The organism is Natrinema hispanicum, from assembly GCF_004217335.1.
Taxonomy (GTDB): domain Archaea; phylum Halobacteriota; class Halobacteria; order Halobacteriales; family Natrialbaceae; genus Natrinema; species Natrinema hispanicum.
This window is the reverse complement of the sequence record NZ_SHMP01000003.1, coordinates 725,908-781,953: the sequence shown is the minus strand read 5'-3', so window position 1 is coordinate 781,953 and position 56,046 is coordinate 725,908. Positions and strand designations below refer to the sequence as shown.

Annotated in this window: 53 protein-coding genes and 1 pseudogene (1 of these 54 only partly in view); 26 read left to right on the top strand and 28 right to left on the bottom strand. The window is 64.2% G+C overall.

The window, feature by feature from the left end; all coding sequences use genetic code 11:
- Positions 1-1,055, bottom strand: the 5' portion of a protein-coding gene (gene glmM, locus BDK88_RS04620) for a phosphoglucosamine mutase (protein WP_130499365.1). Its footprint begins 322 nt before the window's first position; 1,055 of the gene's 1,377 nt are visible here — the first part of the coding sequence; it begins with the start codon at positions 1,053-1,055; its stop codon lies off the left edge, out of view.
- Positions 1,056-1,234: 179 nt separating this feature from the next.
- On the opposite strand from glmM, the gene BDK88_RS04615 reads away from it, so the two are divergent.
- From BDK88_RS04615 to BDK88_RS04600, 4 genes are all read left to right on the top strand, one after another.
- Entirely contained in the window at positions 1,235-2,110 is an 876-nt protein-coding gene (locus BDK88_RS04615) for an HVO_0234 family beta-propeller protein (RefSeq protein WP_130499364.1), read from the top strand.
- A 118-nt stretch (positions 2,111-2,228) separates the two neighbouring features.
- Complete coding sequence (locus BDK88_RS04610) at positions 2,229-2,750, top strand: hypothetical protein (protein WP_165396906.1); 522 nt, start codon at positions 2,229-2,231, stop codon at positions 2,748-2,750.
- A gap of 92 nt (positions 2,751-2,842) precedes the next feature.
- On the top strand, positions 2,843-3,700 hold the full coding sequence (locus tag BDK88_RS04605) for a ribose-phosphate diphosphokinase (protein WP_130499363.1): 858 nt from the start codon (positions 2,843-2,845) through the stop codon (positions 3,698-3,700).
- A gap of 101 nt (positions 3,701-3,801) precedes the next feature.
- Complete coding sequence (locus BDK88_RS04600) at positions 3,802-4,341, top strand: heme NO-binding domain-containing protein (protein WP_130499362.1); 540 nt, start codon at positions 3,802-3,804, stop codon at positions 4,339-4,341.
- Between the two features lie 37 nt (positions 4,342-4,378).
- Here BDK88_RS04600 and BDK88_RS04595 read toward each other — a convergent pair whose 3' ends face one another.
- The gene (locus BDK88_RS04595) at positions 4,379-6,481 is read right to left on the bottom strand and encodes a CARDB domain-containing protein (RefSeq protein ID WP_130499361.1); all 2,103 of its coding nucleotides are present in this window, start codon (positions 6,479-6,481) and stop codon (positions 4,379-4,381) included.
- A gap of 257 nt (positions 6,482-6,738) precedes the next feature.
- Here BDK88_RS04595 and BDK88_RS04590 point away from each other — a divergent pair, with 257 nt between their 5' ends.
- On the top strand, positions 6,739-7,548 hold the full coding sequence (locus BDK88_RS04590; RefSeq protein ID WP_130499360.1) for an SDR family NAD(P)-dependent oxidoreductase: 810 nt from the start codon (positions 6,739-6,741) through the stop codon (positions 7,546-7,548).
- 319 nt (positions 7,549-7,867) lie between these two features.
- Here BDK88_RS04590 and ileS read toward each other — a convergent pair whose 3' ends face one another.
- Entirely contained in the window at positions 7,868-11,074 is a 3,207-nt protein-coding gene (gene ileS, locus BDK88_RS04585; protein ID WP_130499359.1) for an isoleucine--tRNA ligase, read from the bottom strand.
- Between the two features lie 94 nt (positions 11,075-11,168).
- On the bottom strand, positions 11,169-11,399 hold the full coding sequence (locus BDK88_RS04580) for a hypothetical protein (RefSeq protein WP_008013601.1): 231 nt from the start codon (positions 11,397-11,399) through the stop codon (positions 11,169-11,171).
- Between the two features lie 117 nt (positions 11,400-11,516).
- Here BDK88_RS04580 and BDK88_RS04575 point away from each other — a divergent pair, with 117 nt between their 5' ends.
- From BDK88_RS04575 to BDK88_RS04565, 3 genes are all read left to right on the top strand, one after another.
- On the top strand, positions 11,517-12,194 hold the full coding sequence (locus BDK88_RS04575; RefSeq protein WP_130499802.1) for a uracil-DNA glycosylase: 678 nt from the start codon (positions 11,517-11,519) through the stop codon (positions 12,192-12,194).
- A gap of 550 nt (positions 12,195-12,744) precedes the next feature.
- Complete coding sequence (locus tag BDK88_RS04570) at positions 12,745-13,164, top strand: HIT family protein (protein WP_130499358.1); 420 nt, start codon at positions 12,745-12,747, stop codon at positions 13,162-13,164.
- Positions 13,165-13,247: 83 nt separating this feature from the next.
- A complete protein-coding gene (locus BDK88_RS04565) occupies positions 13,248-13,451 on the top strand; it encodes a hypothetical protein (protein ID WP_130499357.1) in 204 nt (67 codons plus the stop codon).
- On the opposite strand, the gene BDK88_RS04560 is transcribed toward BDK88_RS04565, so the two are convergent.
- The 3 genes from BDK88_RS04560 to BDK88_RS04550 all read right to left on the bottom strand — a co-directional run bounded on the left by BDK88_RS04560 (position 13,446) and on the right by BDK88_RS04550 (position 16,470).
- Positions 13,446-14,450, bottom strand: coding sequence for an A24 family peptidase (locus BDK88_RS04560; RefSeq protein ID WP_130499801.1), 1,005 nt, complete (start codon positions 14,448-14,450; stop codon positions 13,446-13,448). The genes BDK88_RS04565 and BDK88_RS04560 overlap by 6 nt on opposite strands.
- 242 nt (positions 14,451-14,692) lie before the next feature.
- The gene (gene fer, locus BDK88_RS04555; protein ID WP_130499356.1) at positions 14,693-15,082 is read right to left on the bottom strand and encodes a ferredoxin Fer; all 390 of its coding nucleotides are present in this window, start codon (positions 15,080-15,082) and stop codon (positions 14,693-14,695) included.
- 206 nt (positions 15,083-15,288) lie between these two features.
- Entirely contained in the window at positions 15,289-16,470 is a 1,182-nt protein-coding gene (locus BDK88_RS04550) for an inorganic phosphate transporter (RefSeq protein ID WP_130499355.1), read from the bottom strand.
- 318 nt (positions 16,471-16,788) lie between these two features.
- Between BDK88_RS04550 and BDK88_RS04545 the strand changes: the two genes are divergently transcribed.
- Positions 16,789-17,397, top strand: a complete 609-nt coding sequence (locus BDK88_RS04545) for a hypothetical protein (protein WP_130499354.1) — start codon at positions 16,789-16,791, stop codon at positions 17,395-17,397.
- A 102-nt stretch (positions 17,398-17,499) separates the two neighbouring features.
- Here the strand turns inward: BDK88_RS04545 and BDK88_RS04540 are convergent, their stop codons facing one another.
- The 3 genes from BDK88_RS04540 to BDK88_RS04530 all read right to left on the bottom strand — a co-directional run bounded on the left by BDK88_RS04540 (position 17,500) and on the right by BDK88_RS04530 (position 21,120).
- Positions 17,500-17,928: a universal stress protein gene (locus BDK88_RS04540; protein WP_130499353.1), complete on the bottom strand. Its 429-nt coding sequence runs from the start codon at positions 17,926-17,928 to the stop codon at positions 17,500-17,502.
- A 36-nt stretch (positions 17,929-17,964) separates the two neighbouring features.
- Positions 17,965-19,143, bottom strand: a complete 1,179-nt coding sequence (locus BDK88_RS04535; protein ID WP_130499800.1) for an inorganic phosphate transporter — start codon at positions 19,141-19,143, stop codon at positions 17,965-17,967.
- A 114-nt stretch (positions 19,144-19,257) separates the two neighbouring features.
- On the bottom strand, positions 19,258-21,120 hold the full coding sequence (locus BDK88_RS04530; protein WP_130499352.1) for an SLC13 family permease: 1,863 nt from the start codon (positions 21,118-21,120) through the stop codon (positions 19,258-19,260).
- 117 nt (positions 21,121-21,237) lie between these two features.
- On the opposite strand from BDK88_RS04530, the gene hisA reads away from it, so the two are divergent.
- A complete protein-coding gene (hisA, locus tag BDK88_RS04525) occupies positions 21,238-21,990 on the top strand; it encodes a 1-(5-phosphoribosyl)-5-[(5-phosphoribosylamino)methylideneamino]imidazole-4-carboxamide isomerase (protein WP_130499799.1) in 753 nt (250 codons plus the stop codon).
- A gap of 80 nt (positions 21,991-22,070) precedes the next feature.
- Here the strand turns inward: hisA and BDK88_RS04520 are convergent, their stop codons facing one another.
- Both BDK88_RS04520 and BDK88_RS04515 read right to left on the bottom strand, forming a co-directional pair.
- Complete coding sequence (locus BDK88_RS04520; RefSeq protein ID WP_130499351.1) at positions 22,071-23,567, bottom strand: TrkH family potassium uptake protein; 1,497 nt, start codon at positions 23,565-23,567, stop codon at positions 22,071-22,073.
- A 214-nt stretch (positions 23,568-23,781) separates the two neighbouring features.
- Complete coding sequence (locus BDK88_RS04515) at positions 23,782-24,048, bottom strand: hypothetical protein (protein ID WP_092933426.1); 267 nt, start codon at positions 24,046-24,048, stop codon at positions 23,782-23,784.
- 265 nt (positions 24,049-24,313) lie between these two features.
- Between BDK88_RS04515 and hisB the strand changes: the two genes are divergently transcribed.
- Positions 24,314-24,901 (top strand): imidazoleglycerol-phosphate dehydratase HisB, encoded by a 588-nt coding sequence (gene hisB / locus BDK88_RS04510; protein WP_130499350.1) that lies wholly within the window; start codon positions 24,314-24,316, stop codon positions 24,899-24,901.
- Between the two features lie 21 nt (positions 24,902-24,922).
- On the opposite strand, the gene BDK88_RS04505 is transcribed toward hisB, so the two are convergent.
- Positions 24,923-25,654 carry a hypothetical protein gene (locus BDK88_RS04505; RefSeq protein ID WP_130499349.1) on the bottom strand — a complete coding sequence of 244 codons (732 nt, stop codon included), beginning with the start codon at positions 25,652-25,654 and terminating at the stop codon, positions 24,923-24,925.
- A gap of 151 nt (positions 25,655-25,805) precedes the next feature.
- Between BDK88_RS04505 and BDK88_RS04500 the strand changes: the two genes are divergently transcribed.
- Positions 25,806-26,309, top strand: coding sequence for an amino acid-binding protein (locus BDK88_RS04500; protein WP_130499348.1), 504 nt, complete (start codon positions 25,806-25,808; stop codon positions 26,307-26,309).
- Positions 26,310-26,403: 94 nt separating this feature from the next.
- Here the strand turns inward: BDK88_RS04500 and BDK88_RS04495 are convergent, their stop codons facing one another.
- Positions 26,404-26,814, bottom strand: a complete 411-nt coding sequence (locus BDK88_RS04495) for a DUF7522 family protein (protein WP_130499347.1) — start codon at positions 26,812-26,814, stop codon at positions 26,404-26,406.
- Positions 26,815-26,992: 178 nt separating this feature from the next.
- Between BDK88_RS04495 and BDK88_RS04490 the strand changes: the two genes are divergently transcribed.
- Entirely contained in the window at positions 26,993-27,607 is a 615-nt protein-coding gene (locus BDK88_RS04490) for an IMPACT family protein (protein ID WP_130499346.1), read from the top strand.
- 46 nt (positions 27,608-27,653) lie between these two features.
- Here the strand turns inward: BDK88_RS04490 and BDK88_RS04485 are convergent, their stop codons facing one another.
- The 3 genes from BDK88_RS04485 to BDK88_RS04475 all read right to left on the bottom strand — a co-directional run bounded on the left by BDK88_RS04485 (position 27,654) and on the right by BDK88_RS04475 (position 31,891).
- Positions 27,654-30,359 (bottom strand): TRAP transporter permease, encoded by a 2,706-nt coding sequence (locus BDK88_RS04485; RefSeq protein WP_130499345.1) that lies wholly within the window; start codon positions 30,357-30,359, stop codon positions 27,654-27,656.
- Positions 30,356-30,865, bottom strand: a complete 510-nt coding sequence (locus BDK88_RS04480; protein WP_242611609.1) for a DUF1850 domain-containing protein — start codon at positions 30,863-30,865, stop codon at positions 30,356-30,358. Before BDK88_RS04480 ends, BDK88_RS04485 begins: the two co-directional genes overlap by 4 nt.
- A gap of 72 nt (positions 30,866-30,937) precedes the next feature.
- Entirely contained in the window at positions 30,938-31,891 is a 954-nt protein-coding gene (locus BDK88_RS04475; RefSeq protein ID WP_130499343.1) for a TAXI family TRAP transporter solute-binding subunit, read from the bottom strand.
- A gap of 229 nt (positions 31,892-32,120) precedes the next feature.
- Here BDK88_RS04475 and BDK88_RS04470 point away from each other — a divergent pair.
- Positions 32,121-32,303: pseudogene (locus BDK88_RS04470) on the top strand (YgaP-like transmembrane domain); the annotation flags it as partial.
- Between the two features lie 209 nt (positions 32,304-32,512).
- On the opposite strand, the gene upp reads toward BDK88_RS04470, so the two are convergent.
- A complete protein-coding gene (upp, locus tag BDK88_RS04465) occupies positions 32,513-33,190 on the bottom strand; it encodes a uracil phosphoribosyltransferase (protein ID WP_130499342.1) in 678 nt (225 codons plus the stop codon).
- Between the two features lie 236 nt (positions 33,191-33,426).
- Between upp and BDK88_RS04460 the strand changes: the two genes are divergently transcribed.
- The 3 genes from BDK88_RS04460 to BDK88_RS04445 all read left to right on the top strand — a co-directional run bounded on the left by BDK88_RS04460 (position 33,427) and on the right by BDK88_RS04445 (position 36,364).
- Entirely contained in the window at positions 33,427-34,149 is a 723-nt protein-coding gene (locus BDK88_RS04460) for a DUF5828 family protein (protein WP_130499341.1), read from the top strand.
- Between the two features lie 88 nt (positions 34,150-34,237).
- The gene (locus tag BDK88_RS04455) at positions 34,238-35,428 is read left to right on the top strand and encodes an inorganic phosphate transporter (protein ID WP_130499340.1); all 1,191 of its coding nucleotides are present in this window, start codon (positions 34,238-34,240) and stop codon (positions 35,426-35,428) included.
- A gap of 216 nt (positions 35,429-35,644) precedes the next feature.
- On the top strand, positions 35,645-36,364 hold the full coding sequence (locus BDK88_RS04445; protein WP_130499339.1) for a hypothetical protein: 720 nt from the start codon (positions 35,645-35,647) through the stop codon (positions 36,362-36,364).
- Between the two features lie 11 nt (positions 36,365-36,375).
- Here the strand turns inward: BDK88_RS04445 and BDK88_RS04440 are convergent, their stop codons facing one another.
- Positions 36,376-37,779, bottom strand: coding sequence for a hemolysin family protein (locus BDK88_RS04440; RefSeq protein ID WP_130499338.1), 1,404 nt, complete (start codon positions 37,777-37,779; stop codon positions 36,376-36,378).
- A gap of 112 nt (positions 37,780-37,891) precedes the next feature.
- On the opposite strand from BDK88_RS04440, the gene BDK88_RS04435 reads away from it, so the two are divergent.
- From BDK88_RS04435 to BDK88_RS04425, 3 genes are read left to right on the top strand one after another with little or no spacing between them, the layout of a single operon-like run.
- Positions 37,892-38,203, top strand: a complete 312-nt coding sequence (locus BDK88_RS04435) for a glutaredoxin family protein (RefSeq protein ID WP_130499337.1) — start codon at positions 37,892-37,894, stop codon at positions 38,201-38,203.
- On the top strand, positions 38,203-38,718 hold the full coding sequence (locus BDK88_RS04430) for a redoxin domain-containing protein (RefSeq protein WP_130499336.1): 516 nt from the start codon (positions 38,203-38,205) through the stop codon (positions 38,716-38,718). The genes BDK88_RS04435 and BDK88_RS04430 overlap by 1 nt, the downstream gene beginning before the upstream one ends.
- A 48-nt stretch (positions 38,719-38,766) precedes the next feature.
- Positions 38,767-39,351: an L-threonylcarbamoyladenylate synthase gene (locus BDK88_RS04425; protein WP_130499335.1), complete on the top strand. Its 585-nt coding sequence runs from the start codon at positions 38,767-38,769 to the stop codon at positions 39,349-39,351.
- An 8-nt stretch (positions 39,352-39,359) separates the two neighbouring features.
- Here BDK88_RS04425 and BDK88_RS04420 read toward each other — a convergent pair whose 3' ends face one another.
- Both BDK88_RS04420 and BDK88_RS04415 read right to left on the bottom strand, forming a co-directional pair.
- The gene (locus BDK88_RS04420) at positions 39,360-40,046 is read right to left on the bottom strand and encodes a hypothetical protein (RefSeq protein ID WP_130499334.1); all 687 of its coding nucleotides are present in this window, start codon (positions 40,044-40,046) and stop codon (positions 39,360-39,362) included.
- A gap of 292 nt (positions 40,047-40,338) precedes the next feature.
- A complete protein-coding gene (locus tag BDK88_RS04415) occupies positions 40,339-40,929 on the bottom strand; it encodes a conditioned medium-induced protein 4 (RefSeq protein WP_130499333.1) in 591 nt (196 codons plus the stop codon).
- 178 nt (positions 40,930-41,107) lie between these two features.
- On the opposite strand from BDK88_RS04415, the gene BDK88_RS04410 reads away from it, so the two are divergent.
- Complete coding sequence (locus tag BDK88_RS04410; protein WP_130499332.1) at positions 41,108-43,294, top strand: (Fe-S)-binding protein; 2,187 nt, start codon at positions 41,108-41,110, stop codon at positions 43,292-43,294.
- A 128-nt stretch (positions 43,295-43,422) separates the two neighbouring features.
- Here BDK88_RS04410 and BDK88_RS04405 read toward each other — a convergent pair whose 3' ends face one another.
- From BDK88_RS04405 to alaS, 4 genes are all read right to left on the bottom strand, one after another.
- Entirely contained in the window at positions 43,423-44,163 is a 741-nt protein-coding gene (locus BDK88_RS04405; RefSeq protein ID WP_130499331.1) for a type 1 glutamine amidotransferase, read from the bottom strand.
- Positions 44,164-44,298: 135 nt separating this feature from the next.
- On the bottom strand, positions 44,299-45,501 hold the full coding sequence (locus BDK88_RS04400; RefSeq protein WP_130499330.1) for a class I adenylate-forming enzyme family protein: 1,203 nt from the start codon (positions 45,499-45,501) through the stop codon (positions 44,299-44,301).
- Positions 45,502-45,597: 96 nt separating this feature from the next.
- Positions 45,598-46,383, bottom strand: coding sequence for an alpha/beta fold hydrolase (locus BDK88_RS04395; protein WP_130499329.1), 786 nt, complete (start codon positions 46,381-46,383; stop codon positions 45,598-45,600).
- Positions 46,384-46,440: 57 nt separating this feature from the next.
- Complete coding sequence (alaS, locus tag BDK88_RS04390; protein WP_130499328.1) at positions 46,441-49,218, bottom strand: alanine--tRNA ligase; 2,778 nt, start codon at positions 49,216-49,218, stop codon at positions 46,441-46,443.
- A gap of 150 nt (positions 49,219-49,368) precedes the next feature.
- Here alaS and BDK88_RS04385 point away from each other — a divergent pair, with 150 nt between their 5' ends.
- Positions 49,369-50,868, top strand: a complete 1,500-nt coding sequence (locus tag BDK88_RS04385) for a PAS domain-containing protein (RefSeq protein WP_242611608.1) — start codon at positions 49,369-49,371, stop codon at positions 50,866-50,868.
- Here BDK88_RS04385 and BDK88_RS04380 read toward each other — a convergent pair.
- Positions 50,865-51,866, bottom strand: a complete 1,002-nt coding sequence (locus BDK88_RS04380) for a replication factor C small subunit (protein WP_130499327.1) — start codon at positions 51,864-51,866, stop codon at positions 50,865-50,867. The two genes, BDK88_RS04385 and BDK88_RS04380, sit on opposite strands and share 4 nt — an antisense overlap.
- A gap of 154 nt (positions 51,867-52,020) precedes the next feature.
- Here BDK88_RS04380 and BDK88_RS04375 point away from each other — a divergent pair, with 154 nt between their 5' ends.
- The 4 genes from BDK88_RS04375 to BDK88_RS04360 all read left to right on the top strand — a co-directional run bounded on the left by BDK88_RS04375 (position 52,021) and on the right by BDK88_RS04360 (position 54,276).
- Positions 52,021-53,106 carry a bactofilin family protein gene (locus tag BDK88_RS04375; protein WP_130499326.1) on the top strand — a complete coding sequence of 362 codons (1,086 nt, stop codon included), beginning with the start codon at positions 52,021-52,023 and terminating at the stop codon, positions 53,104-53,106.
- A gap of 66 nt (positions 53,107-53,172) precedes the next feature.
- Positions 53,173-53,418: a ubiquitin-like small modifier protein SAMP2 gene (gene samp2, locus BDK88_RS04370; RefSeq protein WP_130499325.1), complete on the top strand. Its 246-nt coding sequence runs from the start codon at positions 53,173-53,175 to the stop codon at positions 53,416-53,418.
- 4 nt (positions 53,419-53,422) lie between these two features.
- Complete coding sequence (locus BDK88_RS04365) at positions 53,423-53,839, top strand: GNAT family N-acetyltransferase (RefSeq protein WP_207225255.1); 417 nt, start codon at positions 53,423-53,425, stop codon at positions 53,837-53,839.
- Between the two features lie 71 nt (positions 53,840-53,910).
- A complete protein-coding gene (locus BDK88_RS04360; RefSeq protein ID WP_130499323.1) occupies positions 53,911-54,276 on the top strand; it encodes a hypothetical protein in 366 nt (121 codons plus the stop codon).
- Between the two features lie 46 nt (positions 54,277-54,322).
- Here BDK88_RS04360 and BDK88_RS04355 read toward each other — a convergent pair whose 3' ends face one another.
- A complete protein-coding gene (locus BDK88_RS04355) occupies positions 54,323-54,712 on the bottom strand; it encodes a hypothetical protein (protein WP_130499322.1) in 390 nt (129 codons plus the stop codon).
- A 141-nt stretch (positions 54,713-54,853) separates the two neighbouring features.
- Positions 54,854-56,032 carry an aspartate kinase gene (locus tag BDK88_RS04350; protein ID WP_008013505.1) on the bottom strand — a complete coding sequence of 393 codons (1,179 nt, stop codon included), beginning with the start codon at positions 56,030-56,032 and terminating at the stop codon, positions 54,854-54,856.
- Between the last annotated feature and the right edge of the window lie 14 nt (positions 56,033-56,046).

Sequence of the window (56,046 nt, the reverse complement as noted above, 5' to 3'; positions counted from 1 at the left end):
TCGAGGAAGCGCGCAGCCGTGTAGGCTCCGTCTCGCGAGAGCCGATAGTCGGGGAAGAAGATCCCGCCATTGCCCTCGCCGGCGATCGGTACGTGTCTGTCGTTCGCCTCGAGTTCCTGAATACGAGTGATGATGTTCGTCGAGCCAATCGGGGTGAGCTCGAGTTCGGCGCCAACGTCGTCGACCACGTCGACGAGTCGCTGGGAGACGTTGACAGCCGAGACGGCCGTGTCGCCGGCCTCGAGTTCGGCAGCTGCGAGTGCGGCCAGCGTCGCGTCGCCCTCGACGTACTCGCCGTGTTCGTCGAAGAAAATCGCGCGGTCGGCATCGCCGTCGTGGGCAACGCCGACGTCGGCGTCGGTCGCGCGGACGAGTCGGCCCAGATCGGTGAGGTTGTCGGGGACGGGTTCGGGATCGCGGCCGGGGAAGTGGCCGTCGGGCTGGCTGTTGACGGTGACGACGCGACAGCCCAGTTTTCGGAAGAATTCGGGACTCGTCAATGAACCCGCACCGTGGCCCGGATCGAGTGCAACGGTGAGGTCGGCGTCGGCGATCGTCTCTCGGTCGGTCGCCGCGAGCAGTTCATCGACATAGGCCCGGCCGACGCCGTCGATCTCGCGGACGCGTCCCGTCTCGTCCCACGGGGCGACGGAAAACGATTCGGCGAGCAGGGTTTCTTCGATCTCCTCGAGTGCGGCCACCGAGAGTTCGACACCGTCGGGCCCGACGAGTTTGACGCCGTTGTACTGGGGCGGGTTGTGTGAGGCCGTGATGACCACGACCGGCACCCCTTCGCGTTCGGCGTAGGCCTGTGCCCCCGGCGTGGGGACGACCCCGAGACGGTCGACATCGGCACCCGTACTCGCGAGCCCGCTGGCGGCCGCATCGGCCAGCATGCGCCCCGTATAGCGCGTGTCGCGAGCGATCGCGACGCGGTCCCCACCGTGGCCGTCACCCCAGGTCGTCCCCGCCGCTTTCGCGACGCGTAGGACGAACGCGGGCGTCAGCTCTTCGTTGGCGACGCCCCGCGTCCCACTCGATCCGAAGACTTGCATCACGCGCTAGTCCGGGCGGACTCCCCAAAGGGATTCCGCAACTCGATCCGAAGACCGAGCCGGGCTGCTGTCACTGGATCCCGGCACACCCGTATGGCTGATTGGGATGTGTCAGCGCGAACGGATAGTCGTCCATATGAGGGCGGAACGTTTTCGGGCCATCCCTGTCACGTTCCTGTATGCAATCGATCGAGGAAAAACGCGTCTACGGCGATCGGCAAGGGGCGATCACAGCCTACGTCGCAAGCGCGATGGGCGTCGTTCGCGTCCGGGTCGCCGGTGACACAGTTGGCGAATTCGGCCTCTGTGAACGCTGTGGTGCTCGAGACGTCGCAGCCAGCCCCGACGCCATCGCCGTCGCGACGGACGACGACGTTCGCATACTCGAACTCGAGGCGGAATCCACGTCCGACCGCGAGGGTGACGCGCCGGTCGTGGCCGACGACGAGTCGTTCGTCGAGACCGGCTTCGGCCCGGCGGTCGCCGTCGGCTTCGATGGCGACGACGTGCTCGCAGCCGGGCCGGACGGTCGCGTCGCGTGTCGCACAGCCGGGGCCGACGAGTGGACGACGCTTTCGGACGGCTTCGAGACAGCGGTGCGGGCGATCGACGGTGATCTCGTGGGCACGGCCGACGGCGCGTATCGAGTCAGCGACGACGGCCTCGCACACGCCGGCCTGTCGGACGTGCGTGACGTCTCGGCTGCCGGGGTGCCACTCGCGGCCACCGCGGATGGACTCCACAAACTCGGCAACGGCTGGATGACCGTCTTGGAGGGCGAATTCGAGACCGTCGCCGCCGATCCGCGCTCGGAGCGGGGCGAGCTCGTCCGCACCCACGCGGTCGCCGCAGACGGCGTCTACGAGTTCGTCGCCGACGAGTGGCACGCGATCGACGGCTCGAGCGAGCACATCGTCGGCGTCGGCTACGGCGAGACGACCTACGCCGTCACGGACGAGGGGACGTTCCTCGCGTGGAGCGACGGGGAGTGGCGAACGCGAGCGCTGGGCGTCAGGGACGTGTCGGGGCTCGCCGTGCGACCGGAGCGGCAGTAGACCCACCCAATTGGTTCTCAAAGCGGTACGGGAGATCGACACGCGAGCGTCGAATTCCCAGACAGCACGGAGACGGAGTATACAAGAGTTAACGATACTGAATAACAGCTATCAATAAATGAGCGATCTCTCACGACGACGGCTGCTAGCTGCGACCGGCACCGTCTGTACCGGTGCTGTCGCCGGCTGTACGGGCAGCGGCGACGAAACGGATGGAACCGACGGGAGTGAAAACGACGAGTCCGCTGGCGACGGCGGAACCGACGGGAGCGCGACGGCCGATACCGCGGGGACGCTCCTCGGAGACATCACCGTCGACAACCTCGACAGTACCGCCCACACGGTCGACGTCATCGTCGAGTTCGACCGGACGATCGAAGCGTGGGCGACCGAGAATCTCGCGGCCGGCGGCGGAGCAACCCTCGAGCGAAATTGGCCGTCCGAACCGGGGCAGTTCCGCGTGACGGTGAGACTGGATCAGGGCGAGCCGGTCGAGGTGACGCCGGCCGACTGGAACGACCCGTCGTGTCTGAACCTCTTCGTCCGGGTCGATCGAAACGGGGAACTGACGGTCCTGAGCGATACGAGCAGTGGTCCGTGCAGTGCCGGCGACGCGAGCGACGGCGACACTGACACGTAACTACTCGCACCGACCGACGAGGTCGACGCGCTCGAGGGGCGAACGCAGCGCAGAACGAAAGCTGGTTTAGCCCCCGGAGTGTGCCACCGACTATGATCGTCAGTGGATCCACGTCCCAGGCACTCGCCGCAGCGCTCGCTCGCGAACTCGAGGAACCGCTCGCCGCCGTCGAGTACGATCGGTTCCCCGACGGCGAACTGCTCGCGGCCGCCCCGGGCGTCGCCGACGCAGAGCCCGATCGGGCAGTCATCGTCGCCTCGACCGTCTCGAGCGACGCCCACCTCGAGGTACTCCAGTTGCAGGATGCCGTCCGCGAGGCTGGCGTCGAGGAGGTCGTCACCGTCCTGCCGTACATGGGCTACGGCCGCCAGGACAAGGCGTTCGAGCCGGGCCATCCTATCTCCGCGCGTGCGATGGCGCGAGCGATTTCGACCGGCGCAGATCGGGTGCTGACGGTCGATCCCCACGAGGAGGCGGTTTGTGAGTTCTTCGAGCCGACGGCGACGGCCGTCGACGCTGCGGGCCGACTGGCCGAGCCCTTACCCGACGACCTCGCGGATCCCGTCTTCCTCTCGCCCGACGCGGGCGCGATCGACCTCGCCGAGACGGTTCAGGGTGCCTACGGGACGGGCGAAACCGACTACTTCGAGAAGGTTCGCCACTCCGGCACCGAGGTCGAGATCACGCCAAGCGACGTCGACGTGGCCGACCGCGACGTCGTCGTCGTCGACGACATCATCGCGACGGGCTCGACGATGAGCGAAGCCGTCGGCGTCCTCCGCGAGCGATCGGTCGGTCGGGTCTACATCACCTGCGTCCACCCGCTGCTGGCTCGCAACGCCGTCACGAAGCTCTCGCGGGCCGGCGTCGAAGCGATCTACGGCACCGACACCATCGAACGCGGCGTCAGTACTGTCTCGGTCGCACCGGCGCTCGCGTCGTACCTGTAAGCAAACGGTTAAGTACTCGACCGAACGTGGCCTAGCCGTTAGCGTTTCGCACGGTTGGTGTCGGCTGTGTGAACTGCGCCGGAATTTGCATAAACGTATCAATGCACGGACTCGTCCACAAGACCCTCAAGGAGTACGTCGTCGACCGAACCGACGACGAGACCTGGGACACGATCGTCGACCGGGCCGGCCTCGAGCCGACACTGTATCTCCCCGTCAGCTACTACGACGACGCCGAGATCGACGCCATCCTCGAGACGCTGTCGGAGATGGCCACCCAGGACAGGCGTGCAATCGAACGCGACGTCGGCCGCACGCTCGCGCCTGAACTCCTCTCGACGTTTAGCGCCCACGTCAGCCGTGACTGGGAGGCGTCGGACCTGCTCGCCGAACTCGACGATGTCTACGGCGACATCGAAACCGCCACGGACGACGCGTCGCTGCCTGCGATTTCCTCTCGTCTCGAGTCCGATCACGGGGTCGTCACCTACGAGACCCACCGCGATACCACCTACTGTGGCATGGCCCACGGGATTCTCGAAGGGGTCGTCGCCGCGTTCGACGGCGACACGACCGTCACCGAAACAGCCTGTGTCGACGACGGAGCCGACATGTGTCGGTTCCGGGTTGACCTCGAGTAGCGACGAACACGGACCCGCAGCCACCGATTGCTTCCCGTCAGTACTGGCGCGATCGCACTGCGACGATGAGGAGCATCGCGACCGCGACGAGCGCCGCCGGAACGCCGAACCCGGGCACCGTCTCGATCGCCGCGGCCGGGCCGCTGCCGACGCGCGCGGTAGCAGTTCGGTCACCGACAGCGATCTGGTACCGGCCCACCTCGTCGAACCGAAGATCCGCCTCGATCGTCGTCGAGTCGCCGACCCGAAGCGCCACTGGTCGCTCGGCAACGACACCCTCGACGGTCCGGAACTCGAGGACGGCCGCTGCCGGGCGCTCGTCGGCAGCCTCGACCGTCGCAGTCACCGTCACCGGCTCGCCGGGATCGACGCGCTCGGGCGAAACGTGGAGGTCGGTGACGGTCACACTCGCTTCCGAGCGAACGATAGCGGTGAGCCGTTCGGAGCCGACGCGAAGCGTGTACGCGCCGGGCTCGGCGGGCGTCCACGAGAGGCTGTGCTGTGCCGTCTCGCCGGCTGCGAGTCGACCCCGGCGAACGTCGACCGGTCGACCGTCAACCTGCAGCGCCGCGTCGTACGCACCGGCTCGGCTGCCGACGTTGGCGACCGTGACCGGCAGCGACACCGGTTTACCGGCTGGGACCGCGATCACGTCGCCAGCTTCATCGGCGGTTCCCGTCGACCCCGAGGCGTTCCACCGTGGCCACTCCCGGCCCGCCACCTCGAGGGAGTCCGTCTCCAACTCGGACTCGAACTCGGCGACCGGCTGGTCGAAGGCCGCCGCGTGCTGGCTCCGGCTCCACATCTCGGGCGTCGCCTCGGTTTGCGTGTATCGTTCGGCAGCAGTCCGGACGTCAGCCCCGCCGTACTCCGCAAGCGTTTGCAGGAAGTCGGCCTCGGTGATCCGGCCCTCCTGGGCGTTCAACGCGCGGAAGACATCCTCGAGCGTCCGGTCGCCGTCGGTTGCGAGCCGCAGTTGGCGGTCGAGCTCGCCGTAGACGAGTGCTCCCTTTGCGTAGTCCGTCTTCGGATCCGCCCACGTCGAGCGATCGACCAGCACTCCGTCGGCGTACGGCGATCGCTCGCCGCGCTCGAGGAGGGCGCTGAAATCGTCGAAGTCAGTGCTACCGTGCTCGAAGGCGAGCAGTCCCGCGTAGTAGTCGGCCTGGGCTTCGATGAGCCACGCTGTCTTCGGCGTAGTGTCGGTCGCCGCATTCGAGAAGCGCTGCCGGACGTGGACGTACTCGTGGAGCCAGGCCGGGTTCGGCTCATCGAGCGTGGCGTCGGCGACGACCCACGCGTCGGCGCGGCCGTACTGAATCCCGCGTGGTCCCCAGTCGGCCCCGGTTGGCGCTGCGATCACGACCACCTCGTCGCGTTGCATCCCCACCGCGAGACTGCTGCGTGCGTCCGCCAGTGCCGTCAGGATCGCGTCCGGTGACTCCTCGAGCCGTGTGGCGTCGGGGACGACCAGCCGGATCATCCCGCCGTCGGTGGCTCGCTCGTAGGTCGTCACCGGACCGAAGACGGCGATGTCGCCGCCGGTCGTACCCGGGCCGTCGACAGTCACCGTCTCCTCGATGCCAACCGGGTCAGTCCGTCGCAGGGAGACGTTGAGCGATGGTACCGCGACGATCCCCCAGTCGCCTGTCTCGACGAACGTGTATCCCGTCTCTGACGTGCGTGTCCCGTCGCTCCCGCCTCGCCGATCGGCTGGCATCGTATAGCGGATCGCTGGCTCGTCAGTCGTGCCGGTCCACGCGTAGGTCCGCTCGCCCGTCCGCTCGAGCCCCGTCACCGATTCGACGGTCGCACTCTGTTGGAGTTCGATCTCGAACTCGGTGACGGCACCGGGGACGTGAAACGTCGTCTCCGTCTCGAACACGTCAGGGTCGTCGGGACGATGTCTGAGAACGGTCGTGCGGTCGAACACGTCGGCGCTGGATGTGGTCGCCGAACCAACGTTCGTTCCGATCGATACCAGCGTCTCGCTGGAACTCGCAGCCAGTTCCCCGCCGGAATCGGCGACAGCAGGCTCAGTGGGTGCAGCCGCCCGTGCCGGCTCGAGGATGCCGACGCCGGCCGGCAGACTACAGACGAGCACGACGACGAACGCGAGGGCGGGGACTCGAGAACTCACTACCCACCTCTGGTTAGTCAGTGCACAAGACCTTTGTGACGACGGTATCTTCCACTGAGAAATTATATTTGAGCGAGATAGAATCGGTTACGTTCGGTTCGAGCAGTCGACCGTGTCGCTGTCCTCGTGAGCGGACTACGAGAACACGTCGTCCTGGGCGAATAAACGGCCATACCCGTGACGGACCAGCATCCGGTTTCAAATTGTGTGATTTCTGGAAGGAGTTTTTATGTTAAATGGTAACGTCTACCTTGGCCATGGTCAAGAAACGAAATCTCGACGGGACAGTCGCGATCGTGACCGGTGCTGCAGGGGAAATCGGTGGTGGCATTGCACGCGAACTGGCCGCTGCGGGTTGTAACATCGTCCTCGCTGATATCGGCGTCACGGAGTCCGCAGCCGATGACGACTCGAAGCCCGATAACATCGATCACGCCGAAGCCCTCGCTGACGAGATCGAGGCGTCGACGGATTCCGAGGCGGTAATCGTCGAATGTGACGTCACGAGCGCAGACCAGACAGAAGAGCTGGTCGACGCGACACTCGACGAGTTCGGGCGGCTCGATATTCTCGTAAACAACGCGGGGATCATCACCTACTCGCCGGTCGAGGAACTGGACGAAAGCGAGTGGGATGCCGTCATGGACGTCAACGCGAAGGGGGTCTTTCTCTGTTCGCGCGCTGCCATCCCGGAACTCAAAGATGGCGGCTCCATCATCAATACCGCCTCCATCGCCGGCGAGATGAGCGCCGCAGGAATCGCACACTACGCGGCATCGAAGCACGCCGTGATGGCACTCACGAAAACGCTCGCACTCGAACTCGCCGAGGACGACGTCACGGTCAATGCGATCTGTCCGGGGATCGTCGACACCCCGATGTGGCGCGACGTCCTCACCCCCGCAAGCGAAGAGCCGTACGAGGAGACGATTCAGCGGTCGATTCCCCTCAACCGTGACCAGAAGCCGGACGACATGGGCCGTCTCGCCGTCTTTTTCGCTGAGAATCGCAACGTGACGGGCGAAGCAGTCAAAGTCGATGGCGGCATCACACAGGACGTTCTCTAACGCCAGCACAACCAACGAACCAATCAGGTTCGTCTCCGGTTTCGAGACTAACCTCGCGTTATCTCTATCTGTTCGTCTGATGATTCCGCAGCCGTCAGCGCCCCGAGAGCACTGCTCTTGCTGGCCTTGCCTCGTTTCGTCCGCAAGAATCAAAAGTCGCCTGCGACGCTCGAGGGTAGCTACTCAGACGCTTCCGCAGCCGCCAGCGCCTCGAGTGCGATCTCGGCATCCACCTTTTTCCGTTCGGGTCGCTCGCAGCGCTCGCGACCACTCACGCAAAAATCTGGACCAAAAAACCGCCTCGCTTCGCTCGGCAGTTCTATTCCGAGGCCTCAGCAGCCGCCAGCGCCTCGAGTGCGATCTCCATCATCACACCGTCGACATCCCACTCCTTGCGGTGGCCGTCCTCGACTGTCCGCCGTTCGTCGGCGCGGACTTCCTCGTTGATCAGGTCCGCGCGCTCGGCGACGAGGTCGGCGACGCGGTCGTCGTCGATCGCGAGGTCGAGTGCGATCCGCTCTTCGACGTCGAGATCGAGGTCCTTGCGCATCTCCTGAACGCGGCGGATGACCTCGCGAGCGTAGCCTTCGCTTTCGATGTCATCAGTCAGGGAGGCGTCAACGTAGGCGACGCCGCGGTCGTCGCCGTCGGTGCCGAAGGCAGTGCCGGCGATGTCGTCGGGCGTCTGGGTCACGAACGAAACCATCGACTCCTCGAGTTCCTCGTCGTCTTCGAGGACGTCCGCGACGGCATCTTCGAGCGCTTCGAGGCTCGGTTCGTCGATCCGGGCTTCGTTGAGCGCGTTCATGACCTGACCGGCGCGACCACCGAAGGTCGGGCCGAGTTCGCTCATGTCGGCCTCGGCGCTGTACTGGAGTTCGCCCCAGCGGTCCTCCGGCGAGACGAGTTCGATCTCGCGGGCGTTGAGCCGTTCCTCGAGCAGGCCAGTGTGGCGCTCGACGGCCTCGACGACACGCTCGTCGTCGGCGGCAACGACAACGCGCGGGACCGGCCAGCGGAGTTTGCGACCGGCCTGTTGGCGGGCGTTCGCGCCGGCTTCCTCGATGGCGCGGAGGAGGGAAACGTCTTCCTCGAGTTGTTCGTCGACCCAGTGCTCGTCGACGTCGGGCCAGTCTTCCATGTGGACGGTGTCGAACCCGTCCTCGCCGGTGAGCGTGCCGTAGATCTCCTCGCTGATGAAGGGGGCATACGGCGCGAGCAGGGCGACGCTCTCCCGGAGGACGCGATAGATCGTCGCGTAGGCGGCCTGTTTCGAGGCGCTGTCTTCTTCTTCCCACATGCGCTCGCGGACGGCCTGGACGTAGAACCGAGAAACGTCCTCGACGACGAACGCGAGGAGTTCATCGACGGCCTTGTCCTGGCGGAAGTCCTCGAAGTGGGCAGTCATCTCGGCTTTCGTCGACTGGAGCCGGGCGAGCACCCACTCATCGAGGGGCTCGAGGGCATCGTCGACATCCTCGAGCGTCGTCTGCTGAGGGTCGAAGTCGTCTAAGCGCATGTACGGCAGCGGGAACCGGAAGACGTTCCACAGCGTCCGGAGGTGGTTCTCCATCGTCTGCATCCCGTCCCAGTCGAAGCGCATGTCCTCGCCCTGCGGGTTGTTCGAGAGGAGGAACAGCCGCATAACGTCCCGGCCGTGGCGGTCGATCGCCTCGTGGGGATCGATCAGGATGTCCTTGGACTTGCTCATCGCGCGGCCGTCGGGCATCAGCGCGTGGCCGTGCATCAGGACCTCCTGATAGGGGCTTTCGCCGAGTGCGGCGGTTCCCATCCCGAGCTGGGACCAGAACCAGCCGCGGGTCTGGTCGTGGGCCTCGAGAATCAGGTCGGCAGGCCAGAGTTCGTCGAATCGGCTGTCGTCGGAGGGGTAATCGAGAGTGCCCCACGACGCGACCGAGGAGTCGAGCCAGACGTCGAAGACGTCGGGCACGCGGGTGTATGTGGTACCGTCCTCGGAGATAGTGAGGTCGTCGACCGTGTCCTTGTGGAGGTCGACCTCGTCTGGATCGATGTCCTGATCGACGCGCTCGGCGAGTTCTTCGCGGGTACCGATGACGATCATGTCCTCGTCATCGTCTCGGTCTTCGGGGGTCCAGACCGGCAGCGGGATGCCCCAGTAGCGCTGGCGGGAGACGTTCCAGTCCGGCGCTTCCTCGACGAAGTCACGGAAGCGGCTGTCACGAGCCCACTCGGGGTGCCACTCGCTGTCCTCGATGTTCTCGAGCAGGTCGTCTTTGATGTCCGTGATCGTGATGAACCACTGGTCGGTGACGATCTGGAGGATGCCCGTGTCACAGCGCCAACAGTGGCCGTAGCTGTGGTGGACGGTGCCCGAGGCCAGCAGTGCGCCGTTGTCCTCGAGATCAGCAATGATCTCGTCGTCGGCGTCTTTGACGAACTGACCCTCGTACTTGCCAGCCTCTTCGGTGTAGACGCCGTCGCCACCGACCGGACAGAAGATCGGGAAGCCGAGTTCGCGGCCGCGCTCGAAGTCGACTTCACCGTGGCCGGGCGCGGAGTGAACGAGGCCGGTGCCGTCGCCGTGGGTGTCGACGTAGTCGGCAGCGTAGACCTCGAAGACGCCCTCGCCGTCGACGTGGTCGGGCACCTCCTCGGCGAGCGGGTGCTCGTAGGACCAGCCGATGAGGTCCTCGCCGGAGAGTTCCTCGACGATCTCGTAATCGTCGTAGCGCCCCTCCTTCAGTACCTCCTCGTGTTTCGCATCGGCGAGATAGAGGAGTTCCTCCTCGCCGTCTTTCTCGGCGCGCACGCCGACGTAGTCGCCCTCCTCGTCGACGGCGACGAAGGTGTTCGCGGGGATCGTCCACGGCGTCGTCGTCCAGATGACGATCGAACCTTCGCGGTCCTCGAGGTCGAATTTGACGTAAATCGAGGGGTCCTCGACGTCTTCGTACTCGACTTCGTTGTTCGCGATCGCGGTCTCACACCGGGGACACTGCGAGATCGAGCGGTGGCCCTGCTCGACCAAGCCGCGGTCGGCGGCGTTCGAAAAGCCCCACCAAGCCGCTTCCATGTATTCGGGCTCGAGGGTCTTGTAGGGGTTGTCCCAGTCCATCCAGACGCCGAAGTCCTGGAAGTCCGACTGCAGGCCCTCGAGTTGCTCGTTGGCGTAGTCTTTACACTCCTGAATGAAGTTCTCCTCGCCGAACTCCTCGATGTCTTTCTTGTTCTCGAAGCCAAGCCGCTCCTCGACGCGAGTCTCGATCGGGAGCCCGTGCATGTCGTAGCCCGGCCGATCCGTGACGTCGTAGCCCTGCATCCGCAGGTATCGCAGGTAGACGTCTTTTAGCGACTTGTTCCAGGTGGTCCCCATGTGCGCCGACCCCGACGTGTACGGCGGGCCGTCGACGAAGAAGAAAGACTCACCGTCCGATCGGTGCTCGACCGTCTGCTCGTAGGCGTCGACGTCGTCCCAGTACTCGAAAACCCGTTGCTCGAGTTCGTCTGGGTCGTACTGGTCGTCGACCTCGCCGAACCTGCTCATATCCGACCTAATCGCCTCCGACAGTAAAGAGGAATCGATATTGCGGGTTCCGCCGCGCCCCGCTGGTCAATACACAAAACCGAATCGCGACCGCTTAGACGTATTCCGCGAGAACCTTCTTATAGCCAAGCCCGTACACGCCCGCATAGAGCATGACGCCGCCCAGGGCAGCCAGCCACAGCGCGATCATCGCCTCGCCAGCGCCGAGATGCTGGAGACTGGCCTGTTCGACGAGTGCACCGCCAACCGTCAACACGCCAGCGACGACGGTGTAGACGAGCAGCGAGAGTGATTCCGTGAGCAGTTCCGGACCGATCGATGTCATTAGCACGCAGGTAGCCACCCAGCCAAGGTAAACCTGTCCCCTCGCGTGCGACGCGATCACACGACCGGGTCGCGCCGAACCGACTTCCATTACTGCCTCGGGAACGGACGCTTGAGCGTGCCCGCGTCCGACGCTAACACCAACGGCGACGCCGACTCGGCAGCCGGCGAGCCTGCCTATCCAACCACTCGCAACGTTCTCGAGGCAGACTGCACGCGTTGTCCCGCCCTCGCCGACGCTCGCGAGTGCATTTCGTGGGGGACCGGCGATCGCGACGCCGACATCGTCGTCGTCGGCGAGGCACCCGGCTACGGGAACCCAGACGCGGAGCGATGGCGAGGCGGCAACTGGACCGGCAAGGCCTACACCTCACAGCATTCTGGGCGGCGCATTCGCCGGCTGCTCGAGCGACTCGGCTACGATAATGCCTACTACACGAACGCGGTGAAATGCTTCCCAGCCGATCCGGACGATCCAACGACGAACCGCGAACCAACCGGCGAGGAGCGGGCCACGTGCCGAGCTCACCTGTTGACTGAACTCGCCAACGTTGATCCGACGGTCGTGCTCGCGACCGGCAAACACGCGACGACGAGCGTCCTCGCCGCTGAGGGACGAGACCTCGAGGGCTTTCTCGATAGCGTGCTCGAGCCGGTGTGGTGCGCGCGCCTCGACGTGTGGCTCGTACCGATTCTTCATCCGTCGTACCAGGACGTCTGGATCGGCCGACTGGGATACGAGCCCAGGGAGTACCGTACGGCGATCGGCGAGACGATCGACGGGCTGTGTGCGTGATCGTCTCCGCCCGCTCCCAGCCCCGATTCCTCGCGCCTCGAGTCGTGCTAGCCGTCATATCAAGCATATAATCGTCTCTAGAGTCCTCACTCGCAATGGTATCATACGACAGGTGGATTTAATATACCGTCATGCGGTACCACATGCCATGTCTTCCAGCGAAAAGTTCGCGCGAACGGCCTACACCTGCCCGGAATGTGCTGGCAAGCTCATAAATCATCGGCACACGTTCGAATGTCGGACATGTGGATACACGCCGTTTCGCATGACCTGATACGGACTGCTATCATACGGACTACTGTCAGTCAGTGCCGGTGCAACCGCGACCCGCACTGCGGTTGCACCGGGACATCGGGACAGCAGACCGTATCAGTCGTTTCCGGCGCACCCCGTCGTGCGGTTGTGCCGGGACATGGGTATTGCAACCCGTATGAGACCTCGAGACGAGTCCGCAGCTACTCGATCGCGTCTCGACGACCGTCGCCAGCGGTAAGCGAGTCTCGAGCGCGCTCGGGAAACCTTCATACGATGAGGCGACACACACTGGCGTATGAGTACGATCTTCAGTCAGATCGTCGAGGGAGAGATCCCAGCGCGAATCGTCTACGAAGACGAGACCACGGTCGCGTTTTTGGACGCGAATCCGCTGGCCCCCGGACACACGCTGGTGATTCCGAAAGACGAGTACGAACGGGTCAACGACGTGCCAGCAGACGTCGCAACGGATCTCTATGCGACCATCCACCGCATGGTCCCCGCCGTTGAGGACGCCGTCGATGCCGACGCGACGACCGTCGCGTTCAACAACGGCGAGGCCGCAGGTCAGGAAGTGCCCCACGTTCACTGCCACATCGTCCCCCGCTTCGAGGACGACGACGGCGGTCCCATCCACGCCATGTTCGGCCAGCGACCCGACCTCGCTGACGACGAACTCGACGACATCGCCGCCGACATCGAGTCTCGAGCCTGAATTAGTCACGCTCGTCAGCGTTTGCGATCGGATCGATACACAAGTGCCGTGACGTTTTTACCCTCCGACTGGACATATCGCGTATGGCTCTCGCCGATCTAATCGCCACGGCCCTCGAGCTGGGCAGCGTCCTCGTCTCGTGTCTGCTCTTTGCGGGGACGTTCCTCCTCCTTGCGAGTGGGCCCCCGGCCGGTAGCGGCGAGCCGTGGCTGGCGTTGATCGGCGTCGGAACGGCGTTCGTGCTCGTCTGGACGGTGTTCGTCCCGCTGTACGAGCGCACATTATAGCAGCGTCCCCAGTAACAGATCGCCATAGCCCAGCGCGATCACCAGTCCAGCGAATACCGGCACGAGAAACGGCGTGCCTGGCGAGATCCAGACCGTCTCTTGGGTCACGAGCACCTCGAGTCCATCCCGAAGCGTCTCCGGTGTCGTCCCATACGCCGAACCGTCGATGTCGTCGAGAAAGGCCGCGGCACCCCACGGATCGTCGTCGACGGCGGTCGTCGAGGCTCTGTCGTTTTCGGACTCGAGCGTCCCGCCATCGCCACGAACCGAGACGTCCGCGCTTACGGCCCCGTCGGTCGGCGGATTCGGCTCCGCGGGTAGCGTCGCCGGATCGCGGTACCGATCGGGGTGGTCACGCAGGTCCGCAAGCGAGAGGCCACGCCAGCGGAGGTACATCCGCAGGGCATCGAGGTCGAGTCCACGACGGGTACGCCCCGTCGGTGTCTCGAGCAGACTCCCATGCGTCTCCGGAATCCGCTCCCACGAAATCGGCCAGCCGATGACCATCACTGGCGCGAACCGTCCTGCAGCGGCGTTGCGGACGGCGATGGCGAGCGGGAGTATTACCCCGACGAGAACGGCATTGGTCAGGATCGTAAACGAGAACGCCCCGAGTGGTGGTGTCTCGAGCGGGACCGTCCACGACCCGAGCGTATACTCGGGAAACGTCGGGAAGCAGACGGCGAGCACGAGCAGTGCCTTCGCGTCGGCCCCGCCGAAGCCGCCGATCCACCAGAACAGGTAGGCGATCGGAACGACCAGCCCCAGACTGATCGCTGTCGGCAACAGGAACTCATAGGTCCACGCGTACTGGCCGGTGTTCCAGGCAATCCAGCCATCCCAGACCAACACCGCGGTCCCGAGGAGGGACAGCGGGATCCAGACGCTACTCGAGATCCGTCTGGTCGCGAGGTCGCGGACAGCGGTCCAGGCAAAGACCGGGACGACAAGCAGTCGGAGGAGATCCGGACCCATCGCCACGGTGCCAGCGAGCGTCACGTACGGCACTCTCGAGCGCGGTGCCGTTACGTTTTCGGCCTGTCGGGAACGCACCAGTCGTTACACACTTCCATCCCAACCGGAGTGGCTCGCAACCGCGATTCGGCGATCAGAGACGCAGTGATGATCGTCACCGCACGGGTGCGGTTAAATAACGAGACGACAGGCTAAGCAGTAGGACTCAGTGAACAAGAAACTACCCCGACCGCGGGGCAGCCGTCACGCGACGCGGTGCGTGCCGTTTAAATGACGCGGTTCTGCAGGTAGTCGAGGTGCTTTGCGTTGTAGACGATCTTGACCTCGTCGGTCTCGGCCGAGCCGATGCAGGTCAGACGGACGTTCTTGTCCTCGACTTCCTCGTCGGAGAGGATCTGCTGCATGTCCATCTGGATCTCGCCTTCCTTGACGATCGCTGCACAGTTCGCACAGGCACCGGCGCGGCACGAGAACGGCCAGTCGTAGCCCTGCATCTCGGCCGCCTCGAGGATGTATTCGCCCTCGGCGACGTCGAGCGAGCCGTAGTCCTCCTCGTCGAGGCCAGCGTCAGCGGCCTGCTCGAAGAGGTCGTCGTCGTCCATGTCCCAGCCCTGGTCGTCCAGTACTTCGTAGTTGAGGTATTCTACCGTGGGCATCACTTCACGGTTCGAGCGCCGTACTGGTATAGCTTGCTGTTCAGACCTCAATCGTCTTTGAGTCAGGATCGATCGATTCGAACTCAAGACAGACAGGATTCGTTGACCAGGGGAGAGAAACGGGGAACTCTTCCCACGAACGGCCAGTCGAGCGAAACGATTGCCGGGTTCGGATGCACAGTGTCGATCACGTCGGCCGGCTCCGATCAGAACCCGAAGATCGGCAGGAACCGGAACGTCAGATAGGCACCGACCGTCGAGATCGCCGGCACGACGTTTTGCATGAGGATGACGCGGGCAGTCGTCGAGGGATCGAACAGGTCCGACGCCTGCGGGATGTCTTCGGGTTCCTCCTCGCCGATTTCGGGAGAGCGTTCGCCCTCCTCTTCGGCGGTCAGCGCACCGACCGAGACGCGGGTCTCCTCGCCGGCACGGACGCCGGACAGCGTCGTCGTTCGGGTGGCCCGGCCCCAGCCCAGGCCGACGATGCTCATGGTCGCGATGACGACGAAACTCGCCGGGACGCCGATCGACGAGAGGCCGATGACGATCCCCGAGCTGATGACGGCGACGACGATCGCCGCCGTCAGCGGGAGGTTCGTGATGTCGTTGCCGAGCGTATCGAGCGTGCGGCGGGCGATCGTAAAGCAACCGACGGCAACCGCTGCGGAGCCGATCAGGATCAGCGTCGTCATGTCGACGTCGCCGGTGCCGTAGATCGGCGCGATCGCGTTGGCGATGTTGCTCGTTCCCGAGGAAAAGCCCATCAGACAGCCGATGGCGACGACGGTCAGCGCACCGGTAATCTCCCGGCGGTCGGCGTCGACGCCGAACTGGAGCCGGGGGACGAGTCCCGATCGATTGATCGAGACCATCGGTCGGCCGCCCTCTTTCTCCTCGATGGCGACCCAGGCGTTGATCCGAGGGTAGAAGTATCGCCCGACCACGCCGGCCACCCAGAAGCCGACGATCGGCGCGACGACCCACCAGACGACGATCTCACCGAGTACGTCCCAGTTGAGTTCGCCGGTCGCCATCCCCAGTGCGGCGATCGCCCCGACCGCAGTCATCGATGTCGAGGCGGGGACACCCGCGTAGTTGCCGATGAATAGCGCGCCGCCGATAAAGAAGAGCACGGCGACGTTCGACCGCAGGGTAAAGATAGCGGTGTCGGTAACGAGTTCCTCGCCGAGCGTGGTGACGACCTTCGGGCCGATGGTGTAGGCACCGAGGAAGAAGAAAACCGACATCAGTCCGGCGGCCATCACCTTCGTGATCACGTTCGCGCCGACGGCCGGGCCGAACGCCGGGCCGGTCGTCGAGCCACCGATGTTGTAGCCGACGAAGATCGCGGTGAGGATCCCTACGATAAGCAGTACTTCCGTCACACATGGAACTCTACCGGTGTGACCGTAAAAATGGCTCTGTCTGCCGTGATCACCGATAGTCGCACCCGCGTCACCGCCATCGCTCGAGCGATCCAGTTCGCCCCGAAGTCGGCCGACCCGGTTCGAGACCGCCATCCTCGCGACTCCCAGCCAAAGAATTTCAACTGTACCTACCGTACGGTCCGGTATCATGTGCTTCGAGCAGGACTTCCGTCTCCGACGGAACCGACGAGACACACCCCTCGACGGCGCGGTGCGAACTGCGATCGGCCGACGCGCGGATCGCCTCGAGCCAGCCCAGCCGGGTGACGGTCGACGATGCTGAATCCGGCTCGCGTCGACGCGGTCATCGACCTCGCGTATGGCGCGTTGATCGTTCTCTCGATCGGCCTGATAGCGACGCTCGACACGTCCGTCGGGCTCGCGTTCGGTGTCGGGGTGTTCTCCTCGTACGTCCTGCACGTCGTTTGGAAGATGGCCCGGTTCGATCCGGACTGGATGACCAAAGCCGTCGAGGAGACGGTCGAGAAACAGGTCGAAGACGTCCAGACACAGGTCGAAGAAACCGTCGAACAGACTGTCGGCGAAACGGTCGAGGAACAGGTCGAAGACGTCCAGATACAGGTCGAAGAAACCGTCGAGCAGACTGTCGGCGAAACGGTCGAAGAACAGGTCGAAGACGTTCAGACACAGGTCGAAGAAACCGTCGAACAGACCGTCGGCGAAACGGTTGAGGAACAGGTCGAAGACGTTCAGACACAGGTCGAAGAAACCGTCGAGCAGACCGTCGGTGAAACGGTCGAAGAACAGGTCGAAGACGTCCAGACGAAGGTCGAGGCTATCAGCGAGCGGGTCGACCGCCGTCCTCGAGAGGACGAACTCGAGGAGATCATCGAGGAGTCGGTCGAGGACGAGTCGGAGACCTAGGGGCGCGAACGGACTCGAGACGTCACCGGACACCTGTCAATCGATTCCGGCGGGTCCACACCTCGGCATGGCTGGGCCGAGACACAGCGACAGCAGACCGTCTCAGCGGACGAGGGTCACCGGGACCGGTGACCGCTTCGAGACCGTCTCGGCGACGTTGCCGACCAGGAATTGGCGCGTCGCACGGGTCCAGTCTTTGCCGTGACTGCCGAGGACGATCGTGTCGTACTCCTCGGCACGGTCATTGATGTTTCGAGCCGGATGGCCGATGCCGACGACCGTTTCGATCTCGCGGTCGCGGTCGGCTGCGATCTCGCGAGCGCGTTCGAAGACCGGGTCGGCGCGCTCGGCTGCGGCTTCGTCTAGGTCGTCCTCGAGCGAGAGGCCAACCGCCTCGCCCATCATCATCGACGGGACGCCGACGACGTGTAGGACGGTGACTGCGGCGTCGGGATGGTTGTCGAGGGCGTACTCGAGGGCGTGGCCGGCGTGTTCGGAGTCGTCCATCGGAACCAGAATCTTCGAGAGCATGCACGGAGTTACGCTCTCGAGCGATGTAAGTTTCCGTCAGGCGACACCCGGGAGGATCGAGAAGAACCCGTACGCGAGGATCGTCGACATCGACGGGCCGATGATCCACATCGAGACGTACTTGATGATCGCGCGGGGGTTGAAGAGATCCTCGCCGCGAAGCACGGCTTCTGTCTCGGGCTCGCCGATTTCGGGTGCCGTCTCGCCTGCCTTCTCTTCGGCGACGATGGCACCCAACTCGATCTCGGGGTTCTCGACGTCGCGGGTGACCGCCTCGCGGACCGTGATCGGACGGGTCGCCCGGCCCCAGCCGATGCCGACGATCGTCATCACCGTCGCCATCACGAGGCTGATCGGGATGCCGGCCCACGAGAGCAGCGTCGTGATCGTGGACGCGGTCACCATGACGAACAGCGCCGCGAGTAGTGGGATGTCGCTCAGTTCGCCGCCGACGGAGTCCATCGTTCGCCGCGCGATGGTGAAGCCGCCGAGGCCGATCGCGAGCGTAGCGAGGATGATCGCGGTGTCGGCATCCAGTCCGCTGGCGGTCCCGACCAGCGGTGCGGCGGCGTTCGGGACGTTGCTCGCGCCGGCACTGAACGCCATGTAACAGCCGATCACGAGAACGACGAACGTCGTGACGAACTCCTGTCCCGTCGTATTCGGGCCCAGTGTCGGCGTCGGAACCGCGCCACGCCGATCGAGACGCAGCAACGGTCCTTCTGACTTCTCGATGTTCACTCGTCGATTGACCCACGAATAGATGTAGCGGCCGATCAGCACGCCGACCCAGAGGCCGATAATCGGCGTCACGATCCACCAGGAGACGATCCCCGCGACCGTCTCGTAATTGAGCGTTCCGGTCGCCAGTCCGAGGCCGGCGATCGCGCCGACGGTCGTCATCGACGTCGGGACGGGGACGCCGAAGACGTTGGCGATGAGCATCCCTAAGCCGATAAAAAAGAGCACAGCGACGCCGGCCGTCAGGGTGAGATCCGTCGTGATGATCCCCTCGCTGAGCGTGTCCATCACGTTCCGACCGACGGTCCAGCCCCCGAAGAAGACGAAGAACGTCATGACTGCCGCCGCCGTCGTCTTCGTGACGATCCCGGCACCGACGGACGGTCCCCACGTGATCCCCGTCGACGACCCGCCGATGTTGAAGCCAACGAAAATCGACGCGACGACTCCGACCAACAGCACGGTTTCGACCATCGGCCGACAGTACACCGCTGCTCGTAAAATAAGTGTTGCCATCATCTGACACATTACCATAATTACACGAGTGTCTCAGAGCCTCGAGCGCTGCGACGGGTCGACCAAAGACGCTCACACCCCCCAGAAGGCGGCGATCCCGAGTACGGTGACGATCGACAGCACCAACTGCAGCGGCGCACCGATCCGCGCATAGTCGCTGAACCGATAGCCGCCGGGGCCGTAGACAAAGAGGTTCGTCTGGTAGCCGATCGGACCGAGAAAGGCGGTGCTCGCGGCGAAGGTCACCGCCAGCACGAACGCGAACGGGTTTGCGCCGATGCCCGTCGCCGCGGCCGCCGCGACCGGAAGCAGGAGGACGACGCTGGCGTTGTTGCTGATAACCTCCGTGAGCAGCCCGGTCAGAACGTAGAACAGCCACAGCACGACGATCGTCGGCAGGAACCCCGCCGACTGGACGACCAGCCAGGCGAGATACGCCGCGCCACCGGTCTGCTCGAGCGCGATCCCCAATGGAATCACACCAGCAAGCAGAAAGATGATGTCCCACTCGACGGCGTCGTAGAGCTCGTTGGGCTCTAAGACGCCGGTAACGACCATCGCGACGACGCCCGCGAGCGCGGCCACAAGGATCGGGTAGAGCTCGAGAGCGGCGACGGCGACAACGCCGATCATGATGGCGACCGCGATCGGGGCTTTGTCCGCGCGATAGTCGGGTCGGGGTGGCTCGCGCGCGACGATCACGTCATCACGGCGGGCGAGGCGATCGAGCGTGTCCGGTGGTGCTTGGACGAGCAACGTGTCACCGACATCGAGGTGCGTACCGACGATGCGCTCGCCGACGAGTTCGCCGTGGTGGCGAAGCCCGAGGACGGCTGCGTTGAACTCCTCGCGGAAGCGTTCGGGGTCGAGCCGTTCACCGACGAGCCGCGAGTCGAGCGAGACGACCAGTTCCGTGATGATGCCCGCTTCAGCCGGCGCTGCGAGGTCGTCGACGGCGGTTGCGCGACCGACCGGTTCGACGCCCTCGATGGCCTCGAGCGTCGCGATAGCATCGCGGTCGGTCCGAACGACGAGGACGTCGCCTTCTGCCAGTCGGGTCGCCTGCCGGGGCGCGACCGATCGGGCCTCGTCATGGACGACCTGAACGATGTCGACATCGGACCCGAGGAGGGCGGTCGCCTCGCGGACCGTCTGGCCGACCAGCGGGGAACCCGGTACGACGGCGACGTCGGCGACGTAATCTTCGACGTCGTACGCCTCGAGGTAGTCCGCCCGCGGCGGGACGCGCTCGGGAAGCAGGTAGTGGCCGACGAAGATCAGATACAGCGACCCGACGAGGACGACGATTATGCCGAGTTTCGTGAACTCGAACATCGAGAACCGGTGCAGTTCGGGGTACTGGGAGCCGAGGCGTGCGCTGACGTCGCTGGCGAGGATGTTCGTCGAGGTACCGACCAGCGTGAGCATCCCGCCCATCTGTGAGGCGTACGACAGCGGGATGAGCAGCTTCGATGGCGACGTGTTCCCGCGGTTCGCGACGTCGGTGACGACCGGTACCAGCAGGGCGACCACCGGCGTATTATTCAAAAAGCCCGACACGGGGCCGGTCGCGGCGACGGTCGCGAACAGTTGTCTGCGAAGGCTGTCGCCCGCGAACCCAGCCATCCGCCGTCCGAGTTCTTGGACGAGGCCGGTTCGGCTGATGCCACCGCTCAAGATGAGCATCGCCAGCACGGTGATCGTCGCCTCGTTCGCAAAGCCCGAGATGCCGGTCGCGGGATCGACGCCCGTCCAGGGCTCGAGCACGACCAAGATCACGATCAGCAGGATCGCAGTCACGTCGATCGGCAACCGCTCGGTGAGAAAGAGCACGAGCGCGAGGCCGACGACGCCAAAGACGACGAGCGCGTCCGTCGTCAAGTCGGGTTGAGAGACAGTCGTCTGTGCGATAAAATCGCACGCCGACACCGGCATAGGGCGACCGACACCGACCACACTTGTAACGATTCTGCCGAGAGTGAGGACAGTGTCGTGGCGATGGCGGTCGGCGAAACCGTCGCCTTTACTCGCGCCGGCCTCGCGCACTCGAGTATGCACACCGACGCCGACGACGCGCGCGAAGAGTTCGAGGTGATCCCAGCGGTCGACATTCAGGACGGCGAGGTCGTCCAACTCGTTCAGGGGGAACGTGGCACCGAGAAGACCTACGGCGAGCCCGTCGAGGCCGCCCAGCGGTGGATCGACGCCGGTGCCGAGACGCTGCATCTCGTCGACCTCGACGGCGCGTTCGAGGGCGAGCGCGCGAACGCCGACGCCATCGATGCGGTCATCGACGCCGTCGACGTGCCGACCCAACTGGGTGGCGGGATCCGCACCGCCGACGACGCGATTGATCTCCTCGAGCGCGGCGTCGACCGGGTCATCCTCGGCACTGCAGCGGTCGAAAACCCAGACATCGTCGCCGAGATCAGCGAGGAATATCCCGACAGCGTCGTCGTCAGCCTCGACGCAAAAGACGGCGAAGTCGTCGTCGAAGGGTGGACCGAAGGGGCGGGGATTTCGCCGGTCGAGGCCGCCGAACACTACGACGATCTCGGGGCCGCCGCGATCCTCTTTACGAACGTCGACGTCGAGGGACAACTCGAGGGCGTCGCGACCGAGCCCGTCCGCAAGCTGGTCGACGCGACCGACATCCCGGTGATCGCCAGCGGCGGTGTCGCGACGCTCGAGGACGTCCGAGCGCTTGCAGAGACCGGTGCCGCCGCAGTCGTCGTCGGCAGCGCGCTGTACGAAGGTGCGTTCACGCTCGCCGACGCACAGGCTGCGATCGAGGAAGACGACTAGACGGGACTGGCGACTCGAGCAGGACGCTTCGCTCAGTGGTCGCAGTGCAACCGTGAGCGGACCATCTACAGCCCCGGCGTTTAGCGCTCCCAGAACTCGGGGGTCAACAGGACGAGCACGGGGACGATTTCGATGCGACCGATCCACATCATGACGATCATCACGGTTCGGGTCAGCGGCGAGAACGCGAGGTAGTTGTCGAACGGACCGGCGACGCCGAACGCGGGACCGATGTTGAGGAAGATCGAGGCGGCCGCCCCGAGCGCGTCGAACTCGTTGACCGGGGAGCCGACGCGGGCGGCATCGACGACAATGACGACTGTCAACAGGAAGAAGATGACCAGCGCGAGGGTGACGTACGTGAAGACGTCACGGACAGTCTCCTCGTTGACCACCGTCTCGTCGAGTCGAAGCGGGCGAATGGCGTCCGGGTGAACGGCCAGAAACAGGTTTCGGCGGAACGCCTTGAGGACCACCAGCCAGCGCAGCGACTTGATCGAACACGTCGTCGAGCCGGCCATCCCGCCGGTGAACATACACAGAAACAGCATGTGCTTTGCACCGGGCGACCAGAGATCGAAGTTCGCCGAGGCATACCCCGTCGTCGTCACCATCGACACCACGTTGAACAAGCCATGACGGATCGTCGGCTCGAGCCCCATCGCAATATCGGGATCGAGCGCGAGGGTGACGATGACGATCGTCGTGACTGACGCGAGGATGCCGATATAAAACCGGAACTCGGCGGACTCGAGCGGCCGACGGAGATCGCCCTGCGTGACGGCATACAGGACCACGAAGTTGGTCGCGCCGACGATCATGACGGGGATGAGCGTCCACTGGACGAGCGGCGAGAACGCGCCGATGCTGTCGGGCTGTGGCGAGAAGCCAGCAGTCGAGACGCTGGTCAGGGCGTGTGCGACGGCGTTGTAGAGGTCCATCTCGGGTGCGAGGCCGGCGAGGTGAAAGGCAAAGAGAACGACCGTCGTCAGGACCGTCAATCCGACGTACAGTCCCCAGATGAGACGAGCCGTCTGGTCGAGGTGGGGATGGAGTTTGTGGACGCTTCGAGTCTGGGTTTCGGTCTCCATCAGCTGGGCACCGCCGACGAGCAGATGTGAGAACAGGCCGATCGCGACGATCAGGATGCCGAGGCCGCCGAGCCACTGGAGGAGCGCCCGCCAGAGCAAGAGCGCTCGGGAGTGAACCCCAAAATCAGCGATCACGGTCGCGCCAGTCGTCGTCACGCCGCTCATGCTCTCGAAAACGGCGTTGACCGGCCGTGCGAACACGCCCGTCCCCGCGATGAGAAACGGAATCGCCCCGACCAGCGCGACGCCGAGCCACGTCAGCGCAACCATCAAAAAGGCCTCCCGCTGGTCGATCTCGCGGTCGTCAGTCAGTGACTCAAGGCCGGTCCCAAGGACGACGGTGACGGCGAACATGACAAGAAACGGTAGCGGATCGTCCCCGTCGACGATGGCGAGGGCAAGCGGCGCGACCGTCGGGACCGAGAGCCACTTGAGGACCGTCCCGGCGAGGCTACAACTCGAGCGCCAATCGACGCGAAGCGCCATCTATCGACATGTCAACGGCGGGCAGGATAACAGTTCGGAGTGAGGAGACGACGCAATGGACGGCTGTCACTGGGTTCCGACACAGCCGAGGCTGATACGGGTTCCTGTCACTGGTTCTCGTTCATCTGCGGAACGGTCGCGGTCGGCCGGTAAATCGTTCCACCAGACCGTATGAGTCGGTGACCCGGTCGGCACTGACTAAGAGACGACCGGCTCACTCCTGTTTGTATCCGTGACCGACGTAGAGAGCGAAGACGTTGGCGGCGAGCAAGAGGAAAAATGCCAGCGTCACGTCGGGATCACCGAGCCCCTGTGTGAGCAGCGGGAGATGGACGAACGGGAGCGCGATCGCGGCCCAGAACGAGAGAAACTGCGTTGGGCCCTTGAGCGAACGGAGGATCCAGTTCGACCGATCGCGCTTGGCCTCCGGCTCAGGGCTCGACGGGGCGATCGAGTCGTTCGAAACGGGGGAGTTTGACATCGGGACGGAGCACCTCTTCTTGAACACACCATTCACCACAGGGCCCATATAACGGGTCGAAGATTGGCTCGGTTTCGGTCCGTTTTACGTGAATGTTGTAATCAGGGTAATGTTTTTATACCGTGTAAGAAGCGTCAAGACATTTTATAACTGATTTTGAGAGAGTTTCTTGGATTCGTGTCGAACAGAGAAGAGAAGAGGTTCGAACTGGTGTCGCTGGGCAGCGAGCGCAACCGCCTTGTACCGGGGACGGTATGCGTTCGACATGAGCGAGCGAACGGCGACCCGCACGCGCGAGACGGCCGAAACGTCGATCGAGTGTACGCTGACGATCGACGGGACCGGAACGGCCGCGATCGACACCGGCATTGGTTTCTTCGATCACATGCTGACGTCGTTCGCCAAACACGGTCTGTTCGATCTCGAGGTCGAGTGTGACGGCGACCTCGAGGTCGACGACCACCACACGGTCGAGGACGTGGCGATCGTCCTCGGCGAGGCGTTCGATGAGGCGCTGGGCGATCGCGCTGGGATCGTCCGGTACGCCGACCGGAAAGTCCCCCTCGACGAGGCCGTCGCAAGCGCCGTCGTCGACGTGAGCGGCCGGCCGCGCTTTTATTTCGACGGGACGTTCTCCCAGGAGCAGATCGGCGACTTTACCAGCGACATGGCGCGTCACTTCGGCGAGTCGCTGGCGATGAACGCCGGCTTGACGCTGCACCTCGCGGTCAGCGGGGAGAACGCCCACCACGAGGTCGAGGCGCTGTTCAAGGCGCTGACCCGGAGCCTCGACGATGCGACCCGAATCGACGAGCGACGGCAAGGAACGCCGAGCACGAAGGGCACGCTGTAGCGGCTCGCGACCGCCGATGTGTTACGGGCGGCGCAGCTCCCCTCGGTTTTCGACGAACTCGCCGTCCTCGATCGCGTACTCGACGATCGCTTCGGCTTCGTCGCTCTCGAGGTCGTAGGCTCCCGCAGCCAGTTCCTCGACGGCACGTCGTTGCATGGGGAACTCGCGGTTTCGGAGGAGTCGAATGACCTTGCGATAGGCCCGCGGCGGGCTCGCCGACGAGGGTGGCGTGTCGGCACTGTCGGTCGCGTCCGCACCGTCTGAGCCGGTGTCGTCCGGTTGCTCGTCGCGCTCGAGCGTGATACCGCCCTCGAGGTTCGGCGCGTCCGAATCGGCTTCGTTGGCGTTCGGATCGGACTCATCGGCGTCTGTGTCGGACGTGCTGGCGTCGGTATCGACCTCGTTGTCGGAAGGGTCTGCCGCTGACATGTCGTGAGCGGCCGTCTCGTCGGTGGGAACGTCCGTGACGGTCGCGTTCGAGTTCGCCGACGCGGAGCGAGACCGGGTCGTCGCGCTGTCGGCGGCGGTGACGACCGAATCGTGTGTGGGTGGGCTGTCGTCGGTCGCGTCGGAATCCGCGATCCCAAGGCGGACGAGCAGCGGTTCGAGCAGTGTCTCGAGTCGATCCCGGCAGTCTGGACAGCAGACGACGCGGCGTTGTTCGGCCTCCGTCGGCTCGAGTTCGGGCGGGACGATTTCGAACGTGCCGACGGCGTCGGCGGCACAGAAGTCACAGGTCCGAAGTTCGCGCATACTGACTGATCACGTGGCCGAGTTCTAAAAGCATCCGTCAGACGCCGGTGTCGACACGGGATCGGCTGTGGATCACGACCCGTCGCGGTGGGGCCACGCGCACGATCGATCGCCGGACATTATACCCACGCACTCGTAGAGGAGACAACGGATGTTCGACGAGATCATGGAGAAGTTCGAGGGGTCGCCAAGTCAGCAGGCCGTGATCCGCCTGCTGCTCGAGCGAGGGTTCTCCGTCAACGACGACGGGCGCGTCGTCTCTGGCGGCATCGAAATTCCGAACACGGGAATCGCTCGCGAGATCGGCATCGATCGACGGGTCGTCGACTCGACGACCGACGTCATCCTCGAGGATCCCGACCTCCGACGTATCTTCCAGAACATCTCGCAAGTGCCGAGTCTAATGGACCTTGCGCCAGTGCTCGACCTGACGGTGCTGACGATCACGCCCGACGACGCCGAACGAGAGGGAATCGTCGCCGAGGTAACGGGAACGCTCGCCGACAACGGGATCTCGATCCGCCAGACGATCAGCGAAGACCCCGAGTTCACCGATCAACCCCGACTCTACCTGATTACCGACGAGGAACTCCCGGGCGATGTCATCACCGAACTCCGCGACCTCGAATTCGTCCGGAAGATCGAGTTGCAGTAGCCGCCAGTCGCTCAGACGGTCTGCTGTCCCGATATCTCGGTGGGCCCGCAGTACGGGTTACGATTGCACCAGCACTGACTGACAGGAGTCCGTCTCAGTCGTCGGCAGCCTCGGCGTCGGCGACAGCCGCGAAGTCGGTGAGCACCGTCTCGAGCGCGCTCGTCAGTTCCTCGAAGCGGTCGATCGACATGGCGTCGGTCGTCACCCAAACGCCGTGTGGTCCCCGGATGACCCGCGAGAGGTAGCCGTTTTCGAACAGCCGAATCGTCGCCTGATAGTCACCGAGTTGCGTGTTGCGGTAGGCCGACTGCGAGTGAAAGCCCCGCCGTTCGTGGTCGGCAAAGCCGACGAGGTCGGCCGTTCGCTCCAGATCCGAGCGCAGATACAGTTGCTCGACGACGTCCTCAGTGAAGTACGTGATACTACGGAGTTCGTCGCCCACCGTCGTCCGGCAGACGCTTCGAAGCTCGTCCGCGAGTTGGGAATCGATCGCCTCGCTTTCCATATGCCCACACACCACATAGAGAAATAATAACGTACTGGTCGGGGCGAAACATACCTGGCGGCCCATCTGCAGCCGCCAGACGAGGGGACCGACGGGCTCTTTTCACCGGCCGGAAAAGTGTCGCTATGGCCAGTCTCGAGCGCCGACAGTGGGGAGCCGACTCGAGAGGTGAGCGGCAGTGAGCGACGCATATCTGACAGTCGCCGAGGCCGCCACTGCCGAGTTCGTCGTTCAGGGCTCGGAGTTTATCGGCCACGTCCGGCCGGTCGACTCCGTCGATGCTGCCGAGGCGTTCATCGACGCCATCAAAGCTGAGTACGCCGATGCGACCCACAACGTTCCCGCCTACCGCGTGCGGACCGGAGATGACGGCGAGGGGTACTTCCTCCGGGAGTACGCAAGCGACGAGGGCGAACCATCGGGCTCGGCCGGCAAACCGGCGCTGAACGTGCTCACCCAGCAGGAACTCGAGAACTGCGCGGTCGTCGTGACCCGCTACTACGGCGGCACGAACCTCGGCGTCGGTGGCCTCGTCCGGGCCTACTCCCGGGCGGTCAAAGAGGCCGTCGAGGCGGCGGGCGTCGTCGAAGAACAGCCACACGAGCAGCTGTCGATCACCGTCGAGTACGACGACTCGGGAACGGTTCGCTCGATTTTAGAAAGTGAGGGTCACGAGTTCGACGCCGACTACGAGGCCACAGTCACCTTCGACGTACGCGTCCCGCGCGCGGACGCAGAGGCGCTTCGTGATCGGGTTCGCAGTGCGACGAGCGGCCGGGCCGATCTCGAGTGAGCCGCGGCCACTCACGGTGAGCGCGAACTGAAACGCGACGAGTGCGTTACGCTTCGCTCGGGTTCGGCGTGGCGGATTCCAGGTCAGTCCCGGACAGTCGCGTGTAGTTTCGGTGTGACAGCGAGACGAGGATCGCCAGGCCGAGCACGCGAAGCAGGAGCGTCGCCGAGAGGCCGGTGAGCCCGACGGAGACGCCGGCGAGTGCGAGTGCGCCCTCGAGGACGAGCAGCGGCACTTCGGGCACCATCAGCAGGATCGAGGCGATCGCGTACAGCGTGCGTGTTCCAGCGCCGACCGACGAGTACTGGTAGCCGATGATCGTGACCCCGAGCGCGTAGACGCCGAGGAACATCCCGAGGATGGGGACGACGACCTCGGGGAGGAAGAAGCGAAGCTCCGTAACGTCGCTCCAGCCGATGAGTCCCCACTGGCCGTTGACGTTCCGTGCGAGCAGGATGCCCGGGGAGAACACGAACGCGAAGGGGACGAGGATCTTGTTCAGCGAGAGGAGGAACGCGGCGGTCGCGGTCTTGAGTTCATCGGCTTTGGCGACGCCCGCGCCGGCGAAGGCGGCGACGGCGACCGGCGGTGTGACGTCAGCCATCAGGCCGAAGTAGAGGACGAAAAGATGAGCCGCGACGACCCAGACACCAAGGTCCTCCATCGGACTGCCGAGCATCGCGACCAGGATGATGTACATCGCGGTCGTGGGCATCCCCATTCCGAAGATGATCGCGGCGACGCCGGTCAGAGCAAGCAGGATCAGGATCGAGCCACCGCTGACGGCGTCGATAAGCGCTGCGAGGTTCGGACCGAGCCCGGAGACGCTGATCACGCCGGGGACGACGCCCGCCGCCGCGACGGCGATGACGACTGTGGTCGCGGTTCGTGCGCCCGAGTCCATCGATTTCAGGACGAACGTCCCGAAGCGGTAGCCGGCGTTGTCGGCGAGCGACGGGCGACCGAGCGACGCCGCAGACCGACGTGCGGACTCGTCGATCGAGTCGTCGAGCTCGAGCAGCGGTGCGTTCGCCTGCGGCCGAGCGAACAGGAAGACGGTGCTGACGGCGATCGCGATCGATCCGAGATCCGCCGTGGCAGCGCCCGCTGCGGCACCGAGCGCGTACGGATCGGCCGCCGACCCGAGACCGAGCAGGACCTGCACCGCGCTCACGAGGCCGACGCCATAGGTCGCGAAGGCGGCGGTGTGAGCGAGCGTGATCGCGGCGATCGAACCGAGCAGCGGCACACGGCTGCGCTCGTCGTAGGCGGCTACGACGGCGATCAACGCGGTGATAGCGATGATCGTATACCAGCCGGCGCGGTTGATCGACAGGCGAGCGATGACCAGGAAGTAAATCAGGAGGACGAGCGGAATCAGATAGAACCAGCCGGCGCGGAACTTCGCGAGGCCGTCGGGGAGTTCCCCACGCGCGAGGCCGCCGATTCCGCCACGGACCGCCTCGAAGTGGACCATAACCCACATCCCGAAGAAGAACGCGATCGCAGGCAGGGTCGCGGCCATGATCACGTCAGAGTACGCTGTTCCAGTGAACTCGACGATGAGGAACGCGGCCGCGCCCATCACGGGCGGAAGAACCTGTCCGCCAGAGGAGGCCGACGCCTCCACTGCACCCGAGAACTCGGGTGAGTAGCCAGAGCGTTTCATCAGCGGGATCGTAAACGCGCCTGTCGTCACCGTGTTGGCGATCGACGAGCCGCTGAGCATCCCCATGAAGCCACTCGAGACGACGCTCGCTTTCGCCGGCCCGCCTTTTCTGGTGCCGGTCATCGAGTACGCAAGGTCGATGAACCACTTACCGGCACCGCTCATCTCGAGGAAGGCCCCGAAGAGGATGAAGATGTAGATGAAGCGAACGCTGACGGAAACGGGCGTGCTCATGATGCCCGCTTCCGTAGTGTACCAGAGGTCGTAGACGATGCTCGCCCAGGTGTCGGGCTGGATCGCCAGCGCACCGATCGCCGAATCGCTCGGGATGAAATACCCCCAGCGGGCGTAGACGATGAACGACGCGATCAGCGACATGAGCACGACGCCGAGCGTCCGGCGCGTCGCCTCGAGCACGAGCAGAATGCCGAGTGCGCCAAGCAGGAACGCGCCGGACTGCCCCTGGAGTGGCAAGATCATGGTCAGCACGGCGGCGAGTGGCCCGAGTGGCTGGACGGCCTCGCCGAGTGGCACACCGGATTGGATACCGAATGTCGCCAGCCGCTGGATTTCGTCGTACGAGGTCACGACGTAGTAGGCCGGGACCAGCGAGATAACGGCGAGACAGGCGTCGAGCGGTGTAATCCGACGCAGGCTCGGGTCGATAGCTGCCCACCGGACGCCGTCACGGAGTCGTTCGACGGCCCGCGTGACGGGGCTGTCCGGACCGAATCGGTCGCTGACGGCGGGAACGATTGCGCCGAGGCGGCGGGCAACGAATCCGTCGCCGGTGCTCGCCGGGAACAACAGAAACGCGAGGACGAGCGCGAAGGTGACGTGGATCGTGTACACCTGCAACGGCTGGAGCGACGCGATTTCGACGGTCCCGATACCCGGCAGTGTCGCGCTGAACTGGTAGCTGCGGGCTGCGATCCACATTTGGAACGCCGAAAACGTGATGCCGATCAGGGCGACGAATGCAGCCGATAGCCCCTGATGGGAGCGACTTCGCTCGACCTCCTGTAGTAATTCGTCCTGTTCTTCGTTCGAAAGAGACTCCGCGTCCTGTGTGTCTGTACTCATGGTATCATGTGTGAACTTCTCGGTTCGTCTATCGATACAGCTCGGGCCGCAGACTGGCGGAGTTCGTCGACGAGCGTGCGCTCGGTTACCGAGAGGGTGACTGCGTCATCGGAAAGCGAGACCAAGTCGTAACGTTCACCGTCGACGATGAGTTCGTGTCCGGCGATCCAGCCCGGAACGACGCCGACTTCGTCGTACGATTTGTCGAACTCGAGGACGAGTCCCTCCTCGGTCGTCTTAATCGGTGCATCCGACGGCAGGCCAGCACCGTGTGAATGGAACACCATTCGATCCATTCGGAGCTGAGTCCCATCGACGACGTAAATATCTTCGACGGTCGTCTTCTCGACGCTGTGAGTGTACGAGAGCGTCACGACGTCGCCATCGTCGACCGGCACCGAAAGCAGCTCGTCGCCGGTGTCTGCATCGGTGACGACGAGCGTTCGCTGTGCCGACGCAGTCGATGTAACGGTTGCTGTTGCTCCAACCAGTACGAGGACGGCCACGATAACAGCCAGATAGCGGTACGGTAGGCGATTCACGGTCGATAAATTACGGAGGTGGTTGCGCTGTTTGGTTTAGCCGAAGTATGCCGCAGCGCCCGGATGGAGGTCGATCGGCATGCCGTCCTGTGCCGAGTCGACAGTGATGAACTCGGACTTCTGGTCAATGGCGTCAACGTTGTCGAAGATCGCCGTCGTGACGGCTTCGACAACCGCTTCGTCGACACCGTCGTGGGTCGCAATCATCGCCTGCATCGACACCGTCTCGACGGCCTCGCTGATGCCGTTGTAGGTATCGGCGGGAATCGAGTCCTCGGCGAACCACTCAGCGTCGTTCATCACGTTCTCACGCGTCTCGCCGGAGATTTCGACAAGCGAAATACCTGCACTGGTCGCGAGGTTCTCGACGGAGCCGACCGGCCACCCGCCGACGACGAAGGCTGCATCGATGTCGCCGTCGCGAATCTGGTCCGTCGCCGTATCGAAGTCGGTATTTTGTTCGGTGAAGTCACCTTCCTCGATACCGGCGGTCTCGAGGATCTGCAACGCGTTGACCTGCGTCCCGCTGCCCGCGTCGCCAGTGTTGATCGTCGCACCATCGAGGTCTTGGATCGTCTCGATCCCCGAATCAGCCTGCGTGATGACGTGGATCGTTTCGGGATACAGCGTTGCGACGCCACGAATGTTTTCCATCGGGTTGCCCTGGAGTTCCTCGGGGCCTGTGCCGTTGACTGCGAAGTACGCGACGTCGTTCTGGATCAGCGCAAAGTCGGCATCCTCGCGGTTGAGACTACCGACGTTCTCGAGGCTCGCCCCGGTCGACTGTACCTGCAGCGAGTAGTCCGTGTTATCCTCGACGATCGTCTTGAAGTTGTTCGAGAGTGGGTAGTACGTGCCGCCAGTGCCACCAGCGTGCCACGAGAGAGTGTTTCCGCCTGCACTGTCACTGCCGCTACAGCCGGCGAGTGCCGTCAAACCGACAGCACCTGCTGCTGTCACGAATTGTCGTCTGTTGAGATCGTATGACATACTTCCACGATAATAGCGAGGCTATTTATGCATTATCAATTTTAAAGGGTCATATTTCCACATTTGTTGCCAGTTATGGACAACCAACAAATGTTTGTTCATCAATATTATCCACATCACATGATATAAGATATATAATTAATATTCTGACTGTCGGCAACGATCGGATTCGACTGGTCCTGACGAAGGCAAAGGAATCTAGACTCGACTCCGTCGTGGTCGACTGCGCATGGATAGGAACGGCTGTGGAATCGATCGGGCCGGCCGTGTGCGTCTCGCGAGGGGACACCTCGTCGTCGGCTATCGAACCCGACAGCGGACACCCGAGACGCTCACGTTCGTCGCCGGTAGCGACCGCCTCGCCACCGCGGTCATCCAGCGCTGCCCGATAAACGCACTGCTCAGGGTCGACACCTGCGACACGACACCGTCGCAGAAGAGCGGACACTCGAGCCCGGATCGTCAATACAGCAACCGAACCAGTTCACGCCGATCGCAGGGACGGTTATCGACGTCCGCGCAGTCGTCCGGATCGACGACACTGTCGCGCAGAGCAGTTCGATTGACGACGATCAACAAAAGTCCGGGTTCCCGTTCAGTGAGAGCCAGCGTACACGCGGCTCACGTCGTCCGGAACGCCCGGTCACCGGCGTCGCCGAGGCCGGGAACGATGAAGCCGTCGTCGTCGAGGCGGTCGTCGATCGAGACCGTCAGCAGGTCGGCCTCGTCGTGTTCTTCGCCGACGCGGAGCAGGCCTTCGGGTGCCGAGACGGCCGAAAGGACGATCAGGTTCTCGGGTTCTGGTGAGTTCTCGATGACGTGCTCGAGGACGGTACACATCGTACTCCCCGTCGCGAGCATCGGGTCGGCGATGATGACCGTGTCCTCCTCGGTGATCTCGGGTAGTTTGACGTAGTCGACCGAAATCGGGAACGAACCGTCCTCCTCACGACCTGCCTCTTCGTCGCGGCTGGCGCTGATGACACCCTGTCGTGCCCGCGGGAAGGCCTTCAGCAGGCCCTCGACGAACGGCGTCGCGGCGCGCAAGACGTTGATGATAACTACATTGTCCAGTCCCTTGACGCGCTCGCCCATCGTCTGTTCCAGTGGCGTCTCGATCTCGACGTACTCGGTTTCCATCCGCCCGTCGATGATCTCGTAGCCACAGATCCGGCCGAGTTTAACCAACCCCTTCCGGAAGCTGACCTGTTCGGTCTCGACATCGCGCAGGCGCGAGAGCGTATCCTTTGCCAGTGCGTGCGTGATGAGATAGGCATCATCCCGGTCTTCAATCGGCATACCCGTACAGCCACTCGCCGGATAGTTCACAGTATCGATCAACCACAAGCCTCACACCGATCCCCTCGGCCACCGGTCACGATAGACATGGTTGCATTCGACGATATGTGCTCTGTCGTGTCCCCACGGCTGATGCGGGCCTCGAGTCCAGATACACGAAAAAAGGCCATTGTCACCCTGACAGGTGCCGGCAGAGAAGTTTATACTCGTTCGCACGTTATCAGTCGGCCAGCCGAATGGAAGAGAGTATCTCGGGATTCAAGGTTCGCGGTGACTGGGGCGACATCGTCGAACACGGCGAACGCATCACGCGCGCGCTTCGAGAGATCGATGTCCACAACTCCGAACAGGCCGCCGACGCGGACTACACCGCCGCCTTCGAGGAGTGGGAGGAGTGGCGTCCCAAAGCCCACGAGACCCTCGAGTCGGACGTCAGCGAGAAGACGGCCGATCAGGCCAGCGTCGAGGAGGGCAAAGGAGAAAAGGCCGGGAAAGGACCCGACGAAGACATCAAAACCGCCGGCGAGAAACTCTCGGAGTCGTACGAACGGCTCGAGGACGACGACGCCGAGGCGGCGGTCGGCACCTGGAAGGAGTCGATCGACTACGTCGCGCGAGCGGCCGACTCCGCAGGGCGAAAGGCGCTCCGACGAGTCGAAGACACGGTCTACCAGAACGTGATGACCCAACTCGCGCCGTACTACTTCGACAACGAACTCGTCAGCGCCAACATCCAGCAGTCGGCACGCAACGGCGACAGCAGCGAGCAGTTCGTCTTCGAGATCAACGTCAACGACGACGAGCTCAAAGAGGAAGTCTCCGACCGCCTCGCCGAGTACGAAGACGAGATCGACCGCTGGCACGTCGAAGTCGAGAAAGATACCGATGCCGCCGAAGCCATCGAAGGTGCAGAGCCCCCACCCGAACCCGACGACAACTCCAAGTCGACGACGAACTGACCGCGTCGGCACAAGAGACAGCGACAGCCCCCACCGCCAGCCGAAGGTCGGCACACACTTGTAGGAACATCCAATAGGAAGGGAGTAGATGGTCGATATCGCCACAGCCGGCGCATTCGCCGTGGCCGCGGTCGCGAGTCTCTTCATGGCCTGGGCGATCGGTGCCGGCTCGAGCGGGTCGACGCCGTTTGCCCCGGCAGTCGGCGCAAACGCGATTTCGGTGATGCGAGCGGGCTTTCTCGTCGGGTTGCTTGGCTTTTCCGGCGCGGTGTTGCAGGGGGCGAACGTCTCCGAGGCGGTCGGCACCGAACTCATCGGCGGGGTAACGCTGTCGTCGACCGCCGCCACGCTCGCCTTGCTCATCGCGGCTGTGCTGGTGGCGACCGGCATATTCACCGGATATCCGATCGCGACGGCGTTTACCGTCACCGGCGCGGTCATCGGGACCGGCCTCGCCATGGGCGGCGACCCAGCGTGGGCGAAATACACCGAGATCGCCACCCTCTGGGTGCTGACGCCGTTCGTCGGCGGCTCAATCGCGTACGCAGTCGCTCGAGCCCTGCGGGCCGACGCGATCGCAGAGGAACACCTCGTGATCGGGCTGGCCGCCATCGTCGGTGCGATCGTCGCCAACATCGAGTTCGCGATCCTCAGCTCGGGGGCCGGCGGCGCGTCGATCGCGCAGGTCTCTGGCAGTTCGCTTCCCGTCCCCGCGGCTGCCGGTACCGCTGTGGCCACGCTGCTCATCGCGTCGCTGTGGGCGGGCGCGATCGCGCTCGATCTCGGCAACGGAACCGAACGCGGCGAACGGCACTTCCTGCTCGTTCTCGGCGGTCTCGTGGCCTTCTCGGCCGGCGGCAGTCAGGTCGGGCTCGCGATCGGCCCGTTGATTCCGCTCACGAACCAACTCGAGTTACCGTTGCTCGCGATGCTCGTCGGCGGTGGCTTTGGCTTACTGCTCGGGTCGTGGACCGGTGCGCCACGGATGATCAAGGCGATCTCGCAGGACTACTCCTCGCTGGGGCCGCGCCGATCGATCGCGGCGCTGATCCCCTCGTTTATTATCGCGCAGGCCGCGGTGTTCTTCGGTATCCCGGTCTCGTTCAACGAGATCATCGTCAGCGCGATCATCGGGAGCGGCTACGCGGCAGCCGGCGCTGGCGGTGGCGTCAGCGCTCGTAAAATGGGCCTTACCGTCCTTGCGTGGATCGGGTCGCTGGCCGGTTCGATCGTCGTCGGCTACGTCGGCTACACCGCTGTCAGCGCACTCCTGCTGTGAGACTGGCTGCTGTCCCAACGTCCCGGTGCAATCGCAGGATGGGTCGCGGCCCCGCCGGCACTGACTGACAGCAGACCGTATGCGGTCCTCATACTGCCGGACAAAACGGTTCAGACATCGATCGCACTCGAGACGCGATCGAGTATTCACTGACTGTTGTCCGGTAGTATCAAGCAACATCGAACGGTCTTTACACGACGGGTCGTGACATCGAGTATGGACGAGGACGCCGTCGACGGCACCGAACTCCCCGACGATGCGGTCCAGTGGCGACGTGACGCGAACACTTCGCGTACCGTTCGGCTGCTCTGGACCTTCGGCGTCAGCACATTCTTCGCCGCGATCAGTATCGTCGTCAGCTGGCGGCTGTACCGAATGGCCAGCGGAGTCGGCGGTGGCATCGTCGTCATCGCCCTCCTCGCAGCGCTGACCACGACGGTCCTCGCACTCGCCGCCACGGACGAGCCCGAGCGCTATCTCGAGTGGCTCCCGGGCGATGTCCCGTCGGGGACACGCCTAGATCGGGCAATGGACGCTGCCGTCGGCACGGTCGTGATGGGAATCGTTATCGGCTCGCTGCTGGGTATCGGCCGATACATCTCACAGAACGAATTGCTAGCCGTCGGTGCCAGCCCCTTCACCGCGCTGGTCACATTGTTACTCCCGCTTGCGCTCGTCGCACTCGTGCTGGCCTCGTTTCTGCAGTCGGTCGGTACGCTCGATCGTGATGCCCAGACGATCTACCTCTACGAGCCGAAACAGGCGATCGATCTCACGGTGATCGAGGACGTCTCGGTTCGCCCGATCGGCGATGCCGCCGTGTTGTCGCTTCGCTACGCCCAGCCGGGCGGACAGTACGTCCAAGGACCGCGTCGACTTGTCGTCCCGCCCGCAGTCGCACGCGACGTTGCAGCGATCGTCAACGCGGAGCAGTAACCGCGACGCGATTACGTATTGTTCTCGTCGATCTCCACCGGATTTGTCTCGTCGTGTTCCGCTGCAGCGTCGTCGTCGGGCACCGCGAGTTTCTTGAGTCGCGCTTTCATGATCCGCGTGTTCTCGACGGTCTCGACCGTAATGCGGACACCGTCGTAGGTGATCTCCTCGCCCTCCTCGACGAGGCGACCCGCACGGTTGAAAATGAAGCCGGCAATCGTCTCGAACTCCTGGCCCTCGGGCAGATCGATCTCGAGGGTTTCGTTGACGTCCTCGATATTGACCTCGCCACGGACGAGGACGGTATCCTCGTCGATCGTCTCGATCGGCTGTTCCTCGCCACCCTCTAAGATCTCGCCGACGATCTCCTCGATCATGTCCTCCATGGTCACCAGCCCCTCGGTGGTACCGAATTCGTCGATGACGATCGCCATATGCATCCGATTTTCGCGCATCTCCGAGAGCAACTCGTCGACGTTTTTCGACTCGGGAACGTGCAGCGTCGGCTGGATGAGATCGGCGAGCTCGAGTTCGTCGGTCCCGGACTCGCCGTAGTTGAGATCGCGGACGAGATCGCGGATGTGAACGACGCCCAAGACGTTGTCGAGACTACCCTCATAGACAGGCACGCGGGCGTGGCCGCTTTGAATACAGGTCTCGATCGCCTCGTCGATCGTGGCGTCTTTCGGCACCGCCGTCATGTCCAGTCGCGGCGTCATGACTTCCTTGACGATCGTGTTGTTAAACCTGAAGATCCGCTGGAGCATCTCGTGTTCTTCTTCTTCCAAGACACCCTCACGCTCGCCGGACTCGATCATCTCCTGAATCTCGTCGCGGGTGACATACGGTGTCTCGATCGCCCCCGTCGAGCCGGTCAACCGATTGATCTGTCTGGTGAGATAATCGAAGAGGACGACGAGCGGGAACATCAGCTTCTCGGCGACTTTCAGCGGCCCGGCGACACGAATCGACCAGGATTCGGTGTTCTCGACCGCATAGGACTTGGGCGCGCTCTCGCCGAACAGCAAGACAACGGCAGTGATCCCGAGCGTGGCAACTGTCACGGCCGTCAGCCCACCGAGGTACAACCCGAGGATCGCCGTCGCGATCGACGACATCGCAATGTTGACGATGTTGTTCCCGACGAGGATCGTCACGAGCAGCCGATGTGGGTCCTCCTTGAGCGCCTTCACGCGCTCTGCGCCAGGAATCCCGTCTTCGGCCATCCCTTCCACGCGGTGTTTCGGGATCGAAAACAGCGCGATTTCGGATGACGAGAAGAACGCTGAGAGACCAACAAGTCCGACGAGGGCGAGCGCTCCGAGGATCGTCACCACCGACTGATCGATCTCGAGTCCCACCAGCGGGACCTCATAGACAGCCAACACGGCCTCGAGGGGCGGAGACAACGCCATTGATATACAGCCTTATCCCTGAATCGGTTAACAGTTTCCTATTCGAGGATCACTAACGGCCATCGCCGCCGCCGACGACACGTTTACCGGGTCGTTTGCGCTACATTCGCCCATGAGTGAGACCGCCGAGCCACCGATTACGTTTTACCGGCTGCAGGGCTGTCCGTTCTGCGAGCGGGTCGCCCGGCTGTTAGGCGAGTACGATCTCGACTACCGATCGCGGTTCGTCGAACCGATGCATTCCGACCGGGACGTCGTCAAACGCGTCGCCGGCGTCCGAACCGTCCCCGTCATCGTCGACGACACCACCGGCGTCACGATGGCCGAGAGCGAAAACATCGTCGGCTACCTCGAGACGACCTACGGCGACGCCGATGCCTCCCATCCCGACGCAGCCGCGGCGAACGCGGGGGGTGACGACTGATGCTCGACTTCGATGTCGTCGACCTCGGCCCAGCGGACCATCCCGACCCCGGCGAGACAGCGCCTGCGTTCACCCGCCCACTGGTCACCGACGAGTTCTGGGAGGACCGATCGCTCTCAGCGCTCGTCGAGGATTGCGACGGTCCGACCGTCCTCGTATTCACGCCGATGACGGGCTCCTTTCTCGCAAAGTACGTCTGGGACGAACTCACGGCCCGCGACTGGGACGAGCGTATGGGTCAAGTCGTCGGCCTCACGGCCTCGACTCCCTATGAGGTCACACGGTTTCTCGAGGACAACGACTACCCCGTCCGGTTTTTCGCCGATCCCGGAAACGAGATCGCCGAGTCCTACGGCATCGCCCACGACCTCGACGGCATGACCGGCATCAGCGAACCCCGTATCGCTTTCTTCGCGCTCGACGCGGATCGCACCGTCGAGAGTGCATGGGTCGCCACCGACTGGCCCGAGTTCCCCGACTACGACCACCTCGAGACGGAACTCGGCCTCGAATAAACTCCTGAGCGACAGCTTTTTGCCCGAGATCGGCCGAGTTCGAATCGAATGAGCGAATTCGACCGTGCAGCCGAGGCGATCGACACCGGGGACCTCGTCGTCTACCCCACCGAGACCGTCTACGGCCTCGGCGCGGCGGCACTCGAGCCCGACGCCGTCGAGCGGGTCTTCGAGGTGAAAGGACGCGATCGATCGAAGCCACTGTCGTTTGCGGTGCCATCGGTGCCGTCGGCGCTGCAGTACGTCCGTGCGACCGAACGGGAACGGCGATTCATGGCGACGTTTCTTCCCGGGCCCGTGACGGTCCTCTGTCGGCGACGTGAAGCCATCCCGGACGAACTCACGGCGGGTCGCGACCGCGTTGGGGTCCGCGTGCCGGATCATCCCCTCGCGCTCAGACTCTGTGAACGCGCCGGCACGCCGATTACGGCGACGAGCGCGAACGTCAGCGGCCAGTCGAGCGTCCGCGAACTCGAAGACCTCGATCCCGAGATCCGCGAGGCCGCCGCAGTCGTTCTCGACGGCGGCGAAACGGACGGTACCGAAAGCACCGTCGTCGACGTCTCATCGGCGACGATCCACCGTCGGGGCGCACAAGCCGACGAAATCGAGACCTGGCTCGAGACGCACTGATCGACCCGTCAGCCGAGTCCCAGCAGTGACCGCAAGGTCCGCGTTTTGACCCCACATTCGGTGGCGAACTCACAGGCATCGCATTTCGACCGGGCCGTCGTCCGCGGCGGTGGCCCGTCTAACTCGCGCACCGTCCGAAGTGCGCTGCGATACTGGGCCTTCCGTCTGGTCGTCATGTCGATCGACCGGATCATACCGTAGGCAGGATACTCGAGCCAGGCTCGCTCGACTGATTCTTGGTGCTCCCAGGCGAGTGCTTTCGCAGCCGCGACCGCGTGAACCGACTGCGATTGCCAGACGCCGGTTTCGGGCGGTGCACCCGACGAAAGCACTACCGGCTCGAGCGGGTCGGCGAGCACCTTGTGAACGATCCCACGACAGTGCCGGCCAGTCGCGAACACGTCCCGCTCGTCCGGATTCCGAAGCCGTTCCCAGTCGCCTGTGTCCTCGAGTCGCCGTTTCGTCGCCGCCAGCCGCTCACGATAGCGATCGGGTGAGACGGCAATGGGCTCGGATGCGAGGGCATCCGGTGGAGCCTCGAGCAGGGATTCGTAACGGGGCTCGAGTGCGCGGATCGCCTCGACCTCTGGTGGCGGCTCGCGCTCCTCGTCTGGCAGGGTCCGCTGATAGTAACACTTTCGCGCGCAGTAAGCGGCAGTTCGGAGATCACTGAACGAGACATGGGTGCGGGTCACGAGTCGTCTGGCCGCGGGTTCCTATAAAAAGGGTCGCTGCGTAATTCACTGGCTGTCCGCTGGCGGTTCGTGAGAGGGTCGACGGAAATCAGTGCCGCATCCGCGAGCGACCGAAGGGAGCGAGTGGGCCGACGACTGATGTGGAGCGAACGCAGTGAGCGAAACGGAAGGAGGAGTGCTTTTGATCGACCCTAAGCGGGAGCTTCGCTCCCGCGAGGTCCGAGAGAGCTTCGCTCTCTCGAGATTTTGCCGAGCGACTGAGCAACGCGAAGGAGCGCAGCGCAAAAGGTCGTTAGAAGTCCACGTCCGTCTCCATCCCTTCCGTCGCGTCCTCGAGGCCATCTTCGCGGACGTCGGTGGTCATGCGCTCGGTGATGTCGGCGTCGGCGAGGATGCTGTCGAACTCGTCGCGGTAGCGGTCGTTGGCCGTTCGGGACTGGGTCTGTGCCTCGGCGACGCGGCGGTGCCGACGGATCTGAGACTCGCTAACGTCGTATTCTGCGGCGAGCGCCGCGTCGTCTTCCTCGCGGTCGCGGATCGCCGCGAGATCGACTTCGTCGGCGTCGTCCTCGTCGATGAGATGCAAAGACAGCCGCGCGTCGAAAATCACGTCTTCGTCGACCGCTAACTCGGCAGCGAGGTCGGCGTCGCTTCGTTCGTCGTAGAATCCTCGTGCGACCGTGATCAATTCGTCGTCGGACAGCGGCGTCTCGAACGCGTAGCGCTCGCGCATCTGCTGGACGACGCTGCGGAGGCGTTCTTCGTCCGATCGCTCGTCTCGCTCGAGCGAGCCGCGGGTATCCTCCTGTGATTCAGTGATGGTGTCCTCGCCGTCGGTCACGTCGGTGAAGATATCACGGAGTTCCTCAGTTTTCTCGTTCATGGGTGGACACTCCCGACGGGAGTCTATTTAAGCCTGTTGCCAGATAACGTTGAGAACGGGTAGTCGAGCGCAGACCGATGTTATAAACTAAAAATAGTTATGGAATTTCCGCAAGACTGCAACGGGATCGGCTACGAGTGTAACAAGAATTAAGTCACAGCCACCCACCTCATTGTGCATGAATACGTTAGCACAGGCAGACGTCGCAAGGGAGACGTACTGGGGAATCACCAGTGTCGAGTACGCGGTGTTTTACTTCCTTGCGTTCGTTACGGTTGCCGTCTTCACCTACGGTGTCTACCGACGGTTCGCTCGGTACACGCAGGGTGACGGGGAGTCGTTCCCTCGTCTCGACGATCTACAACGCCGTGTCGTGAGCGCGGCCAAGATCGTACTCTCGAACGAAAAGCAGTTCAACAGAGACCTCTACGGCGGCTTGATGCACTCGTTTATCCTCTGGGGGTTCCTGACGCTGTTTATCGCGACCTCCATCCTGATGGTCGAAGAGTACGCTGCGAAGAAACTCCTCGGCCTCTCGTTTTGGAACGGTGACTTCTATCTCGCCTACCAGTTCATGGTCGACGCGATGGGCCTGCTGTTCGTCGTCGGCATCGGGATGGCCCTCTACCGGCGCTACTGGGTCCGTAACCACCGCCTCTGGGACCGCCACACCTCCGCTGAGGACGATCTGTTCATCTGGACGCTGTTTGCCCTCGGCATCGGCGGCTTCCTGCTCGAGGGACTGCGCGTCTACAGCGCCGGGATTCCCGACCACGAGGTCGTCAGCTTCGTCGCCTACGGGATGGCGCTTGGCTTCGACGCGCTCGGACTGGCGACGCTGGGTCCCGAGCAGGCTGGGCTCAACGGAGCTGGATTCAACGTCGAGAACCTCCACTGGCTCGCGTGGTGGACCCACTCGCTGGTCGCCTTCTTCTTCATCGCGTGGATTCCCTACGCCAAGCCGTTCCACATGCTTTCGTCCTTTGCCAACGTCGTCACCCGGGATGAGAAAGCGGGCCAGCGCCTCCCGAACGTCCCCTCAGATCTAGACGCGACCAACGCCGAATCCATCGACGACTTCACCTGGAAAGAGTTGCTGGATCAGGACGCCTGTACCAAGTGTGGCCGGTGTTCGTCGGTCTGTCCCGCCAAGGCCTCCGACCGCCCGCTCGATCCGCGTAACGTCATCCTCGATCTGAAATCCTACCGTGAGGAACTCGAGGCCGGCGGGGAGGAACAGCCGATCGTCGCCGACGGCGGCACCTCGGTGATCAACGCCGAGACGATGGAATCTTGCATGGCCTGTATGGCCTGCATGGACGCCTGTCCCGTCGAGATCGAGCACCTCAAGAGCTTTACCCGGCTCAACCGCCAGCTGACCGATCAGGGTGACATCGACTCGAGCATGCAGGACGTCTTCCAGAACGTCATGCAAAACGGCAATACCTTCGGCGACTCACCCCGCAATCGCGGCGACTGGACTGAGGAACTCGAGTTCGACGTGGCCGATGCTCGCGAGGAAGAAGTCGACTACCTCTGGTACGTCGGTGACTTCCCCAGCTACGATGAGCGCAACAAGCAGGTCGCGCGCTCGCTGGCCACGATTTTGAAGGAAGCCGACGTCAGCTTCGGCATCCTCTTCGACGACGAGAAATTCGACGGCAACGACATCCGCCGCGTCGGCGAGGAGTTCCTCTACATCGAACTCGCCGGCCACCACGTCGAAACCTGGGAGGACTGCGAGTTCGATACGATCGTCTGTACGGACCCCCACTCCTACAACACCTTCAAAAACGAGTACCCAGAGGTCGACTTCGAGGAGTTCGCCGATGATCCGATGATGCCCTTCGAGTACGACGAGCAGTGGAACGCCGATGGCGAAATCGACGTTCTTCACTGGACTCAAGCCGTCGAAGAACTCGTCTCCGAGGGCCACCTCGAGCTGTCGGGGACGGAACTCGACTACACGGTCACCTACCACGATCCGTGTCATCTCGGCCGGTACAACGACGAGTACGAGGCTCCGCGCGAACTCATTAAAGCCACGGGCTGTACGCTCGACGAGATGCCCCGCAACCGCGCCAACTCCTTCTGCTGTGGCGGCGGCGGTGGCGGCCTCTGGATGGACTTCGAAGAAGAGCCCAAACCCAGTGAGGAACGGATTCGTGAGGCACTCGAGGATACCGACGCCGGCAGCGGCGTCGAGAAGTTCGTCGTCGCCTGCCCGATGTGCATGACGATGTACGAGGACGGGCGCAAGACCGGCGGCTTCGAGGACGACATCGAAATCGTCGATGTCGCTGAGCTCATCGTCGAAGCCATCGGCAAGACCGAGGAAGCAAAGGTCGATATCGCCGCAAACTAACCACGATTCGGTTTTCGCGGTCGTCGCTCGCGACGATGTTTTCAGTGCGCGACTCGAGTGACTCGATTCGACGGGGAGACTCACGACAAGACGGCGTCACACGTCTCGATCGAACCCGGACAGAACGATCAGTCGGAGCCGCTGGCTTCTGCGGGCGCGTCGTGACTCGCAGCCTCGGCGGTCTCGTCTCCCACCGTCACCTCGCGGACGTATTCGAGGAAGTTCTCGAAGACCAGTTTCGCCTCGCAGGATCGCTGATAGTTCTCGTCGGTGATCTCGGCGAGGATCGACTCGAGACGGTCATCGGAGAGGTCCTTCCGGTGGACGAGATCGCGGGCGGTCTTGGTGTCGTACTCGGGGTGGAACTGGACGCCGAAGACCCGGTCCTTACGGAAGCCGTGGTTCGAGTACTCGTTTTTGGCGAGGGATTCAGAACCCGGCGGAAGTTCAGTGACCGCGTCGGAGTGGCTGGTAAAGGCAGTGAAGGTCTCGTCGATGCCCTCGAAGAGGCGTGACTCGCCCGTGTGTTCGATCTCGCTGTAGCCGACCTCGTAAACGCCCATGTCGTCGACGGTGCCCCCGAGGACGTCAGCCAGCAGCTGATGGCCCCAGCAGATTCCGAGGAAGGGAATGTCGCGATCGATCGCCTCATCGACCCACGCCTTGACGGACTGTATCCACTCCTCGTCCCAGTAGACCGACGACCGTGAGCCGGTGACCACGGCACCGTCGTAGTCGAAGCCGTCGGGGACCGTCCCGTCGGTGGCGTCGAACTCCGACAGCGAGGCGTCGAGTTCGCGCCGGAAGTTCCGCGTCGTGTTCTTGTCCTGATGGGCCGCGTTGAGGACGGCGATTCGCAGGTGACGCATTACGGTCTAGTGGCAACTCGGTGAAAATAGGCCTTGCGTACGGTGCCGACATTGCCGTAAGCGGTGACAGCCAGTTGGAGTCGGTCCCAACAATCGAACCGAGTGACAGACCTCGGTCCCAGTCAGCACTGTGGCTCACCGCAGGTGGTAGGCTCCGGCTTCATCACGGTGGAATCGGTCGCCGGTATGGAACCAGCCGTCCACGAATCGACCGCGATCGTCGGCCGCGTCTGTGTCGGGACTGCCCACATAGCCGTCGGCGAGCATCGGCCCCGACAGCTGCACCTGTCCGTCGGCAACGCCTTCGAGGACCGCGCCCGCCTCGTCGACCAGACGGGCCCGACAGCCGGGCACCGGGCTGCCAACGCCGGTCCCGTCGGAATCGCATCGATCCGGGTCGAATCGCCCGCTCATAGCGGTCGGACACTCGAGGCGACCGTAAACCGGTACAACCGGAACGTCGCGGTCTCGGTAGGCCGCGACCGTCTCGTCGCCGATCGGTCCCTCGCAGACGACTCGCTCGAGCGAGTCGACCGCGTTGTCGAATCCGGATTCGGCTGCGATGTCGCGAATCGCCCGTTCGCGGCCGATCAGGAGCGTCGCGTCCGCCGCGGCCATCGCAGTCGTGGCGTCGCCGGGGTCGAACGCGCGGTCGAGCAAGAGCGTGCCGCCGACGTAGAGCACCGACAGCGCGACGCGGACGAGGCCAGCGGCGGTCGACAGCGGCATCGGAAGCGGCACGACGTCGTTGGCGGCGAGCCCCCACGCGACGACGCCCGTGGTACAGTTGCGCTCGACGGCCGCAGCCGAGTAGCTGGCGACCGGGCGGCCGGTCGCGCCGTGGAGCGCCAGCGCCGGCGTCACATCCGTCGGTCGCTCGTTGCGGTCGATCGGCTCGCCGTCCGTCTCCGCCAGCGCCTCGAGCGTCACGGCCCGATCGAAGGGGATCGATCGCACCAGATCGCGCTGGGCCGCTTCGGCGACGACGAGATCGGGCTCGAGGACGTCGAACGGGCGCTCGACCGAGGCGGGGGTCAGCAGATGCGAGATCGGCGCGAACGTGGCACCGAGCCTGCGACAGGCGAACCACAGCGCGAGCGCGACGACCCGGTTTCTGGTAACGAGACAGACTGTGTCGCCAGCGGCGATCCCACGCGCGGCGAGGCGCTCGGCGATCCGCTCCGCGAGCGTCGACAGTTCCTGATAGGAGACCCGATCCTCGTGGACCGTCTCGGCGGGATCGGACAGCCGCTGTTCGGAGCTGTCGACGACCGCCGTCCGATCCGGGAAGTGGTCGGCCCGCCGCGCCAGCGAGAGAGTCACGACAGTCTCTCCCACGCTCGAGTACGTAGTAGATAGGGGGTCAGTCGCAAGCACGAGGCCGGGTCAGATCGGTCGGTATCGATCCTGCCAGCGCTCCGTCGTCGGACCCGATTACTCGTCGGCTGCCGTCTGCTCCTCGAGGAAGCCCAGCAACAGATCGTTGACCAGCCGCGAGCGCTCGATAAAGGCGAGATGGCCCGCTCCCTCGAGGTCGCGGAACTCGCCGCGTGGAAGCCCCCGTGCGAGGTCCTCGCCGGCCGACGGCGATACCAGTTCGTCAGCACCCCCGTGGAACACCCGCGTCGGCTGCGTCACCTCGACCAGCCAGTCGCTTGCGTCGAAGTCTGCAAGCGCCGCGACCTGTGCGTCCCACCCCGCGCGGTCGGCATCGCCATCGGCCCGCCAGTCGACGATCCCATCACACACGTCAGGCTGGGCCGCCAGGAAGTCATCGGAGAGACCCGCCTCGAGCGACTCGCGAAGCGCGTCGCGGTCGTCCGGCGGCGCGAACAAGGGCTCGAGGTCGAACGCGTCCCCGCACGCGGCAGTGCCAAACAGCGTCAGCGTCGCGACGCGACTCGAGGTCCGGGCCGCTTGGAGTGCGATCGCACCGCCGAGACCACAGCCGACGAGGTGGGCGTTGCGGAGCTCGCAGTCGGCGAGCACTGCCTCGAGGTCGGCGACGAGCGTCTCGAGGGTGTAGGGACCGGACGGCGCGTCTGACCGGCCGGTTCCCCGAAGATCCCAGACGACGGCCTCGTAGGGGCCGGCGATGGCGGCGTGTTGCCACCCCCACAGCCAGCCGCCGAGGCCGGCCTCGGGGACGAAGACGACGGGGTCACCCTCGCCCGCGCGGTCGTAGTATAGCGAGGCGTTTCCGTTCGTTGTAGTGGGCATGGATGACTCGAGAGGGGGAGACGTGAAAGAAGGGGACGGTTTCGACTCGAGGCCAGTTCAGGCGTTCAGGATCTGGCGCAGGACCTCGGGGGCGTCCTCGAGCGCGTCGTCGAGATCGTCGACGTTGGGGCCACCGCCCTGTGCGAAGTCTGCCGGGCCACCGCCACCGCCGCCGACCTTCGAGGCGAGTTCGCCGACGACTTCGCCGGCGTTGACCCCAACGTCGTCGGGGACGGCGACGACGAACTGGGCACCGCTTTCGCCGCTGCCGAGGACGGCGATCTTGCCGTCTTCGGCGAGGGCGTTGGCGGTCGCGCGCAGTTCGTCCATGTCGGCGTCGATCCGGTCGATGACGGCCGTCGCGTCGCCGACGTCGACTTCTTCGCCGCTGCCACCGCCGCCGGCGCGGGCTTCGGCGAGCTGTTCTTTCAGATCCTCGATCTGTTTGCCGCGGTCTTTCCACTCCTCGAAGAACCGTTCGGCGGTGTCAGGGACGTCCTCGGGCGAGACATCCAGAATCTCGGCGGCCTCATAGAGGGCATCCTCTTTTTCCTGAGTTGCCTCGATGGCGGCCTCGCCGGCGGCGAAGGTGATCCGTTCGACGCCGTCCTGGACGCGTTCAGTGTTGAGAATCTTGATCGCGCCGATGTCGCCGGTGCGGGCGACGTGGGTGCCACCGCAGGCCTGGGTGTCCTCGTCGACGTGGATCAGCCGGATCTGCTCGCCCGGCGGGATCCCACCCTGATAGAGGTCGAAGCCGTGTTCGGCTTCGGCGTCGTGGCGGTCGGGCCACTCCTGAGTGACCGACGTGTTGTCCATGACGATCTCGTTGGCGCGGTCCTCGATTCGCTTGACGTCCTCGCGGCTGATGCGGTCGTAGTGGCGAACGTCGATCCGGGAGCTTTCGACGCCCTTCTGGGCACCGGCCTGGCGGATGTGCTCGCCAAGCACCTGCCGAGTGGCGTGGATGACGATGTGGGTGGCCGTGTGATGGCGCATCAGCTGCCGGCGACGGCCGCCATCGATCTGGCCGTTGACTAGTTCGCCCTTGCCGGGATTCTCGTCGGTCCGGTGGAGGATGACGCCGTCTTCGATCTGGACGTCTTCGACCTCGACGGTCGTGTCGTCGGTCGAAAGCGTCCCCGTGTCAGCAGGCTGGCCACCGCCCTCAGGGTAGAACATCGTCTGATCGAGGACGACGTCGTAGCCCTCCTCGCGCTCGAAGACGTCGAGGACGACTGCCTCGAACTGGGTTCGCTGCTGGTCGTCGTAGTAGAGTTTCTCCGTTTCGGGGAGGTCCTCGAAGCGTTCGTCTTCGCCTTCCTCGGCCTCGGCAACCGCTTCGGGCGTGTCGTGGCGCTTCGCGACGAGACTGTAGAAATCGTCGGGAACGTCGACCTCGGCACCCGCGTCCGCGGCGATCTCCTCGACCATGTCTGGCTGGAGGCCATGCGAGTCGTAGAGCTCGATCAGTTCCTCGGTCGGGATCGGCTCGCCCGTCTCGGCGTACTCCTCGGCCATCGTCTCGACCCGGCGGCCACCGCGCTCGAGCGTCTCGCGATACTTCTCGACCTCGGTGCGAACGATGTCGCGGATCGTGTCGCGGTTCTCGTACTCGAGGCGTTCGGCCTGCATGTCGACGAGTTCGTCAAGCGGTGCGTCGACGCCGGCGGTATCACAGAGCCGTTTGGTGCGCCGAAGGACCATCCGCGCGAGATAGCCCGTCCCGACGTTCGAGGGAACGATGCCGTCCCCGAGCATGTACGCCAGCGTCCGGCAGTGGTCGGCGATCGCGTAGATGTCCTCGAGGGGCTCCATCAAGTCCTCGAGTTCGGCGGTGTCGACATCGAGTTCGGCCGCGATCTCGCCGCGGGCAGTTTCCATGTCCTCGGCCTCGTCGATGTCCATGTGACCCGCGAGCTTTGCCGCGCGATAGATCAGCTCCTCTTCCTCGTCGGTGTGCTCGAGGCCGGCGTTCTCTTTGAGGAAGGCGATCATGTCAGGGTAGACTGCCTCGTAGACGGTCGGCGTCCCCTGAGAGACCCAGGTCCACCGCTCTAACCCGTAGCCGGTGTCGACGATGTAGGTGTCCATCGGGCTGTAGCGGTTGCCGTCTTTCATTTCGTACTCGCCGTCGGGGTCCTGCTCCATCGACATGAAAACGAGCGTCGCGAGTTCGACGCCCCGATAGATGACCTCGATGGCGGGCCCGGCATTGCCGCCGCCGACCCACGGATCCTCGATGTAGATGACTTCCTCGAGATCGACGCCCAGCGAGTCGAAAAAGCCGTCACAGAGTTCGACGGTCCGGTCCTTCCAGTAGACCTCGCCGTAATAGGCGTATTCGTCTTCGTCGACGTCCTCGCGCGTGTTGAACGCGTGGTGGGCCATCATCTCGAAGGCCATCGTGTGGCGGCCAGTCTTGCCGACGTTGTCGATGTCCTGCATCCGGATGCAGGGCTGAGAGACCGTCAGCGGGTTCGCCGGCGGCGGCGTCTCGCCGCTCGTGACCAGCGGCTGGAAGTCGTAGATCGATGCCTGGGTCAACAGGACGTCGTCGCGCCAGCGGTTCGCCGCGACCGGGTAGGGTTCGATGCGTTCGTGGTCGTGATCCTCGAAGTAGGAGAGAAAGGCCTCACGCATCTCCTCTAAGCTGTACTCGTCGTCGAACCCCGAGTTGTCGATGAAGCCGTACTCCTCGCAGGGCGGCTCACCACAGGTCTCCCTGTCGTGGTCGCGCGTCCAGAAGTGAGCGCCACATTTCGGGCACTCCTTGCGCTCGAACTCTTCCTCCTCGAAGTACTCGAGGCGGTACTCCTCCTCTAGTTCGCTCATTACGCGTCTATTGCCCGTGCAGCGCGTAAAACAGTTCCGCAACCGTGGTCGAGGACTGATATCATAGACAGTCAGCCGACAGTAGCAGCAGCCGTCGGGCGTCACCGTCGAGCCGGCCAGTAAATTTTTAAGAGATGACGGGCCCGATGTATGGAGTATCGACTGTTCAAACGAATGACCCAGCCGTCATCGACGACACGACCGCGGACGGTGCTCTACGTCGCCGGCCACGAGGCGACGGCCAGCGATGGTGCCGAGCGACTCGAGAACGCCGAACGCGACGGCCACGAGCGATCGGTTCGATCGGCGACGACGCTCGAGACCGAGCGAATCCGCAACTGGGCTCCCGCGGTCGACTGTGTCGTCTTCGCCGAGACGCCGACGACGACAGCGGGCTCGAATCTGCTCGATGTGGTCGAGGCCTGTGACTCGACGCCGCTCGTCCTCTTTACCGACAGTTCGTTCACACCGGCGGCTGCACGCTCGACCGGCGGCATCGACGGCTACGTCCGGAGTGATACCGACGACGCCATCGCCCACCTCGCAGACGAGATCGAGTGGGTCTGTCGTGACCAAAATCGCTGTCGACCGGACCGCGACCGGCTCCAAACGACCGTCACGGCACTCCCGATCCCTGCCCTGTGGTACGAATTCGAGGACGGTGACCCAATCATTCGAGCAGCCACCGACGGCGTCGCCGACGTCTTCGGCACCGATCCCGACGAGGTCGTCGGCGACCCGGTCGACGAGTGGCTCGTCCCATCCGGCCTCGAGCACCGACGGACAACGCTACGCGAGGCGCTACAGGCGGGCGAACACCACCAGTTCGAACGCCGCCACGACACCGGCGACGGCATCCGCGACTTTCTGGTCACGCTGAAGCCACTCGAATCGGCCGCGAGCGACGCCAGTGTGAGCGTGGACAACCCAAGCGGACTGCTCGTCTACCACGACGTGACCGAACGCCATCGCTGCAGCCGAGCGCGGGCCGCCGCCGACGCGCGACTCGAGGCAATCACCGATTTGCTCGAGGACGACATCTGGCCGTCGCTGAACGTCGCCCGCGGCCACCTCGGGCTCGCCGCCGACACCGGTGAGAGCGACCACGTCACGACCGTTGCGGACGCACAGGAGCGCGTCGAAGCAGCACTCGAGCGACTGGCCGCGCTCGCTGAGGGAGACGCACTCGCCGATACCGAACCCGTCGGCGTCCATGACATCGCACGACAAGCCTGGGTTAGCGTCGACACCGGCGACACGCGACTCGTCACGCGGGACGCGACCGATCGCATCCTCGAGGCAAACAAGACACGACTGCGGGAGTTGTTCGAGCACCTGTTTCGGCTCGTCGTCGACGAGGAGACAGTACCGGCCGTCGTCGTCGGCGTGACCGACGATGGCTTCTGTCTCACACAGTACGATTCGGAGGCGGACACCGAGGCCGTCGATGCGCTCGAGACGGAGCCAGACGCGACGGAACGAGTCGCCAGCCACTCGGCTGTGCTTGACGGTGCCGACGACGACCTCGGGGCTGTCGAGCACATCGCCGATATGCACGGCTGGAGCGTCGACATCGTCGAAAACAACGGTCACGTCGCCGTCGTGTGTCGCGGTGTTGCCGACAGCGAGCGGACGCTCGACGGAATTTAGGCCTCGTCCTCGAGCGCCAGCGACGCCAACATGGCCTCGAGTTGCAGGCGCTCGTTGGCACCCTCCGTAATTCGGTAGTCGACTTCGCCCAGTCGCTCGAGCAGCCGCACCGTCGCCTGTTCGGGGATGTCGAACTCCCACGCGGAACGGTGCAGTTGGTCGATGACGTCGCCGCCGGCGAGCCCGCGGTCGGTCAGCAGATCTTCTAAAGCGGCGCGGGCAGCGGTGAAGTCGCCGTCGATGGCGTACTCGACCATCGCCTCGACCTCCTCGGGGCGGGCGGTCGCGGTGATCGCGAAGACAGTCTCCTCGTCGACGGTTTCGCCCATGACGGCCGCTGCCTGTAAGGCGTTGATCGCCTTGCGCATGTCGCCGTCGGCCGCATAGACCAGCGCGTCGACGCCGTCGTCGGTGACGTCGATTCCCTCAGTGGCGGCGATTTCGCGGACCTGCGCCTCGATGGCGTCCTCGCCGAGTTCGGTGAATCGGAAGACCGCACACCGCGACTGGATGGGGTCGATGATCTGACTCGAGTAGTTACACGAGAGGATAAAGCGGGTGTTGTTCGAGAACTGCTCCATCGTCCGGCGCAGCGCAGACTGGGCGTCGGAGGTGAGCGCGTCGGCCTCGTCTAAGAAGATGATGCGGTGGTCGTAGCCGCCGAAGGACGAGCGCGCGAAGTCCTTGATGCGGTCGCGGACGACATCGATGCCGCGCTGGTCGGAAGCGTTCAACTCGAGGAAGTTCTCGCGCCAGTCGTCGTCGTCGTAGACCTCGCGGGCGATGGCCTGTGCAGCCGTGGTCTTGCCGGTACCGGCAGGTCCCGCGAACATGAGATGGGGGAGGTCGTCCTGCTCGACGTAGCGTTTGAGCCGCGGAACGATGTTCTCGTGGCCTTTGATTTCGTCGAGTCGCTCCGGCCGGTACTTCTCGATCCAGACTTCCGTCTTCCCGGGGGTCGGCCCCGCCGCCTCGGCGTCGGCCTCGGCCTCGCTCATACCGGCACCAGAGCGGGACGGAAGATAAATCGCCCGAAGGTCGGTCTCGAGGCGCGGGCTGACTGGTGGGCACGTCTGGGAGCCGAATCAAAACCGACACGGATCCTGATATCTGCATAACACGTTTTTGAGCCTGCTCGTAGAACGACGAGACATGAAACGCGGGGAAAACCGAGGATCACGGCTCGTCATCGCGTTGCTGGTCGCCATCGTCGTCATCGGTGCTGTCCCGGCGACTGTCACTGCCCAGTCCGACGCCCGGGCCGGCGGGACAGTCGTCGTCGAGGAAGGCGAGACAATCGACAGTCTGCAGGCGGTCGGTGGCACCGTCATCGTCCGGGGCACCGTCACTGGCGACGTCAGCGCCGCCGGGGGCGACGTCCAAATCGAGGAGACAGGACAGGTCGACGGTGATCTCGAGGGCGGCGCGGGGAGTGTGACGATCGCGGGCACCGTCGACGGTGACGTCGAGGTCGCAGCAGGGAGCGTGACGGTGGCCGAAAACGGCACCGTCAACGGCACGTTCACGGCCGGTGCCGGTACTGTCGTCATCGACGGGACGCTCGAGGACGACGCCGAGATCGGGGCCGATACGATCCGGCTGGGCGAGACTGCCTCGATCGCGGGCGATCTGCGCTACGACGGCGATCTCGAGGGCAACACCGACGCGGTCGCGGGCGACATCGAAGAGGATCCTTCGCTGGGCGTCGACGTCGCGCCGACTGTCCAGCCGTTCGCAGCGTGGCTGTTCACGGTCTACTCCTTCGTGATAAACCTCCTGCTCGGTGCCGTGTTGCTCGCGCTGTTCCCGCGGTTTTCCGGCCGCGTCGCCGACAGCGTCGCGACGGGACCGATTCGCACCGGACTGATCGGGCTGGGGGTGTTCATCGGCGTGCCGATCCTGCTGATCGCGCTCGCGATCACCATCGTTGGGATCCCGCTGTCGATCATCGGCACGCTGGTCTTCGCCTTGCTGCTGTGGATCGGCGTCATCTATGGGCTCTTTGCCATCGCAGCGTGGGTCCTCTCGCTGGTCGGCATTAGCAACCGCTGGCTTGCACTCATCCTCGGCCTGCTGGTCGGTGCCGGCCTCTCTCTAGTGCCCATCGTCGGCGGCGTGGTCAACCTGCTCGTCCTCCTGCTCGGGCTCGGCGCGATCGCACGGGCGCTGTCTGGCCATCGACGAAGCGCTCGAAACCGGCGATCCGGGACTAGCTCGGACGAGCCGACGACGGACTAACGAGACGAGATGGCTCGCCCACTGCCGGAGCGACGCGCTCAAGGCCGTTGCCTCGTAACGCGGCGTATGCACGTCACCGTCGACGTCAAAGGCGAAGCTACCTACGAACTCGAGCTCGAGGCGGTGGCCGCCGCGTCAGATCGTCATGACGAGCACACTGCGGAAGCGACGCCGACGTACGCCGATCTCCTGCGTGCAGTCGAGTTGAGTCCCCACGAGGTGAGCGTGCTCGTCGACGGTCGCCCGGTTCCGGAGGACCAGCCGGTCGAGAGCGACCACGTGACGGTGTTGCGACTGATCAAGGGTGGATAACGCCGTGTTCGTCCGGACGGCCACCACTGGCGATGCGCTCGAGGTGCGACGCATTCTCGATGCCGCGTTGCTCGAGCCCGGCGACGTCGAGGGTCGAATCGACGCCGGTGACGTCTTCGTCGCGGGTGATCGCAACGGGATGGCGGCACGTTCGGGCGACGGCGACCGAATCCTCGGCACGGCCGTCCTCGAGCCGCTCGAGCGCGAATCCGGGGCCCACGTCGGCGCAGTTGGGGTCCGGCGTCGCCATCGGGACCGGGGGATCGGACGGGCGCTGATCGAGACGGCCCTCGAGCGCGAAGGACGGCTCACGGCGCGGTTCGACGACGGCGTCCGCCCGTTCTACGAGCGGCTTGGGTTTTCGATCGAGCCGATCGACGAACAGCGCTACCGAGGCACCCTCACGCTCGACCGCGTCTGACCACGACCGCGACAGGGGCCCGTCTCCTGCCGGCAGACTTTTATCAGCGAGAACGTGGTAGCCACCGCCGCATGGCGCTCCAACAGCTGCTCCGCGGCGATCCGTCGAAGCGTTCGAAGGTCTATTTGGCGATCGGTGCGCTCTCGCTGGTGAAAGCGGTCGCGGTCCGGAACGACCGTGATCGGTTCCGCCGTGAGTTGCTCGACGCTGGCCTGTTTCTCGGTATCGGCCTGGCGCTACGCCAGTTCGGCAAGCTCAAAGCCCAGAAGCGACAGGAACTCGAGTCACAGCTCCCCGACTGGGCGGCGGCTGCGATGCGTTCGGAGTCCGCACGACGGGGAGTACGCTCGGTCGCAAAACGGCAACTCGGCCAGTCGGAGCCCGAACCGGAACCAACGCTGCGAGACCGTGCCCGCGGCGTTCTCGCAAGCCTGTAGACCCGCGTTCGCGTTCCGACGCGACGGCACCGCTGTCGGAGCCAGATCAGCGAGTCGCGCCGTCGGTTTCGGGCCCGTCCCAGCAGATCGCTGTCGGTGCGTCGGCGATCTCGACGTCATCGATCCCGAACGCGGCGGACGGAATCCGCGTCTCGGTCGGCGCGGGACCGACGAGTTCTAGATCGGACCCGGAATCGGACGCGCGCTCGCGATCGCTCTCGGTCACCGTCACCTCGCGTGCGGCCGCCTGAAGATCAGCGAACACGGCCGCCGCCGTTACGTCGTCGGCGTCGATCGTCTCGTCAGTGCTCGGGTCGTGCTCGCCACCGCTCGCGAGAAGCGCATCGGGATCATCCGCACCGTGGGCGGCGAGGATCGCGTCCGGATCGGGGTCGATCTCCGCGACGACCGCCGTCACTGTCGGATCGGTACTCATGGCTGGAGTGTTCCCACCAACCACCTTCGTTACGAACTCGCTACCGCTGTATTACGTGGAGAATACGTTCGTCGATACGACTCTCACAACGAGCAATCAGTTAGTAATCAGTGAACCGAACCGCGGGCCGAATAGCCCGGGTTAGAACAAGTCCTGGGTCAGCTCGAGAGTCTCCTCGCGGTCGTCCCAGTCGACAAAGAGCGCGACGCTGGTCGCGCTGGTGATGATGTCGTTGAGCTGGATGCGGGCCTCGGCGAGAGGGTTGACGATCTCGCTGATGATCCCCGGCTGGTTGGGGAGTTCGCCGCCGGTGACGCGGACGACGGCGACCGGCGAGTCGACGGTGACACTCGAGAGTTCGTCACGCGCGATGACCTCGCGGTGAAGGATGTTCTCGGCGCGTTCGGCCTCCTCCTCGTCGATGTAGAACGTGACGGTGTCCATCCCGCTGGCGACCGCGTCGATGTTGATCTCGCTCTCGGCGAGCGAGTCAGAGAGGTGATTGAAGATGCCGGGCTGGTTGCGGATCGCGCGGCCGGCGACGGTCAGACACGCAAGCGGTCGCTCGCGCAGGTCGACGAGGTTCTTGAACTCGCCTTCGATACTCGTCCCGCCCGAGAGCAAGTCACCGTGCTGGTAGTGGACGACACGGACGTCGAGGCCGCCGTCCTTGTACGACAGCGCAGAGGGGGCGACGACTTCGGCACCGCGGAACGAGAGGTTCCGGAGTTCGTCGACGGAGATTTCGCCGACGTTGCGGGCTCCTTCGACGACGTTCGGGTCGCCGGTCATGACGCCTTCGACGTCGGTGACGATGACGACCTCGTCGGCGTCCATATACTTGCCCATCATGACCGCCGTGGTGTCGGAGCCACCGCGGCCGAGCGTCGTGATCGAGCCATCGGGCCCTTCCGCGAGGAAGCCGGTGATGACCGGCACGGTCCCGTCCATCTCCGCGGCGACTTCTTTGGCGCGCCGCTGGGTTTCCTCGACGTCGACCTCACCGTACTCGTCGGTGATGATCGGCCACTCCTCGCTGCCGGGCTCTAAGAACGTCGCGTCGATCCCGCGGGCCGACAGCGCGGCCTTGAGCATCCGGACCGACGTCCGCTCGCCCATACTGACGATCTGGGCGCGGTCGGCATCGTCGGTCTCGAAGGTGATCTCGTCGAGCAGTTCGTCGGTGGTCGACCCCATCGCGCTGGCGACGACGGCGATCTCGTGGCCGTCCTCGACGGCAGCAGCAACCGAGTCCGCGGCGCGGTTGATTCGATCCCCGCTACCGAGACTCGTTCCGCCGAACTTGGCTACGACGCGCATGCTGCCACCTCACA

What these genes read in the sequence shown, in the direction of transcription:
- BDK88_RS04615 (WP_130499364.1), top strand. Translation starts at nt 1,235, where the DNA reads ATGCAATCGATCGAGGAAAAACGCGTCTACGGCGATCGGCAAGGGGCG.
- BDK88_RS04610 (WP_165396906.1), top strand. Translation starts at nt 2,229, where the DNA reads ATGAGCGATCTCTCACGACGACGGCTGCTAGCTGCGACCGGCACCGTC.
- BDK88_RS04605 (WP_130499363.1), top strand. Translation starts at nt 2,843, where the DNA reads ATGATCGTCAGTGGATCCACGTCCCAGGCACTCGCCGCAGCGCTCGCT.
- BDK88_RS04600 (WP_130499362.1), top strand. Translation starts at nt 3,802, where the DNA reads ATGCACGGACTCGTCCACAAGACCCTCAAGGAGTACGTCGTCGACCGA.
- BDK88_RS04590 (WP_130499360.1), top strand. Translation starts at nt 6,739, where the DNA reads ATGGTCAAGAAACGAAATCTCGACGGGACAGTCGCGATCGTGACCGGT.
- ileS (WP_130499359.1), bottom strand. Translation starts at nt 11,074, where the DNA reads ATGAGCAGGTTCGGCGAGGTCGACGACCAGTACGACCCAGACGAACTC.
- BDK88_RS04580 (WP_008013601.1), bottom strand. Translation starts at nt 11,399, where the DNA reads ATGACATCGATCGGTCCGGAACTGCTCACGGAATCACTCTCGCTGCTC.
- BDK88_RS04570 (WP_130499358.1), top strand. Translation starts at nt 12,745, where the DNA reads ATGAGTACGATCTTCAGTCAGATCGTCGAGGGAGAGATCCCAGCGCGA.
- BDK88_RS04565 (WP_130499357.1), top strand. Translation starts at nt 13,248, where the DNA reads ATGGCTCTCGCCGATCTAATCGCCACGGCCCTCGAGCTGGGCAGCGTC.
- fer (WP_130499356.1), bottom strand. Translation starts at nt 15,082, where the DNA reads ATGCCCACGGTAGAATACCTCAACTACGAAGTACTGGACGACCAGGGC.
- BDK88_RS04545 (WP_130499354.1), top strand. Translation starts at nt 16,789, where the DNA reads ATGCTGAATCCGGCTCGCGTCGACGCGGTCATCGACCTCGCGTATGGC.
- BDK88_RS04540 (WP_130499353.1), bottom strand. Translation starts at nt 17,928, where the DNA reads ATGCTCTCGAAGATTCTGGTTCCGATGGACGACTCCGAACACGCCGGC.
- BDK88_RS04535 (WP_130499800.1), bottom strand. Translation starts at nt 19,143, where the DNA reads ATGGTCGAAACCGTGCTGTTGGTCGGAGTCGTCGCGTCGATTTTCGTT.
- BDK88_RS04530 (WP_130499352.1), bottom strand. Translation starts at nt 21,120, where the DNA reads ATGCCGGTGTCGGCGTGCGATTTTATCGCACAGACGACTGTCTCTCAA.
- hisA (WP_130499799.1), top strand. Translation starts at nt 21,238, where the DNA reads ATGCACACCGACGCCGACGACGCGCGCGAAGAGTTCGAGGTGATCCCA.
- BDK88_RS04520 (WP_130499351.1), bottom strand. Translation starts at nt 23,567, where the DNA reads ATGGCGCTTCGCGTCGATTGGCGCTCGAGTTGTAGCCTCGCCGGGACG.
- BDK88_RS04515 (WP_092933426.1), bottom strand. Translation starts at nt 24,048, where the DNA reads ATGTCAAACTCCCCCGTTTCGAACGACTCGATCGCCCCGTCGAGCCCT.
- hisB (WP_130499350.1), top strand. Translation starts at nt 24,314, where the DNA reads ATGAGCGAGCGAACGGCGACCCGCACGCGCGAGACGGCCGAAACGTCG.
- BDK88_RS04505 (WP_130499349.1), bottom strand. Translation starts at nt 25,654, where the DNA reads ATGCGCGAACTTCGGACCTGTGACTTCTGTGCCGCCGACGCCGTCGGC.
- BDK88_RS04500 (WP_130499348.1), top strand. Translation starts at nt 25,806, where the DNA reads ATGTTCGACGAGATCATGGAGAAGTTCGAGGGGTCGCCAAGTCAGCAG.
- BDK88_RS04495 (WP_130499347.1), bottom strand. Translation starts at nt 26,814, where the DNA reads ATGGAAAGCGAGGCGATCGATTCCCAACTCGCGGACGAGCTTCGAAGC.
- BDK88_RS04485 (WP_130499345.1), bottom strand. Translation starts at nt 30,359, where the DNA reads ATGAGTACAGACACACAGGACGCGGAGTCTCTTTCGAACGAAGAACAG.
- BDK88_RS04475 (WP_130499343.1), bottom strand. Translation starts at nt 31,891, where the DNA reads ATGTCATACGATCTCAACAGACGACAATTCGTGACAGCAGCAGGTGCT.
- upp (WP_130499342.1), bottom strand. Translation starts at nt 33,190, where the DNA reads ATGCCGATTGAAGACCGGGATGATGCCTATCTCATCACGCACGCACTG.
- BDK88_RS04460 (WP_130499341.1), top strand. Translation starts at nt 33,427, where the DNA reads ATGGAAGAGAGTATCTCGGGATTCAAGGTTCGCGGTGACTGGGGCGAC.
- BDK88_RS04455 (WP_130499340.1), top strand. Translation starts at nt 34,238, where the DNA reads ATGGTCGATATCGCCACAGCCGGCGCATTCGCCGTGGCCGCGGTCGCG.
- BDK88_RS04445 (WP_130499339.1), top strand. Translation starts at nt 35,645, where the DNA reads ATGGACGAGGACGCCGTCGACGGCACCGAACTCCCCGACGATGCGGTC.
- BDK88_RS04440 (WP_130499338.1), bottom strand. Translation starts at nt 37,779, where the DNA reads ATGGCGTTGTCTCCGCCCCTCGAGGCCGTGTTGGCTGTCTATGAGGTC.
- BDK88_RS04435 (WP_130499337.1), top strand. Translation starts at nt 37,892, where the DNA reads ATGAGTGAGACCGCCGAGCCACCGATTACGTTTTACCGGCTGCAGGGC.
- BDK88_RS04430 (WP_130499336.1), top strand. Translation starts at nt 38,203, where the DNA reads ATGCTCGACTTCGATGTCGTCGACCTCGGCCCAGCGGACCATCCCGAC.
- BDK88_RS04425 (WP_130499335.1), top strand. Translation starts at nt 38,767, where the DNA reads ATGAGCGAATTCGACCGTGCAGCCGAGGCGATCGACACCGGGGACCTC.
- BDK88_RS04415 (WP_130499333.1), bottom strand. Translation starts at nt 40,929, where the DNA reads ATGAACGAGAAAACTGAGGAACTCCGTGATATCTTCACCGACGTGACC.
- BDK88_RS04410 (WP_130499332.1), top strand. Translation starts at nt 41,108, where the DNA reads ATGAATACGTTAGCACAGGCAGACGTCGCAAGGGAGACGTACTGGGGA.
- BDK88_RS04405 (WP_130499331.1), bottom strand. Translation starts at nt 44,163, where the DNA reads ATGCGTCACCTGCGAATCGCCGTCCTCAACGCGGCCCATCAGGACAAG.
- BDK88_RS04395 (WP_130499329.1), bottom strand. Translation starts at nt 46,383, where the DNA reads ATGCCCACTACAACGAACGGAAACGCCTCGCTATACTACGACCGCGCG.
- alaS (WP_130499328.1), bottom strand. Translation starts at nt 49,218, where the DNA reads ATGAGCGAACTAGAGGAGGAGTACCGCCTCGAGTACTTCGAGGAGGAA.
- BDK88_RS04385 (WP_242611608.1), top strand. Translation starts at nt 49,369, where the DNA reads ATGGAGTATCGACTGTTCAAACGAATGACCCAGCCGTCATCGACGACA.
- BDK88_RS04380 (WP_130499327.1), bottom strand. Translation starts at nt 51,866, where the DNA reads ATGAGCGAGGCCGAGGCCGACGCCGAGGCGGCGGGGCCGACCCCCGGG.
- BDK88_RS04375 (WP_130499326.1), top strand. Translation starts at nt 52,021, where the DNA reads ATGAAACGCGGGGAAAACCGAGGATCACGGCTCGTCATCGCGTTGCTG.
- samp2 (WP_130499325.1), top strand. Translation starts at nt 53,173, where the DNA reads ATGCACGTCACCGTCGACGTCAAAGGCGAAGCTACCTACGAACTCGAG.
- BDK88_RS04360 (WP_130499323.1), top strand. Translation starts at nt 53,911, where the DNA reads ATGGCGCTCCAACAGCTGCTCCGCGGCGATCCGTCGAAGCGTTCGAAG.
- BDK88_RS04355 (WP_130499322.1), bottom strand. Translation starts at nt 54,712, where the DNA reads ATGAGTACCGATCCGACAGTGACGGCGGTCGTCGCGGAGATCGACCCC.
- BDK88_RS04350 (WP_008013505.1), bottom strand. Translation starts at nt 56,032, where the DNA reads ATGCGCGTCGTAGCCAAGTTCGGCGGAACGAGTCTCGGTAGCGGGGAT.